This window comes from Amycolatopsis sp. lyj-90, from assembly GCF_046549035.1.
Lineage (GTDB): Bacteria > Actinomycetota > Actinomycetes > Mycobacteriales > Pseudonocardiaceae > Amycolatopsis.
In genome coordinates, this window is the sequence record NZ_JAJPWP010000005.1 from 561766 (window position 1) to 616868 (window position 55103).

Below are 55103 nucleotides of genomic sequence, written 5' to 3' on the forward strand. Positions count from 1 at the left end.
CGCTGGTGAACGTCGACCCGTGCACCCTGCTCAAGCCCGAGCAGGTGGCCCCGCTCAACCTCTTGCCCGCGCGGCCGATGAACGGCTCGTCGCGGGATCCCAAGAACGGCTGCCAGTGGGACGACACGGACGGAGACAAGGGCAAGAAGGCGCTCGACCTCTGGGTCTACACGGCGACCAGGACCGAGGACGTGCCCGGACTGGAAGGCACCCCCGCCGAGCAGATGGTCAACGGCCGGAAGTGGATCGTCTACTCCGCTCCGGACAGCCCGATCTGCGTCGCGCTCTTCCCGATCACGGAGACCTCGTCGATCAAGCTCGACACCGGAGACCTCAGCGACAACGCCAAGGCCTGCGAGATCCCGCAGACCGTGATGCCGCTCGTGACCGCGAACGCGCCCGCCGCCTAGTCGGACACCTCGTCGGCGATGTGCTTGGCGATCTCCAGCGCGCTGGTCGCCGCCGGTGAGGGCGCGTTGAGGACGTGCACCTGGTCGCGCGCGGTCTCGATCAGGAAGTCGTCGACGAGCGCGCCGTCCGGGCGCAGCGCCTGTGCCCGGACGCCGGAGCCGTGCCGCACGATGTCGTCCTCGGTGACGGCGGGCACGAGCCGCGCGAGGCTTTCGGCGAAGCGGCGGCGGGAGAACGACCGGCGGACCTCGTCGAGCCCGGTCGGGTACGCGTACTTGCGCGCGAGCCGCCAGACGCCGGGGAAGCGGGCGACTTCGGCGAGGTCCTTCGCGGAGACGTCGCGCCAGGTGTAGCCCTCGCGGCGCAGCGCGAGCACGGCGTTGGGGCCGGCGTGCACGCTGCCGTCGAGCATGCGGGTCAGGTGCACGCCGAGGAACGGCAGCGACGCGTCCGGGACCGGGTAGATCAGGCCGCGCACCAGATGACGGCGTTCGGGCTTCAGTTCGTAGTACTCGCCGCGGAACGGCACGATCCGCGCGCTCGGGGTGAGCCCGGCGAGCCGCGCGACGCGGTCCGCGTGCAGGCCCGCGCAGTTGACGAGCGCGTCCGCGTGGATCACGTCGTCGCCGGTCGCCACCTCGACGCCGCCGGTGCGGCCCGCGCGGATCCCCAGCGCGGGCGTGCCGAGGCGGAGGTCGGCGTCGGATTCGTCGAGCAGCCGCACGAGCGCGGTGCAGACGGCCGGGAAATCGATGATGCCGGTGGACTCCACGCGCAGCGCGGCGACGCACGAGACCTCGGGTTCGTACTCGCGGGCCTCGCTCGGGGTGATCAGCTTGGCCGGGACGCCGTTGGCTTCGGCCCGTTCGGCGAGCACCTTCAGCGCCGGAAGCTCCGCTTCGGAGGTGGCGACGACGAGTTTGCCGCAGACCTCCACCGGCACCCCGTACTGCCGGGCGAAGTCCACAATGGACCGATTGCCCGCGGTGGACATCCTGGCCTTGAAGGAACCCGGCTTGTAGTAGAGCCCCGCGTGCACGACGTTCGAGTTGTGCCCGGTCTGGTGGGCCGCCCAGCGGTCCTCCTTCTCGAGCACCGTGACGTCCAGGCCACGTTTGGTCAGCTCCCAGGCGGTGGCGAGCCCGACGATTCCGCCCCCGATGACTACGACTGTGCGCACGATCGACCAGGTTACCCGGAACGCTACCTGACAGCTGTCAGGTTGAGTGGTAGCGTACCTGACCGATGTCAGGTAAGCGGTTGAGCAGGGAAGAACGCCGGGAGCGGATCCTGGCCGCGGCGGCGCGGGTGTTCGCCGCGTCCGGCTACGACGCGGCGGGGATGCGCGAGGTCGCGACGGCGGCCGGGATCAGCACGCCCGTGCTCTACGACCATTTCCCGTCCAAGGCCCGGCTGTACGCCGGGCTGCTGGAGTCCGAAGTGGACAGTCTGCTGGCGGGCTGGGGCGGGCTGCCGCCGTCGGGCACCGCGGAGGAGCTGCTGCGTACCAGGGTGGCGGCGATCTTCGCGTGGATGGAGACGAACGAACGCGGTTGGCGGATGATCTTCGCCGAAACGCCGTCCGACGAGGGGGTCGCCGAGGCGCACCGGCGCGGGCAGGCCAGGGCCACCGGACAGCTGACCGAGGTGTTCGCCCAGGTCCCCGGCCTGGCGCTGACCGCGGACCTGCCGCGCGACCGCGCGAACGAAGCGCTCGCCGAAGCGGCGAAGAGCGCGCTAAACGCCATCGCCACCTGGTGGTGGAGCAACCGCGACATCCCGCGGGAGCAAGTCGTCGCGCTCACGACGGATCTGTTGTGGCGCGGTCTGGGAGCCCTGATCCAGGAGGAAACATGAGCATCGACACCACCGAGCGGTACCGCCGGGCCCTCGAGACCCAGGACGTGGAACTCGCGCTGAGCGCCTTCGCGCCGGACGCGGTCGTGCACTCGCCGCTGACCAGCCGGGTGCGGTTCACCGGGCACGAGGAACTCCGGCCGCTGCTGGAAGTCGCCTACTCGCATCTGCGCGACGTCAGCTTCCACACCGACACGGGCGACGCCTCGACGCGGGTCGTCGTCTACACCGCACGCATCGGCGCGGAGGAGATCGAAGAAGCTGCGGTGCTGAAGCTCCGCGAGGACGGGCTCATCACCGAAGTGACGCTGTTCGTGCGTCCCCTGCCCGGGCTCGTCGCGCTGATGGACGCCTTCGGCCCGGACATCGCGCGCCGCAACGGCCGCACCTTCGCGGCGCGGGTGCTGGGCGTGGCCGCGAAACCGTTGCTGGCCATGGTGCGGTCGGGCGACAAACACGCCGTGCCGCTCGCCGGACCGAGGAGCTGAAGGACGCTTTCCCCGCATCTGATGCGGGGAAAGCGCCCTTGGCCACGTCTTACGCGGGGAAGGGCCCCTTCAGCCCGTCGCGACCGGGACCGGCGCCGGCTCGTCCTCCGGGTCCTCGAGGACCTTCGGCACCCCGCGCAGCGTGAACAACGCGCTGACCGCCAGCAGCGCCATCAGCCCCGCCGAGCACAGCATCGTCACCTGCAACCCGTCGACGAACGCGAGTTTCGCGTTGCCGAGGATCAACGCCCCCTGCTCAGGCGGCAACTGCGCCGCGTACTGGACGGCGCCGCCGAGGGTGTCCGAGATCGCCTCGGGCGGCACACCCGCCGGGATGACGAGTTCGCTCCGGTACAGCGCGCCGAGCGCACTGCCGAGGACAGCGATCCCCAGCGCCCCGCCGAGTTCGGTCGCCGTCTCGGAGATCGCCGACGCCGCGCCCGCCCTCGCCTTCGGCACGACGCCGAGCACCGTGTCCGTCGCGACGGCGAGGATCAGCGCCAGCCCGACACCGAAGATGATCATCGCGGCGAGCAGGTCGGTGTAGACGATCGTCACGCCGATACCCGAGTACAGCGCGAAGCCGACCGCCGACAGAGCACAGCCCAGCGCGATCGTGACCGCCCGGCCGAAGGCCTTGATCGCCAGTGGTGCGAAAACGCCGCCGACGATCGCGCCGCCCATCCCCGGCAGCCCGGCGAGCCCGGATTTCAGCGGCGACCAGCCCACCACCAGCTGCAGGTACTGCGCGAACATCAGCGAGACCGCGAGCTGCGCGAACATCGCCAGGATGGTGGTGCCGACGGTCGCCGAGAACGCCCGCTGCGCGAACAGTTCCAGGTCCATCAGCGGTTCGGCCAGCCTCGGCTGCCGCAGGACGAACGCGAGCACACAGCCCAGGCCGAGCACCGTCGCGACCGCGACGTCCCAGTGCCCCCAGCCCTGGTACGCGACTTCCTTGATCGTGTAGACGATCCCGACCATGCCCACGACGGACAGCAGCACGCTGGGCACGTCGATCCGGCCCGGCGCCGGGTTCTTCGACTCGGGCAGGATCAGCGCGCCCGCGATCACCATGACGATCACCACCGGCACGTTGACCAGGAACACCGAACCCCACCAGAAGTGCTCCAGCAGGACACCGCCGACGAGCGGGCCCATGCCGAAACCGAGGATCGTCAGCCCGCTCGAAACGCCGATCGCGGCCGCGCGTTCCTTGCCGGTGAACACGTTCCGGATGATCGACAACGTCGACGGCATCAGCGTCGCGGCGGCGATCCCGAGCAGCGCGCGGGCGGCGATCAGGAGCTCCGCCGTCGGCGCGTACGCCGTGATCACCGAAGCGACGCCGAACAGCGACGCCCCGATCAGCAGCAGTTTCTTCCGGCCGACCCGGTCGCCGATGTTCCCCATCGTGATCAGCAGCCCGGCGAGCGCGAAACCGTACGCGTCGGCGATCCACAGCATTTCCGTCGTCGACGGGTGCATCTGCTCCGAAAGCGACGGCAGCACCAGGTGCAGCACGGTCAGGTCGATCGCGATCAGCAGTTGTGCCAGTACGCAGACCGCGATGGTGCCGATCTTGCGGCCCTTGCCGATGCTCACCGCGACACCCCGAAGGTGAATTCCGGCGAGTGACGCGCGGTGCCGTGCTCTCCGTCGCCGAGGTAGAACCGGGTGCTCATGGTGCGGGACGCCGGGTCGAGGACGCTGCGCCACAACGTCCGCCACGGCGCGCCCGGCTCGATCGCGACGGACACCGCGTCGAGCGCGTCACGCGGCCCGGCCCCCGCCTCCTTGGTGAGGGTGCGGAGCCGCTGGTAGGTGAGCATGGTCTCCGGGGTGTCCTCCGGCAGCGCGTCGATGTCCGGGTAGCGGTGCAGCGGATGGTTCGTGACGCACAGCGGCCCGTCCGCGACCTCGACGAAGTACTCGATGTCGTGCGCGCCGCGTTCGTAGACGAAGCCGCGGCCGGAGGCGTCGGCGACGATGTAGTGACAGGGCGCGCCGTGCGAGTACTGCTTGGCGAGCATCAGCGCTTCCTTGGCCTCGTCGACGTTCTCGCACGTGTCCAGCAGGTACCGGCAGACCTGGGGCACCGAGAGGCCGGCCTGCGGGCCAGGGTCGTGCTCCAGCGGCGTGGCCTCCTCGAGGTCGGCCATCAGCAAGGAGACGACGAGCCCGGCCTCGTTGACGCCTTCCATCGCACCGTCCACTGTGGACATGGAGAGCGAGGTCGAGGCGATGCCGTCGTCGGGGATCGTGGTCAGGACGTAAGGGCGTGATGCCATCGGCACCGTCCCGTCGTCGACGGGCTCCGCACCCGCCATCACCGCGCCCAGCTGGCTCCAGCTCAAGGTGAAGAAGTCGTAGTTCCGGCCGAGCACACTCCCCGTCCACAACGCCGAACAGCCCGACCCGGCGGGCAGGGCACTGGCGTTGTCGAAGGACATCGCCGCGTCGGCCGGAAGCCCGTAGGCCTCGGCGAACCCGGCCGTCCGCGCCGCGTACTGCGGCCAGTTCCGCTCGAACCAGACACGCCGCGCCTTGGCGACGATCGGATCGACCGGTGGCGGCGTCCAGTCGGTCCGCGCCTTCATCTCGGCCGCGAGCGCGTGGCCGATCTCGGCCTGGGTACCGCGCAACGTCAGCTGCCGCACGGCGAGGAAGTCTTCGGGAGATCCCGCGAGATAAGTCATGGCCGGGAGCGTGTCCGCCGCCGCTGACCGTCCGCGCACCACGCGCTGACCGCCTGTCTGTGCTTGTCAGCGCTGGCAGCGTCTGTCATCGGAATGTCATGTGCCCCGCGCCAAAGTTGCCTCACCGACAACGGAAACGAGGGAACCGATGCTCAGCAACAAGGTGTACGTCATCGCCGGAGGCGTGATCACCGTCCTCTTCGTCGTGCTCGCGATGGCCGAGTTCTCCACCGGCTACCCGGAGGACGGCCTGCAAGACCTGTTCTACGCCGCGTTGAGCGCCGGCGCCGGTGTCCTCCTGTACGTCCTCGACCGCCGTCAGCGCGAGCGCCGCGCCGCCGCGACGCAGCGTGATGCCCGATGAGGAACATCGACGGCGGCTTCCTCGCCGCCCCGGACCAGGCCTCGCTCGACCGCCGCGAGCGAGACGTCCGCAAGGGCAAGCTCGCCCTGATGCTGACCGTCGCGGGAGGGTTCGTCGCCCTGATCGCCGGTTACAACGTCCTCATGGAGTTCTCGCCGGTCTCGCTGGCGGTGACGTTGATCGCGCTGGCCGCCGCCGTCGGTGGCGGCGTGCTCACCAAACACCTGATGCGGAACGTGCGGTTCCGGGTGCACAAGCCGAACGCGGGCCTGATCGGCGCCGCGAAACTCACCGGGCTCCTGGTGGCCTTCTTCGCGATCGCCGCCCTGCTCGGCTCGATCGAGGCGCCCGGCGCGCTGCGCGTCGTCCTGATCGCCGTCGGCTGCGGCACCATCGCCTACGTGCGGTCGCTGCACGACCAGCAGTGGGTGCTCTTCGAACTGGACGCGGTCGGTGTCCGGATCGAGCGGACCGTCGTCCCGTGGCGTGACGTCACCCGCCTGACCACCGACCCGGTCGGCCCCGGGATGACCCGGCTCGGCGCGATTCCGGTCAACGCGGCACCGCTGTACGTCGCGGTCCAGGACAGCGAACTCGACCCGCGCCTGCTCGCCGAGGCCGTCGGCCGCTTCGCGCCGCAGGGGATCTTCTTGACGGGCGCTCAGAACCCCGTCAATTGAGCGGCGCCGCGCATGCCGAGCCCTTGGCGGTACGACCGGTCGAAGCCGGCACCGAGCCGCTCCCGCACGGTCGTCCGGAGCAGGGCGGCGTCCAGATCGACGGCGTACGCGGTGCCCCGCACGGTCACCGCGGCGCCGATCAGGACCGCCGCCCGCTCGGGGTCGCCCCGGAGCAGCGCGACCCCGGCGAGGCCTTCGACGGCGCAGGCCATGGTGGTGCTGTCATGCCAGCTGTCCGCCGAGACGAGCGCCAGCCGGTGGAGTTCCTCGGCCTGGTCGGCGTCACCTTCGGCGGCCGCGACCCAGCCCAGCGAGATCATCGCCCCGGCGCGGACCCCCTCGGCCGCGAACGAACCGCCGGGGCATTCCGAAAGCGCGAGTTCGCTCAGTGCGCGAGCCGCGGGCAGATCGCCTTCGTGCCGGGCGAGGAACGCGAGCCCGATGTACCCGGTGGCCCGGCTTTCCGGCATCCCCGAGCGGCGCGCGATCGCGATGGCGAGGTCGAAATCCGCCCGCGCCCCCGCCGCGTCGCCGTGGAGCAGTTTGCTGGCGCCGCGACGGCACAGCAGATCCGCGTCGTCGTCGGACGCGCCGAGTTCCCGCATCAACCGGAGCGCTTCGTTCATCGTTTCGAGGGCCTCGGCCTGACGGTCCGTCCAGACCAAGATCTGTGACAGGTGATCGAGGACCATCGAAAGGCCCCAACGCTCCCCGAGCTCCCGGAACGCCTTCTCCCCGGCGCGCAGGAACCCTTCCGCCGTCTCGAGTTCGCCTCGCATCAGCGCACGGAGCCCGTAGCCGGTCGGCGCGAGCGCCAGGCTCCAAGCGTCGCTGTGCGCCAGGAGGGCCTGACTGCGTTTGATCAGCGCGTCGTCGTCACCGGGCGGACCGGTCACCACTCCCATCAGCAGGAGCAGCGCCGGATTCCGGGGCGCTTTGGCCAGGTTCCGCACGAGGTCGTCCACCGCCGGGACGTGCCGTTCCAGGGCCTCGTGACCGCGAAGTCCGGCGGTGGCGTTGAGCACGGAGAGCTGGTACTCCTCTTCGAGGCCGTCCGGTGGTCGCGGGCCGAGCCGCTTGACCACCTCCATGCTCAGCGTCGAGCCCTCGAACCGGCGTCCGCGCATCCACCAGTACGTCACCAGTGAGGCCGAAAGCCGCAGAGCGATCCGGATGTCGGCTTCGGCCGCCCAGCGCAGCGCGGCCAGGAGATCGTCGTAGGCGTCGTCGAGCCGGTCGAGCCAGACGAGCTGGTCACCGGTGCGCAGGAGCGGGTCCGCCTCTTCGACGAGGGCGAGGAAGTGTTCGGCGTGCGCGCGCCGCAGCTGCTCGGCCTCGTCCGCTTCGGTGAGCTTCTCGGCGAAGAACGCCCGGATGGTTTCGAGCATCCGATACCGGTTCCCGCCGCGTTCGACCAGCGATCTGTCCACAAGGGACGGAAGCAGGTCCTCGAGGTCCGGCACGGCGCAGACCGCTTCGGCGTCGGCGAGGGTCGTGCCACCCGCGAAGACGGTCAGGCGCCTGCCGAGCAGGCGTTCGTCCTCGTCGAGCAGATCCCAGCTCCATTCGACGACGCCGCGCAGGGTGCGATGCCGGTCCTCGGCGACCCGGCTGCCCCGCGAGAGCAGCTTGAAGCGGTCGTCCAGCCTCGCGGCGATCTCGCCGGCGGACAGCGTCCGCACGCGCGCCGCGGCGAGTTCGATGGCCAGCGGCAGCCCGTCGAGCGCGGCGCAGATGCGCTGGACGTCGCCCGCGGTGGTGTCGTCGACGGCGAAGCCCGGGTCGTTGGCCCGCGCGCGATCGGCGAACAGCCGGATGGCGGCGAACTCCAGCGACCGGCCGGGCGGCGTGCCCGGCGGCGGCACGGCGAGCCGAGGCACGGGCGTGACGACCTCGCCGGTGATGCCCAGCGGTTCCCGGCTGGTGGCGAGCACGCGCAGCGCCGGGGCCGCGCCGAGCAGCCGGGCGGTCAGTTTCGCGGCGGCGCCGACCAGGTGCTCGCAGTTGTCGAGCACCAGCAGGAGCGCCCTGTCCGCGAGGGCGTCGATCAGCCGCTCCAGCGGCGCGTGCTCCACGGGGGCGGTGGCCGCCCCGATCGGGACCGTCCGCAGGCCGAGCGCGGCCAGCACGGCATGGGCGACGTCGGCGTCCTCGGTATAGGGCGCGAGTTCGACGAAGACCACCGGGAGGTCCGTCGCGGCGGCGGTCTCGATGGCCAGCCGCGTCTTGCCGCTCCCGCCGGGTCCGGTCAGCGTCACCAGCCGCGAGAGGTCCAGCTGACCGAGCACGTGCCGGAGGTCGCCCTCGCGGCCGATGAAGGTGGTGAGCTGCGCGGGGAGCGGCGCGGTCGTGGCCCTGGCTTTCGGTGTCTCGCCGCGCAGGACGGCCAGATGAGCGGCGGCGAGGTCCGGTCCGGGGTCGGCGCCGAGTTCGTCGGCGAGGACGCGGCGGGCGTCCTCGAACGCGGTGAGCGCGTCGGCCTGGCGTCCCGCGCCGTGCAGCGCGCGGATCAGCAGTGCCCGTGGCCGTTCCCGCAGCGGTTGGGCGGCGATGACCTCGCGAAGCTCGGCGAGGACGTCTTCGTGCCTCCCCAGCTTGAGCTCGGCCTCGACGCGGTCCTCGACCGCGGACGTCCTCAGCTCGTTCAGCCTGGTGACCTGCGGATCGCGGAACGGCGCGTCGGTGATGTCCGCGAACGCCGGCCCCCGCCAGAGCGCGAGAGCGTCGCGAAGCAGCTCACCCGCCTTCGCGGCGTCTCCCGCCGCGAGAGTGCGTCGGCCTTCAGCGGCGAGCCGCTCGAACCGGAGCGCGTCGACGTCGTCGGGGTCCACGGCCAGCCGGTAACCCGCCGGGCTGAACTCGACGGGCGCGAGGTCCTTCAGCGCCCCGCGCAGCCGCGAGACCTGCGATTGCAGCGCGTTCGCCGCGCCGTCCGGCGGCTGCTCGCCGTACAAGCCGTCGATGAGCCGCTCGGCCGGGACGACCCGGCCCGCCTCCAGGGCGAGCAACGCGAGCAGCGTCCGGACCCTCGGCCCGCCGACCGGGACGGCGGTGCCGTCCTCGCGGCGCACCTCCGTCGCCCCCAGAACGCCGAATCGCATGAGGGCAACCATATCGGTGTCCGCGTGTTGACCTGGGCGGATCCAGCCCGCCCGAGATCGGCCGAATGGCGTCTATACACTTCGCCGGGTCCCCACGCAATGGGAGAGGGCTACGGGAGAGGGTAAAGAGGAATGTCCGAGCACGAACCCGTGGTCCTCGGTCAGCCGACCGTCGGCGAAGAAGAACTCGCCGCCGTGGCGGAGGTGTTCCGGTCCGGCTGGCTGGCCGGTGCCGGCCCCGCGTGCCGCCGCTTCGAGGAACGCTTCGCGAAGACCGTCGGCACCGCGCACGCGCTGACCACCAGCAACTGTGGCTCCGCACTCTTCCTCGGGCTGCGTGTACTCGGCGTGAAGCCGGGCGACGAGGTCATCGTCGGCGACTACACGTTCCCCGCCACCGGCCACGCCGTGCTGCAGGCGGGCGCGACGCCGGTGTTCGCGGACATTCGCCCGGACGTGTGGAGCGCCGACCCGGCGTCGATCGAAGCCCTGATCACCCCGCGCACCGTCGGCATCCTCGCCGTCGACGTCGCCGGGCAGCCCGGTGACTTCGACGAGTACCGCGCGATCGCCGACAAGCACGGCCTGTGGCTGTTCGAGGACGCCGCCTGCGCCGCGGGCGCGATATACAAGACCCGCCCGGCAGGCAGCCTCGCCGACCTGGCCGCGTTCTCCTTCCACGGCCGCAAGGGCATCACCGCGGGCGAAGGCGGCGCGCTGGTCTCGGACCGCGAAGACCTCATCGCGCACGCGCGCAAGCTGCACACCTACGGCATCGAGCCCGCCATCACCCGCGAGGGTTCCGGCGCCTTGCCGATCCCGGAGTTCCACGAGCTCGGCTACAACTTCCGGCTCTCGGACGTGCAGGCCGCGATCATGAACGTCCAGCTGGACCGCCTCCCGGACCTGCTCTCGGCCCGCCGTTCGGTGGCCAAGCGCTACCACGAGGCGTTCGAGAACCTGCCCGGTCTCGACGTCCCCGTGGAACTGCCCGACCGCGAGCACCCGTGGCAGGCCTACATCCTCACCGTCGCCCCGGAGATCGACCGCGACGCGCTCGCGCTGCGGATCCGTGAGCAGGGCGTGCAGTGCAACTTCGGCACCTACGCCTCGCACCTCCAGCCCATCTACGGCAAGAACCAGACCTTGCCGGTTTCGGCGGACCTCTTCGCCCGTCATCTCGCCATCCCGATGCACGCCAACCTCACCGATGACCAGGTCGACCGGGTCATCGGGACCGTCAGCGCCGCACTGCCGAGCTAGGAGAGAAATGCCCGACAAGAAGGTCCTCTTCACCGGGGGCGGCGGTTTCATCGCCGCGCACGTCATCCCGATGCTGATCGACGGCGGCTACACCGTCCGCGTCTTCGACAACATGACGCGTGGCGACCGCGCCAGGATCAACGAGTTCGTCGCCACCGGCAAGGTCGAACTGGTCGAGAAGGACGTGCGCTACGGCGGCGCCGTGCGTGAGGCCATGCGCGGCTGCACGCACGTGATCCACTTCGCCACCGTGTCGATCAACAAGTCGGTCGCCGACCCGCACGAGTCCATCGACATCAACATGGTCGGCAACCACAACGTCTTCGCCGCCGCGGCGGACGAAGGTGTCGAGCGGGTCGTGTTCGCGTCGACCGCGTCCGTCTACGGCGACCCGAAGCGGCTGCCGATGCACGAGGACGACGAGCTCAAGCCGCTCACGCCGTACTGCATCTCGAAGCGCGCGGGCGAGGACATGCTCGGCTTCTACGAGCGCACCAAGGGCCTGTCCTGGAACGCGCTGCGGTTCTTCAACGTGTACGGCCCCGGCCAGAAGATCGAGGCCTACTACACGTCGGTGATCAACCACTTCATCCAGCGCCTGCGCGCCGGCCAGCCGCCGATCATCGACGGCCGCGGCGACCAGTCGATGGACTTCGTGCACGTCACGGACCTGGCCCGCGCCGTCGTCGCGGCGCTGGAGTCGGACCAGGCGAACGTGCCGATCAACATCGGCACCGGGATCGACACCTCGATCGCGACGCTCGCGAAGATCCTCATCGACGCCGTCGGCGTCAACGTCGAGCCGCTGTTCAACGAGCGCGACGTGCTGGTTTCGCGGCGTGCCGCAGACATCTCCCGTGCCCGCGAGGTCCTCGGCTGGGAGCCGAAGATCTCCGTGGAAGAGGGCATGTACGAGCTGGTCAAGGCTTCGGAGTGAGCGCCGGGCCAGGGGAGAGCCGCCCTATGCGCATCGCCGTCGTCAACAACTTCTTCCCGCCCAGGGTGGGCGGAAGCGCGCACATGGCGGCCTCCCTGGCCGAGCAGTACGCGGCACGCGGGCACGAGGTGCTCGCGATCACCGCGGCCTACGCCGACGCCCCGGCCGACGAGACGAAGGACGGCTACCGCGTCGTCCGCCTGCCCGCGGTGAAGATGCCGCAGCTGGGCCTGTCGATCGACTTCGACATGAGCTTCGCCTCGCTGCGGCCGGGGAACTGGCGGCGGCTGCGGAAGCTGCTGGACGAGTTCAAACCGGACGCGATCCACCTGCACGGGCAGTTCTTCGACCTGTCGTGGCTGGCCGGACGGTACGCGCGGCGGCACAAGCTGCCGATGCTGCTGACCATCCACACCCTGCTGATCAGCGACAACAAGCTGTACGGCGGCGTTTTCCGGTTCCTGGACACCGTGCTGGTGAACCCGATCCTGCGCTACCTCAAGCCGCGGTACGTCATCCTCGACAAACTCGGCGTGGACTACTGCGTCGAGCGCTACGGCACGAGCGACGAGAACTCGGACTACTTCCCGATCGCCGTCGACACCGGGAACTTCGAGAAGCCGCTCACGAAGGACGTCCGCGCGGAGCACGATCTCGGCGACGGTCCGGTGATCGTCTCGCTCGGGCACGTGATCCCGCTGCGCAACCGGCTCCCGCTGGTCGAGGCGCTGCCGTCCATTTTGGACAAGCACCCCGGCGTGAAGGTGGTCGTCGTCGGCCGCGTGTACCACGACGTCTTCCTGAAGCGGGCGGAAGAACTCGGCGTCGCGGACGCCATCATCGTCACCGGCGCCGTGCCGAAGGCCGACGTGCCTTCGTACTTCGCCGCCGCCGACATCGTCACGCACGACCTCAACGGCGGCTGTGGCACCGCGTCGCTGGAGGCGATGCTCTCGGGCACCGCGACCATCGCGTCGGTCACCGAGGACAACTACCCCGGCATCGAACTGCGCAACGGCGAGAACATCCTGCTGGTGCGGCCGGACGACAGCGAGGCGGTGGCGAACACCGTCATCGAACTGCTCGACGACCCGGAGAAGCGGGCTTCGGTGGCACAGCGGGAAAGCTCGATGGTGCGGGCCAACTTCGGCCTCGACGTCGTCGCCGAGGAACACCTGCGCACCTTCGAGAAACTGGTGACCGAGGCCGATGTTCTTCGATGACGAGCGCAGCAACCGGCTGCGCCCGCAGATCCTGACCGAACTCGTTTCGCAGTACATGAACGACGCCGAGCGCGCTCGGTTCTACGGACTGCCCGAGTCGACGCGGGTGCGCGAGCGCGTCAAGATCATCAGCCCCGAGAACCTGAAGATCGGCGAACACTGCTGGATCGGTGAGGGCGCCGCGCTCGACGCGAGCGGCGGGCTGGAGATCGGCGAGCACACCAGCATCGGCCTGAACACGCTGATCTTCACGCATTCCAGCTGGCTCGCGAACATGACGTTGCAGAACCACTCCGGCAGCGACCTCATCGAACGCAAACCGGTGAAGATCGGCAAGGGCTGCTTCATCGGCGGCCTCGTGGTGATCATGGCGGGCGTGACGATCGGCGATTTCGCCACCGTGCAGCCGAATTCCGTGGTCGCCAAGGACGTCCCGCCGCGCACCCTGGTCGCGGGCAACCCGGCGCGCGTGTTCCAGCGCTACGACGACGAGTACATCCAGTCCGAAGTGGAGCGTGTGCGCGGCGAGAACGCGCGGCGGCGCGCGCTGGCGGAGGAGCGCGGGGACACGTCGTCGTCCTGGGGTGCCCCGGCGGGCGACTTCACGGAGTAGTCAGAGGCGTTCTGCCAGCCTCTTGGCGATCGTCTCGTAGACGTCGGACCGGGTCGGGCCGGAAAGGTCGACCAGCGCGACCCGGATCTGGCCGTGGGCGCGTTTGTAGACCACGGTCGTCACCCGCTGGTCCTTGCCGTCGCAGAACCACGCCGTTTCGCCGATATCCGGCAACGGCGTCGGCGGTTTCGTGCACTCCTTCTTGGTCTCCGCCGCCATCGACGGCACCGACCAGCCCTGCTCCGCGACGACGCTCAGGTAGAAGCCGTCCGAGCGGTTGTAGTGGCACGCGTAGTCGGTGATGCCGTCCTTTTCCTTCACCGCGGCCTCCTGCTGTCCCTCTTTCCAGCCGTAGATCGCGTCGCCCATGATCTGCTGCACCTCGGTGAGCGGCAGGAACGGACAAGCCGCGGTGATCTTGGGAGGTGAGGCGGGCGGTGGAGGTGTCGTCGGCGTGGTGCTCGTGGCTTTGCTCGCTGACGTCGATGGCGGGGCCGGTGTCGGTGCCGGGGCGGGCTCACCGCTACAGGCGGTGAGGAAAAGGAGCGTGCCGACGGACAAGAGCCCCCAGGTTCTTCTCATCGGTGAAATGTAGCGGACCTGCGGAAACAATGGGGATTTCCGGAGTGATTCTTGCGTACGGGCAACTCTTAGAGTGTTCGTTCGCTACCGTGTGTGATGGTACGGTTCTGGTGAAACCGTGGGAAGATGGTCTGGCGATCACGGGCGAAGGAGGAGTTCGATGAGTGTCGTGCACTGGCATCACCGTCTCTTGACGCTCGATGACTGGGCCGCGTTGCCGGAAGATCCGGAACACCGCGCCGAAGTCATCGAAGGAGTGCTGGTCGTGGCCCCCTGCCCATGTCGTTTCACCAGCTTGCGGTCACCCGCCTGGGCTATCTGCTCAACGAACAGCTGCCCGAATCGCTCATGGCTCTTTCGGAAGCCGAGTTCGTCGTCACGGAACTTCCGTTGACGGTTCGGGTGCCGGATGTCCTCATCTCGGCGACCGAACTCGTGAAAACGAACCCAGCACGCTATGCGGCGCAGGACGTGCGCCTCGTCATCGAGGTCTTGTCCGAGGGCACCGTCCGCACCGACCGGGTCACCAAGTTCTCCGAGTATGCCGAGGTCGGCATCGAGCACTACTGGATCGTCGACCTCGACGACCCGGCGAGCATGGTCACCTACCGTCTGGTCGACGGTGAGTACGAGAACTTCGGTGAGCACACCGGCAAGGTCAATCTCGACTTCGACGGCACCCCGCTCACCCTCGACCTCGACGCGCTGACCACCCGCCACGCGCAGCGCCCCTGATCACAGCCGATCGGCCAGCATTTTCGCCAGCGTCGCGTAGACGTCGCTCCTGGTGCTGTACAGGTACAGCGTCGCGACCCTCGTTTCGCCATGGCTGCGTTTCCCTGCGGTCACCAGGATGTTGAGATCCGGCCCGTCGGTGGGGATCGAACACCACAAGGCCTGCTCGCCGATACCGGGAAGCTGCGTGATCGGCTGCTTGCATTCCTTCGCGAGCTTGTCGATCGTCGCGCGGGGCGGCTGGTTACCGGGGATGGCCGCGACGAAGAGTTCCGCCGATTTCCCGCGTTTCCCTTTGGCGTCCTCGAAAGCGCACCGGTAGGCCTTGCCGGTGCCGACCCGTTCGGCTTCGCCTTCGTTGGCGACCAGATCGTCTGACGTCCCGATCACCTGAAGGAACTCTGTCGGGCTCAGGACGGGGCAAGCCGCGGTGATCTTGGCGAGTGGTGCCGGTGGAGTGGTACTGGGGCTGGGTGGCGTGCTGCTGGACGGCCGCGCCGAGGACGTCGGCGCGGCCGACGACGCGGGCGCGGCCGGCGTGGGCTCGGTCGCGGCGCCGCTCGAGCAAGCCGTGACGGCGAACAGCAGGAATGCGGTGGTGAGGGTCCCCCTCGATCTGTGCACGGCGTGAACCTAGCTGTTCATGATCCCGGGCGACCAGCCAATTCTTCGTGACCGGTCAGAGCCGCTCGGCCAGTCGTTCGGCCATCGTCTTGTAGACGTCGGACCGGGTTTCGCCGATGAGGTAGACCCACGCGAACCTGATCTGGCCGTGTCCGCGTTTGTAGACCATCGTCGACATGAAGTCGCCCTCCACTTCGCAGTACCAGGCCGCATCGCCGATGCCCGGCAACATCGTCGGCGGCTTCACGCACAGCTTCTTGGTCTGCGTCACCATCGACGGCACCGACCGTTCCTTCTCCGGAAAGACGTGCAGGTACAGGCCGTTCACGCCGTTGTACAGGCACGCGTACTTGATGATGCCGTCCTCTTCCTCTACCTCTGCCTCCTGCTGGCTCTTGCCCTGGCCCAACTGTGCGGTGCCCATGATCTGGTGGACCTCGGTGAGCGGGAGGAACGGACAGGCCTCCCTGATCATGGCGGGCGAGGCGGGTGGTGGCGGTGCCGTGGGAGTGGTGCTCGCGGGTTTGCTCACCGAGGTGGGCCGCGGGGCCGACGGGGATGGCGGCGGCGCTGGCTCACCGCTACAGGAGGTGACGAAAAAGAGCATGCCGACGAACAAGAGCCCCCAGGTCCTTTTCATCCTCGAAATGTAGCTGACCTGCGGAAACATCGGGGATTTCCGTGATGGTTCTTGCGTGGGGGCAACTTCGAAGAGTGCTCGTGCGTACTGTGGAAATGGCTTACGAGAGCTTCGGTGAGGACACCGGCGAGGTCATCTCGACTTCGACGGCACCCAGCTCGCTTTGGATCTCGACGCCCTCACGGCGCGGCACTCGCAGCGCCGCGGGACTGTGTGGAAATAGGGACACTCAACGTCCCTATTTCCACACACCCCCTCACCCGGAGCGCCACCCCATCGCCCGCCTTGCCGCTCACGAGCAGGCCCACCGGGAACCATCGCCCTCCCGAGCCCGACTACTAGGCTCGACGGGGAGTTCCCCGGCGAGGAGGGTGTCAGATGAGGTTCAACCGGTTCGGCGCGTCGCTACTGGTCGCGGGCATCGCCCTGCTGGGCGTCGCGACCCCGGCGCTGGCCCACTCGGAGCTGAAGAGCAGCGACCCGGCCCGGGGCGCTTCGCTGGCGACGCCGCCGACGCAGATCAAACTGACCTTCTCCGGCCCGGTCACCCTCGCCGACGACCCGATCCAGATCACCGGGCCCGAGAACGCGTCGTGGACGGTCGGCCGGGCTGAGGTCGCCGGGATGGTCGTCACCGCGCCGGTGCAGGCGGTCGGGCCCGCCGGTGAGTACACCCTCCGCTACAAGGTGACCTTCGAGGACACGCACGCCGCGAGCGGCTCGGTGAAGTTCAACCTCAGCGCCCCGGTCGCGCCGCCGTCGTCCAGCAGCGCGCCGACGAGCAGCCAGGCCCCGGCCAGCAGTGCGGCGCCCGCGGCGAGCGCCGCCCCCGCGCCGGCCGCGGAGGAGACCACTCCCGACAACCTGCTGCCGACCTGGGTGTGGATCGTCCTCGCGGTCGCCGTGGTCGTCGCCGGACTGGTCGTCGCGCTCCGCTTCGTCCGGCGCAAGAACGACTGAGACATCCACTTCCCGGGTGATCTTCTTTGCCCTGCCTCCCCGTGGTCGAAGATCATTCATAGACCTCTACGGGAGAGCGCCCGAAAAGGTTGAGGCAACCTTTCAGGTGGTCAACCGTCGAACTGAGATGAGGACCAGGGTGGCTCGCGGCGATGACGAGTTCGTCGAGTTCGTTCGGAACTCGTCGAACCGTCTGCAGCACGCGGCCTACCTGCTGACCAGCGACCGCCATCAGGCCGAGGACGCCGCCCAGACGGCGCTCGCCAAGACGTACGCGGCCTGGTCGCGGGTACGCCGCAAAGACGCCTACGCCTACGCGCGGCAGGTCCTCGTCAACCACATCATCGACGGCTGGCGGCGGCCCATTCGCGAGAACGCGACCGAGGAAGTTCCCGAGCGGCCGAGCGGCGCGGACGTCGCCGGTGCCGTTGTCCAGCGGAAATGGCTGCTTGACGCGTTGCGTACGCTCACAGACCGGGAGAGAGCCGTCGTAGTGCTCCGGCACTTCTTCGATCTGAAGGAGTCCGATGTGGCCGGCGAGCTGGGTGTCTCGGTGGGCACCGTGAAGAGCACGAACTCCCGTGCTCTCACCAAGCTGCGGATCACCGCGGAGGACGGAACGGAACTGATCGGCGGGCTGGGACGATGACCGACCTCGAGTCGCTGCGCTCGGCACTGCGGGAACCGCCTGCCGAGGAGTTCGCCGAGCCCGACCTCGGCGCGATCATGACCAAGGGCAGGCGGATCCGCCGCCGTCGCCGTCTCGCGACCGGCGCGGGTGGCGTGGCCGCCGCGGTGGTGACGGTGCTGGTCATCGTCGGTGCGGTCGCGCTGAAGGAACCCTCGCAGCGCCCGCTCCCGCCCGCCGCGAGCACCCCGTCGGCACAGCCGCCGGTGACGTCGGAGCCGACGGTGATCGAAGCTCCGACGAAGACGAGCCCGGTACCGCTGGGCGAGACCACCTCGCTCGGGACGAAGGGCGAGGATGGCCGTGAGCTGGTGATCTACGCCTTCGCGATCGACGAGCCCGCTCTGCCGGGCGTCGAGTTCGGCTTGCAGGTCGCCTACCGGAACGTCGACGGCAGCTACGAAGCGCTCTTGGGCAGCAACGAGTTCAAGGGGTCCGACCGGTCGTTCGGCTTCCACGCGGTGGACGGCGGCGACATCCTCCAGAACACCTTCGTGCCCGTGTTCGGCTACTTCGCCGGTCCGGCGACGCGGATCACCAGCACGGTCCGGGGAAAGCCGGTCGAGGCGAACGTGGTGCCCTGGAGCGGGGACCCGTCGGTCATGATCTTCTGGTTCTCCCCGTCGGACGTGGAGTCGACGGGCGTGCTGACCCCGCTCGTCGCCTACGACGCGAGGGGCCAGCGCCTCGTCAAGTGAGCGTCCGATCTTCACCCGAGCCGAGGTGTGGTCGCCGGATTTCGGCGAAATAGGCGTTGACCGAGGACCGGTACAACCCGGCGATGCCGAGCACGGTCCCCGCGAGGACGACCACGTCGATCACGACGAGGACGATCCCCAGGCCTGACACCTGCACTTCACCGCCCACCACGGTGGCGTGCTCTGTCGCGTCCAGATAGCCGACCACCGCGGCGATCACGGTGATCAGCACGATGAGGCTCACGAAGCCCGCCGAAACGGTGACGGCCACCCGTGCCCAGTTCCGGCCCGCCCTGGTCACCACGCACAGTGCCATCTGGACGACGCCGAGCACGAGGAACCAGACGATGACCGGCGAATCCGAATCCTCCGGACGGAAGCGGGACCCGTCCACGGCTTGTGCGGCGGCGAGGATCGAGAGCAGCCCCGAGGTGATCATCCACGTCAAGGCCGCCAAGGCCAGAACGGTCGTCGCACGCTTCAGCGTCTTGGGCACTCGCGGACGGTAGCCGTGCCCAGCCGGGACGGGTCCCCGCGGAGGTCAGGCAGCGGCCTGGGTCAGCACCTGGTCGACGACGGCGTGCGAAGGCAGGATCAGGTCCCGCTCGGTGTCGGCGTCGATCTTGCCTTCGAGCAGTTCGAGGAACCGGTCCAGCTGGGTCGCCAGCGGCTCGCGCGCGGTGACCAGTTCCGGGATCTCGATGACCGTCTGCTGCCGGTAACCGAGGCCGTCCTCGGTGACCGAGTCGTGCGAGACGTGCCGGTAGATGGTGACGTCGCGGCGGAGCAGGTCGATCTCGATCATGCGGTCCAGTTCGGACACCCACAGCGAGCGGACCTTGCGCTGGCCGAGGCGGGAAGCGGAAACCGTGGCGAGGCCGGACTCGAACGACAGCACCGTCTCGATGGTGTCTTCGGCGCCCTCGACCGAGTTCGGGTGGAAGTAGCCCGCTCCGGAGGCGACCCGCTGCGGGGTCGCGCCGCCGAAGAACTGGATCGCCAGGTCGACGTCGTGCACCAGCAGGTCCCACGCGACACCGGTCTTGATACGCGGCGCGTACGGACCGTGGCGGCGGGCCATCAGGTGGATCGGCTCGTTGACCAGTGCCCGCGCGGTCATCACGGCCGGGTTGTAGCGCTCCAGGAGCCCGCACATCAGCGGGACGTCCTTCTTCGCCGAAAGGCCGACGATCTCCTTGGAGAATTCCAGGCTGTTGCAGACCGGCTTCTCGACCAGCAACGGCTTGCCCTGGCCCAGGATCTCCTGCGCCAGCTCGTAATGCGCCTCGGTGGCCGAAGCGAGCACGACGGCGTCCACATCGGACAGCGAGCCGATTTCGGGCGTCCACTGGGTTTCGTAGCGCTCGGCGACCTTGCGGCCCGCCTCTTCGCGCGGGTCGATCACGCGGACGAGGTCCACGCGCTCGTTCGCGGCGAGGACACGGGCGTGCAGCGAGCCCATGTTGCCGGTGCCGATGAGGGCGATCTTGTGGGTGGTCATGCGCCGAGCACCTCGCGAACCGTTTCGATGATGGTGTCCAGGTCGGACTCGGAGAGGTGCGGGTGCACGGGCAGCGAAAGCGCCTGCGCGGCAACGGAAGCGGCCACCGGGAAGTCCTCGACCTTCGCGTCGGGGATCAGCGGGTTGTTCCGGTAGCAGTCGTAGTCGAAGACGATCTTCGGGTAGTAGATCCCGTTGCCGATGCCCTTTTCGGTGAGGGCGGCGGCGAGTTCGTCGCGCGAGAGGAAGGCGTGCGGGCCGACCAGCACGGTGTACTGGTGCCACACGTGTTCGCGGCCCGGAAGGACCTGCGGGATGTCCAGACCCGGCGTGCCGGCGAGGCCTTCGGAGAGGCGCTTCGCATTGGCCTGGCGGGCGGCGGTGAGCTGGTCCAGCTTCTCCAGCTGCGGGATGCCGACGGCGGCGTGCAGGTCGGTCATCCGGTAGTTGTGCCCGGCGACCTCGTACTGGTAGCGGGCGCGCATGCCCTGGTTGCGCAGCACGCGCAGCGCGTCGGCCAGCTTGTCGTCATCCGTGGTGATGACGCCGCCCTCGGCGGTGGTGATGTTCTTGGTGGCGTACAAGGAGAAACAGCCGATTCCGAAGGATCCGGCCTGCTTGCCCTCGAACGAGGCCCCGACGGCCTGCGCGGAGTCCTCGATCACCTTGAGGCCGTGCTCGGCGGCCAGCGGCGCGAGCTTGCCCATGTCCGCGGTCTGCCCGTAGAGGTGCACGGGCATCAGGACCTTGGTGCGGTCGGTGATCGCGGCGGCGACGGCGTCCGGGTCGATCGCGAAGTCGTCGCGGCGGATGTCGGCGAAGCGGACGGTCGCGCCCGCCTCCAGGATCGCGTTCAGCGTCGCCACGAAGGTGAACGGCGAGGTGACGACCTCGTCACCCGGCTTGAGGTCGAGCGCCTGGATGGCGGCGACCAGCGCGGTGGTGCCGTTGTTGACGGCGATCGCGTGCTTCGTGCCGGAAACGCTCGCGAACGCATCCTCGAAGCGCTTGACCATCGGTCCCTGTGCGATGGCGCCGGATCGCAGCACCTCGACGACGAGGTCCTCCGCGTCACGGACGTCGACCACGGTAATGGGGATCATCTGCAAGTCTCTCTCGACTGGGCGTTCTGGTGCGTCCGGTACAGTGAGCCGCCGGTTCTGCGCCCGGCCGCCCTCTCTGGCGCGGGCCACACGTTACCGGGACCGCCGAAGCGCCCATTACCCCAGGCTGCCTCCCAGCCACAACGAACGGATCTCACGTGGTGAACCGCATCCACCCGACCGCGATCATCGGCGAGGGTGTCGAGCTCGGTGACGACAACGTCATCGGACCGTTCACGGTCATCGTGGGCCCGGCGCGGATCGGCGACGGCAACTGGATCGGTCCGCACGTGACCATCGGGACCCCCGGCGAGGACCGCGGCCGTGAGCACCCCGCCGCCTGGGACTCCGCGCCGAACGGTGATCCCGATCACGACGGGCACGGCGTCGTCATCGGGAGCCGCAACCGGATCCGCGAGTACGTCAGCGTCCACCAGGGCACCTGGCGCACGACCACCATCGGCGACGGCGGCTACTTCCTCCGCGGCTCCCACATCGCCCACGACTGCCTGGTCGAGGACGCCGTCACGGTCGCGTCGAACGTGATCACCGGTGGCCACTGCCACATCTGGTCCGGGGCGAACCTCGGCATGGGCGCGATCCTGCACCAGCGGGTCGTGATCGGCCCCGGCGCGATGGTCGGGATGAGCTCCGCCGTCCGCAAGGAGGTGGGCGCGTTCACCATCGCCGTCGGCAACCCCGCACGGGTGACGGGCGTCAATACCGTCGGGCTGTCCCGCCGCGGGCTGGACGAGGCCACCATCGAGGCACTGGGACCGTGGCTGAAGGGTAAGGGGGGTCTCCCTGAGGACGGGCTGGCCGACCGGCTGCCCGGTGACCTCTCTACCTTGGTGAAGGCGTGGGACGCCCGTCCGCGCGAGTGAGTAGGAGTCACAAGATGGCGGAAGTCGCCGGCAAGCTGCGTGAGGTCTTCGTCGAGGCGCTGGACCTCGATGGCGAGGTCGACGTCGAAAACCTGAAGTACCGCGACATCGAAGCGTGGGACTCGGTCGGTCACATGGCGCTGGTCGCGGCCATCGAGGACGAGTTCGAGGTGGAATTCGACACCGACCAGGTGATCGACATGTCCAGCTTCAAGGTCGCCGTCGACATGGTGACCGACCTCCAGAACAAGTGATGCTGGACGGCAAGGTCGCCCTGGTCACCGGCGGTACGCGGGGGATCGGGCTGGCCACCGCGCGGGCGCTCGCGGAAGCGGGTGCCACCGTCGTGCTGACCGGTCGTGACGAGGCCAAGGCCAAGGAAGCGGCCGCCGCGGCGGGGGCCGCGAGCGGCCTCGCGCTGGACGTCACCGACGCCAAAGCCGTCTCGACGGTGGTCCGCGGCGTGGCCAAGGAGCACGGCAAGCTCGACATCGTGGTCGCCAACGCCGGGATCATGGAGGACGCGCTCCTCGGCATGATCCGCGACGAACTGATCGACACCACGCTGAGCACGAACGTCGCCGGAACGCTGCACACCGTCCAGGCCGCGGCCAGGGCGATGATGCGCAAGAAGAGCGGCGCCATCGTGGTGCTGGCCTCGATCGTCGGCGAGCACGGAAGCGCCGGTCAGACCGTGTACGCGGCCTCGAAGGCGGCGGTGGCGAACATCGCGCGTTCGGCCGCGAAGGAACTCGGCCGGTCCGGGATCCGGGTCAACGCGGTGGCGCCCGGCGTCATCGACACCGACCTGACCTCGGGGCTGACCGAGGACGCCAAGGCCGAGAACATCGGCAAGACCCCCCTCGGACGGCTCGGGACGCCCGAGGACGTGGCGAACGCGATCCGGTTCCTGGTCAGTGATGACGCTTCGTTCATCACCGGGCAGGTGCTGGGCATCGACGGAGGCTTGGTTCTCTGATGACCCTTTTGGGTGTGGGTGCACGGCTCATCGACGTCACGAGCGGCAAGACGCTCGCGGGCGAGGAACTCGACACCGAGGTCACCCGCGTGGGGACCGCGTTGTCACTGCTGCCGCCCGGCGCGCTGTTCGCGCGGACGTCGGTGGACCTGCCCAGCGTGCTGAACTACCTCGGCGCGTTCGAGGCGGGCCGCGCGATCGCGCTGATCGACCCGGCGCTCGACGCCGACGTCCTGGCGGGGCTCATCGAGCGCTTCCGCCCGGCCGCCGTGCTGTCCGCGCCGGACGCACCCGCACCCGAGGGTTACGGCGTCTCCGACGGGCACTGGGTCCGGGAGTCCGCCGAAGGGGTCGAGCCGCATCCCCACCTGGCCGTCCTCCTGCCGACCAGCGGTTCCACCGGCAACCCGAAGCTGGTCCGGCTCTCCCGTGGCGCGGTGTTCGCCAACGCCGACGCGATCGCGCAGGTGCTCGGCATCGACCGCGACGAGGTCGCGCCGACCAGCCTCCCGCTGCACTACAGCTACGGCCTGTCCGTGCTGAACTCCCACCTCGTCCGCGGCGCGACCGTGGTCATCGAGCCCTCCGGCGTGCTCGGGCGTGGCTTCTGGGACGCGGTCAACGAGTACAAGGTGACGTCGCTCGCCGGGGTCCCGTACCACTACGAGATGCTGCGGCGCCTCAAGTTCGACCCGGCGAAATACCCGACGCTGCGCACGCTGACCCAGGCGGGCGGCAAGCTCCGCGACGACCTCGTCACCCAGTTCAACGACAAGATCCGCGCGGTCGGCGGGCGGATGTTCGTCATGTACGGCCAGACCGAGGCCGCGCCGCGGATGACCACCGTCCCGGCGGAGCGGCTCGCGGAAAAGCTCGGTTCCGCCGGGCCCGCGTTGCCCGGCGGCTCGTTCGCAGTCCGGCGTGAGGACGGCTCCGAGACCAAACACCCGAAGATCGTCGGCGAGGTCGTGTACCGCGGCCCCAACGTGATGATGGGCTACGCCGACGACGAGGCCGGGCTGGCCGCGGGCGACGAATGGGGCGGCGTGCTGCCCACCGGCGACCTCGGCTACCTCGACGAGGACGGGTTCCTCTACATCACCGGACGGCTCAAGCGGATCGGCAAGGTCTTCGGCAACCGGGTCAGCCTGGATGATCTCGAGCAGGCCGTGCGTTCTGCTTCGGTGGGGATCGACGTCGTGGCCGCCGTCCCGGCCGGGGACAAGGTCGTCCTGTTCGCGGAGGGGGCCGACAAAGATATGTGCAAGGACGCCGCGAAGGCGCTGTCCGAGCGGCTCCACCTGCACACCAGCGGGTTCGACGTCCGCGCATGCGACACCGTGCCGCTGCTGGCCAGCGGCAAGATCGACTACCGGTCGCTGGAGGCCCAGGTATGAGTAGCCGCGGCACACGAGCCGACCACAGAGCGCGCGCTGGCCGTCAGGCCCCGCTATCGGGGCGGCAGGGCGCTTTTCCCGGGCAGGTGACGTGTGAGGCCATGTCTCGCCCTGTCGACACGATCGCGGTCGCGCGCAAACTCGCGGAGGAAACAGCATGAGTGTGTTCACGTTGTCCCAAGCTGAGCGCGAGAAGCACCTGCTTCCGCAGCTCGCCGAACTCACCGCGCACCACCGCGAGAACTCCGAAGGGTACGACCGGATTCTCTCGTCGCTGGGCATCGCGCGGGACGCTTCGTTCGCGTCCATCGCGGACCTGCCGTGGCTGCCGGTGCGGATGTTCAAGACGCACGACCTCCGGTCCATTCCGGAGTCCGAGATCTTCAAGACGCTGACGTCCTCGGGGACCACCGGCAGGGGCGCGTCGCGGATCTACCTGGACAAGGCCGCCGCCGGCGCGCAGACCAAACAGCTCGGCGCGACGCTGCAGGAGGTCCTCGGCGGTGAGCGGCTGCCGATGCTGATGGTCGACACGATCGGCATCATCAAGAACCGCCGCTCGTTCTCCGCGCGCGGCGCCGGGGTGCTGGGCATGGCCAACTTCGGCCGCAAGCACACCTACGTGCTCGACGAGAACGACGAGCCGGACGTCGAGGCGGTCAAGACCTTCCTCGCGACCTACGGCGACAAGCCGTTCCTGATCTTCGGCTTCACCTTCATGGTGTGGCAGTACCTCTACGAGGTCGCGCGCGAGCACAAGCTCGACCTGTCGAACGGGATCCTGATCCACTCGGGCGGCTGGAAGAAGCTGATCGACCGCGCGGTCGACAACACCGAGTTCCGCCGTCGCTTCAAAGAGGACACCGGGCTCACCCGGATCCACAACTACTACGGGATGATCGAGCAGATCGGCACCGTGTTCCTCGAAGGACCTTCCGGGAACTCGTTGTACTGCCCCGACTTCGCGGACGTCGTGATCCGGAACCCGGAAACCTGGGAAGAGCAGCCGGTCGGCGAGCCCGGCGTGATCGAGGTCGTCAGCACGCTGCCGCACTCGTATCCTGGGCACGTCCTGCTCACCGAGGACCTCGGTGTCTACAACGGAATCGACGACGGCGACTGGCCGGGCAAGCACTTCTCGGTCATGGGCAGGCTGCCCAAGGCCGAGGCCCGCGGTTGCTCGGACACCTTCCAGGGAGCGGCGGCATGACTCTCAACCAGCGTTTCCCGCTTTCGGACGCCATCGAGGTCGACAAGCTCGTCGAAGAGCTGCGTGCCGAGCCCGTCGGCGGACGGCTGCGCGTCGGAGACCCGCGCGTCGTCGAGTTCCTGACGAAGTTCGCGCGCAAGCTGCTCGCGCCCGCGACGGCCCGCCGTTTCCCCGAGCTGGCCTCGCTCGGTTTCTTCCTGCGCAAGGGAGAGATCGCCAAGGCACTGTCCACTTTGGAGACTTCCGGCGACGCGCTGCGCTTCCCGCGCGGCCTCGTCTTCCACGTGCCGCCCGCCAACGTCGACACGATCTTCGTGTACTCGTGGGCGCTTTCGGCGCTCGCGGGCAACCACAACGTCGTCCGCGTGTCGTCGCGTTCGGCCGGTGCCGCCGAAACGGTGCTGGAAGCACTGAACGCCGCACTGTCCGAAGTGGACGCCGGCACCGCCGCCGCGATCACCGCGACGCAGCGCATGGTCACCTACGACCGCAGCGACGCGATCAGCGGTGCGCTTTCGGTCGCCGCGGACCTGCGGGTCATCTGGGGCGGCGACGCCTCGGTCGCGGCGCTGCGCAAGTACCCGCTGGCGCCGCACGCGCGCGACCTGACCTTCCCGGACCGGTCTTCGTTCGCCGTCGCTTCGGTGCGCGGCTGGCACGAGGCCTCCGAGACCGAGCGCCGCGGTGCCGCCGAAGGCTTCTACAACGACTCGTACTGGTTCGACCAGGCCGCCTGCTCGTCACCGCGCGCGGTGTTCTGGGTCGGCGACGAAGCAGGTGCTCGCGAAGCAGGGCAGGAGTTCCGGAAGCTGCTCGCCGAGGTCCTGGCGAAGAAACAGCACGTCACCGAGCCCGCGATGGCCGTCCAGAAGCGGGTTTCGGCGTACGGCGCGGCCGTCGACGGGCTCGTCAACGGCATCGAGTTCCAGGGCAACGGCATCGCGACGCTCGAACTGGCCGACCCCGCGATCCTCCCGCGCGAATGGCTCGGCGCGGGCACTTTCGCCAACGCGCGGGTCGACACGCTTTCCGACCTCGTCCCGATCGTGCTCCGCAAAGATCAAACCGTCGGTCAATTCGGCTTCAGCAAAGAAGAATTGACGCAATTCGTGACGGAATTGGCGGGCCGCGGCGTCGACCGTGTCGTTCCCTTCGGATCGGCCCTGACGTTCTCCGCGATTTGGGACGGCTACGATCTGCTGACCGAGTTCAGCCGCTTGGTGACCGTACAGGCCTGACCAGCGGCGAAAGAGGCCAAGCGAGGAGGTTCAGTGACGACAGTCGAAACGCCGGAGGGGGAATCCCCGGTTGCGGTAAAGCAACCGAAATCCACCAAGGCGAAGATCCTCGACGTCGTCCGCTGGGTCGCCATCCTCCTGGTCGTCGCTTTCGCGGCGAAGACACTTGTCGCCAATTGGGGTGAATTCTGGCGGACGTTGTCCGACGTCGCCTGGGAATCCTCCACGCTGAGCCTGCTCGCGCTGATCGCCGCCATCATGGTGTCGACCTACGGCTGGCAGGTCATGGTCGACGACCTCGGCAAGCCGATCGGCTACGCCCGCGGCGCGCAGATCTGCCTCGTCGGCTCGCTCGGCAAGTACGTGCCGGGTTCGGTGTGGGCGTACCTGCTGCAGATGGAACTGGGCCGCAAGGCCGGGCTCGCCAGGGCCCGGATCTTCACCGGTTCGCTGATCCAGCTCGGCGTCGGCGTGGTGTCCGCGCTGGTCGTCTCGCTGCTCGCGGCCCCCGCGGTGTTCAGCAACAGCCCGCGCGCGATGTGGCTGTTCGTGCTCATCCCGGTCGGTCTCGCGATGCTGCACCCGAAGGTGCTCACCTGGGGCACGTCGCTCGTGCTGCGCATCCTGCGCCGCCCGCCGCTCGACCACCGGCTGAGCTGGTCGGTCGTCGGGAAGGTCTTCGGCTCGTCGACGGCGGCGTGGGCGCTGCAGGGCGTGCACCTGTGGCTGCTGGCGAACTCCGTCGGCACCCCGGGCTTCAGCGGCTTCGTGCTGTGCGTCGGCGCGATGGCCGTCGCGATGACCGTCGGGACGTTCGCGTTCATCCTGCCCAGCGGGGTCGGTGTCCGCGAGGTCGCGCAGGTCGCCGTGCTGACCGCTTCGGGTCTCACCGTCGGCCAGGCGACCGCCTTCGCCATCGCTTCGCGGGTCATGTTCACGGTCGCCGACCTGATCACCGCCGGCGCCGCCGCCCTTTCCGCGCGCCTCGCCACTCCCCGCTGACACCCGCAAGGACCGCAACCAGAGGACTAAACGCGGTCAGGGGTTCAACCGGTAGATCACCGCGTCCGGGTTCCGGTAGACCTCGGTCACGAAGCTCAGGCCGTCCAGATCGCGCAGCCCGGCCTGGCGCAGTGCGCCCGGCGGGTAGCCGTACTGCCCGAGGATCACCCAGCGCACGTTCAGCCGCCGCACGGCCGCCCGCACCTCGGCGTTCGACGGGTACTCGCGGAAGTGCCACTCCAGCAGCCGCGCGTCCGACGGTGACAGCGTCTCGTCGAAATGTCCCGAGGTCGTCCGGACGCCGGAGAGCGCGTAGGTCCACACCGTCCCGTCCAGACGGTCGTTCACTGCACGCTCACCGGGCTTCGCGAACTCGGCGAGCTTCTCCATCGCGGCGGCTTCGTCCGGGCTCACCGGCAGTTTGTGCGTGTTGATGCCGGGTGTGTTCGCGTAGCCGGACGCGATCTTCTCCGCGTTGGACCGCGCGTAGAAACCGTTGCTCAAGAAAGCGAACCCGCCGAACACCGCCACCGCGACGACGAACGCGGGCACCTTGCGGTGCACCACGGTGTCCCGCAGCCACGCCTGCGTCTCGGCGAGCCCGTGCGCCGCGATGATCGACAGGGGGATCGCGGCCATCGACATGAACCGGTACGGGTCGTTCCACCACGGCCGGGACAGCGCCAGCACGATCGGCTGCTCCGACGACGTCACCGCGATGTAGGCGAGCCCGGTGATCAGCGCCGTCACACCGATCCAGCGCAGCGCGCCCGCCCGCGCGAAGAAGATGAACCCGGCCAGCAGCGCGGCCGAAAGCCACACCTGCGGATAGGGCTCGTAGTGCTGGAAGCCCAGCAGCGCGCCGAGCGCCGTCGTCGCCCGCCATTCCACCGGCCAGCTGCGGTAGGGCACCTCGCCGTTCGCGAGGCCGATCGCGCCGAACAGCTGCAGCCCCGCCACGACGACCGCGATCGCGCCGACGATCGCCAGCGCGCGCAGGTCCCGCACGATCCGCGGCCACCGTTCACCGGGCGCGGCCCAGCGCTGCAACAGCAGCGGACCGGCGAACAGCATCGCGCCGAACAACGCAGACGAGTGCACGCACAGCAGGCCGACGGCGCTGATCACCAGGACGAAGCCGGTGTCGGGCGCCGGACGGTCGAGGTACCGCTTCAGCGCGACGGCGGCCAGCGGGGTCAGCGCCAGGCCGAGCAGGAACGGCAGCAAAGGTCCCCTGCTCATCGATTCGTACAGGCCCATCACCGGCGCGATCGAGACGAGCGCGACCGCGCCCGCGAGCACCGCCCGGCCCCGGAACACGCGCACCATCGTGATCAGCGACAACGCGAGCAGCGCGGGCAGCAGGGCGGTGTTCACGTCCAGGGTCAGCGGGATGGTCGCCGGGCTGAGCAGGTACACCACGGACGCGAGCAGGTGATACGCGTTGGGGTAGAAGACCGGCGCCGCGTCGCCGTACCAGTTGACCTCGCCGGTGCCGAACAGGCTGCCGTCCCCGGTTTCGGCGATCTGCCGCACGCCGTTCGCGTGATAGACGGCGTCGAAGCCCTGCGGGATGGCGTCCAGCCTGCCCATCCCGCGCACCACGGCGTACATCCCGACGGCGGCCGCGAGCAGCAGACAGGCCCCGACGGCGAGGTGCCCTGCCCGTCCCCACAGCGGTTCCTCCGGCTCAGGCGGCCACCGGCGCAGGGTGAGCCGTCGCAGACCGTAGGCGATTCCGGCGAACAAGGCCGTCGCCACCGCATACGTCACCGGTCCGAACGGGAGCCCGAGGGCGGCCGTCCACGGCCCGGCGAGTCCACCGATGGCGTAACTGAGCAACGGCGTCATGCCCGCGAGCACCCAGCCGCGCAGACCGGCGGCGAGACCTGTGAGCAGGCCGGGAAGGGCGATGACGAGCAGTGCGACGCACACCGTGACGACGTCGGCCGACAGGGAGGTCTGGGTGGGCACAGGTTTCCTCGGGGTGGGGAATCCGCACGGAACCCCCGAGGTGCGGAACGGAATGGGAAGCCAGATTAACCGCCGGGGGCCGTTACCCGAAGGAGTCACATCCCGTCGGGGAAAACGGCGGAACGACGCCTACTCCGCGCAAACTCAACTCACCCATTCGTGTCAACTAACTGCGCCGAAAGAAACACCTTGGCGCGGTGATCGATACTTGACCGTAGTCTTTTGTCAGGGGAGTGGCTCGGCCCGGAAGGGTGGGGATCAGGTGGTGGTCGCGCTCGTCGGCGCCTGGTTCGTGGTCGCCGCTTTCGTCCTCGTGGCCTGGCCCAAGATCAGTGCCGACAAGAACTGGCGTGCCGCCGCGCTGACGCTGACCCTTGGTTTCTCACTGGTGCACCAGCTGGTGTTTTCGACCATCGCGGAAGACGCGTACATCACTTTCCGCTACGCCCAGAACATCGCCGACGGCAATGGCCCGGTGTTCAACACCGGCGAGCGGATCGAGGGGTACGCGAATTTCCTCTGGATGATCGCGATCGCGTTGCCGAAGGCCGCTTTCGGGGCCGATATCGAGACCTCCGCGATCGTGCTCGGGATCCTCGCCACCCTCGGCGCCGTGCTGCTCGCGCACGTGACGGTGAACCGGGTGGTCGCGCGGGCCGCAGGGGAGTCTCGCCCGGCCTACGGAGTGGCCGCCGCGGTGCTCGTCGCGGGTGCCGGAGGGCTCGCCGCGTACGGCGGATCCGGCACCGAGACGCCGTTGTTCGTGCTGCTCCTGTTCGGCGTGTTCGCCTCGCTGGCGGCCCGGCGCCCGGTCGTCGCGGGTGTACTCGTCGCCTTCGCGATGATGACGCGACCGTCGGGGACGTTGCTTGCGGTGCTGGTCGGCTGCTGGCTGGTCATCGCCGCGCTGCGCGGCCGGTACACCTGGTGGTCGCCGGCGGGCTGGCTGCTCGGCGGGCTCGTGTTCGCCGCGCCGTGGACGGCATGGCGGGTGACCTACTACGACCATGTCCTCCCGTCGTCGGTCGTCATCCCCTTCGACATCGATGTCTCGGCGCGCGTCGACCGCGGCTGGCAGTATCTCTCCGGATTTTCGGTGGTCCACCAGGGCTTCCTGCTGCTCGGCCTGGTCGCGGCGGGGGCGTTGCTCCTGCGCCGCACCGGCCGGGAACCGCAGGTGGCCGAGGCCAGGTCGCTGACCTGGCTGATGCTCGTCACCGCCGCCGCCATCACCGGGTTCGTGGTCTTCTTCGGCGGCGACCCCGGGCCCGCCTGGCGTCTGCTGGCGCCGATCCCGCCGCTGCTGTCGGTGGCGGCGGTATCGGTCTACGGCGTGCTCACCGCGGTCACGAAACCGAGCCCCCGGCCGCGTCCGCCGGTCCAGCGGCTGATGCCCGCCGCCGCGGTGGCGTTGTCCGGGCTCGCCGTGCTGGTGTCGGTGTTCAGCCCGGACATGCTGGCTCGCGTGCGCGCCTGGCACGACCACGGCGCCCAGATGGAGGAGATCGGCCGCTGGCTCGACGCCTACCTGCCGCCCGGTTCGGTCGTGAGCACGTCCGCACCCGGCGTGCTGTCGTACCACGCCGGGACGCAGTTGCAGATCGTCGGCGTCCGCGGTCAGACCGAAGAAGCGGGCGAGGCCGTCGTCTCCCGGCGGCGCCCGACGATCGCCGTCATCACCGACAACGGCTACGCGGCGAAGCAGTCCTGCGTGATCGATCCGGCGTACTCGGAGAGGTACCGCGTCGCGACCTTCGCGCGTGAAGGAACGTCGTCCTGGCTCACCGTGTTCCTGCGGGCCGACGTCGAGCGGTCCGTCACGACGGCCCTCGACTTCTCACCCGATTTCCGCCACGTACCGTGCCCTTCGTGAGTGTCGACGAACGCGTCCTTCCGAGCCGACCAGCAGCGCTTGAAGCACCTTCGCGCCTGTTCGGCTTCGGCGTGTTCGCCGTCGCGCTCACCGTGCTGCTCGTCCGCTTCCTCGTGCCGCGGCCGGTCGCGATGTCCGACAACGGTGACGGCTTCCGCGTGCTGTGCGGCGCGGGCATCCCGTGGAAGGGCAAGCCCGAGCAGTTCGTGCACCTCGCCTACACCGTTCCGGCAGGCGAATGCGACGCCACGTATCTCCTGACCCAGAGCTGGTTCGCCCGGATCGCGCGGTCGATCGGCGGCCTGCTCGGCCTCGAATCGACGCTCAGCCTGGTCGTCCTCGGCGTGCTGACCAGCGTCCTCGCCGCCGCGGCGGTCGCGCTGATCGTCGTCGGACTGCCGTACTCACGTCGTGTCCGCGGCTTCGCGACCGCGGGGCTGTTGCTGGTCGTCGCGGATTCCGCGTTCTTCGGCTACTTCGCTTCCGTGCTCGGTGAAGGTGCCGCGTTCCTCGGTCTCCTGCTCGCCGTCGGCGGCTTGCTGGTGGCCGCTAGGCCTGGTTGGTGGCGCTACGCGGGCCTGGCGGTGCTGCTCTTCGGCGGCGTCATCGCGGTCAACGCCAAGGTCCAGACGTTGATGATCCTGCCGGTGCTCGCGCTCGCCGCGCTGCTCGTCCGCCCGGACGGCGTCCGCGGCCTCAAGCGCTGGCTCCCCGTGGTGTTCGTCATCGGCGCGCTCGCCGGAGGTACGGCCTACGCGCAGCAGACCGTCGAGCCCGCGAAGCTGCCCGATGGCTCTCTCGCCGCGCGTCCGGGCGACGATTCGCGCGAGATCAACATGTTCAACACGATCTTCTTGACCATTGTGGACGGTCGGCACGACACCGGGGCCGATCTCGCCGCGCTCGGCCTGCCCGCCTCGTTCGGCCAGTACGCGGGCAACGGCTGGTGGCACGCCCGGCCCGCCACGATGGATCCCGAGTACCCGAAGTACCGCGAACAGATCAGCAGGCGCAACGTCGTCGAGTACTTCGCGACGCATCCCTGGCGCACCATCGGAATCCTGGACCGCGCGGCGGGCGATCTGCTCACCGCGCGGCCGCCCTACCTCGGCAGCTTCGACCAGTCGGCCGGTTTCGCGCCGGAGGCGCAGGAATACCGCGTCCCGGTGGCGTCGACCATCACGAAACTCTTGGCGCCACTGGGTTTCTTCGCGTTACTGCCGATCTGGTCCCTGCTCGCGTGGCGTGGCTGGAAGACCCGGCGCGACGCGGTGGGCGTCGCGCTGGGCTTCCTGCTGGCCGTCGCCGCCGGACAGTTCGCGCTGGCCGCGCTCGGCGACGGCCTGGAGAACGTCAAGCACCAGGTGATCGCGTTGTACTGCACGCTGCTCGGTGTCGTCCTGGCGCTGGTGACGTTCGCGCGTCAGGAGGACTTGACGTCCCCCACTTCCAGGGTCCCTTGATGCGGCTGGAAGCCGTTGAAGATCTTGGCTCGCGGCCAGTTCGGTGTCTTCGGGAACGACACCAAGGCGGCGAAGATCAGTAGGGCGACGGCGTCGACCCAGAACACCGCCGCGCCGCCGACGAACCGCAGGTTCACCGCGACATACAGGAAGAACAGCGCGCCGACCCAGAGCCGCCGTCCTTCACCGCGCTGCTGGTCGAGCACGACCGCGGAGAGCGCGAGGATCAGCGGCGCCATCATCACGAACACCCGTGCGGTGTCCGTCGCGACCAGCCGTCCGGCCAGGCAGCAGGCGAACAGCCAGATGCCGGCGATCAGCAGTTCCGCGCGCAGCCCGTGGCGGCGGTACTGCTGGTAAAGGCCGTAGCCGAAGATCAGCCAGAAGAAGTGGAACGTGCTGAACAACTCGACCTGGCCGGTGCCCTTGCTCGCGTTGAGCGCGAAGCGGATGTTGTCGAGCAGGCCGCTGTTGGACTGTCCCGCGCCGAAGCCGTAGTCGCCGCCGATGAGGTTCTGCGCCCAGAGCCGGTAGCCGATGTAGATGCCGACGGAGACCACGAACACGCCGATGCCCCCCAGGACATCGCGGTCGCGGAAGGAACGGCCTCGCGTCCACGCGATCAGCGGGTACAGCGGAGCGAGGAGGAGGGTCGTCTCCTTGTTGATCGCGCCCAGCACGATGACGATCGCGAACGGGATCAGCTTGCGCTTGAGGATGAACCAGATCGCGAGCAGGTAGAGGAGGTTGTTGAGCGGGTCGACCAGCCAAGGGTTGCTGAAGGCGTACGGCGCGTACCAGAACGTGCAGGCCAGCGCGACGGCGGCGAGTACCGAGGTGAACAGCTGGAGCTTCAGGTACGAGCGCAGGAATTCGAAGAAGACGAGGATCGTGGCCAGCGTGACCACGAAGGTGAAGGCGACCCAGAGGACGTCGAGGGAGAGCCCGGTCAGCAGATTGCCGCGGTGGACGATCCAGGGGCTCAGCATGCGCAGCGCGAACGGGTTTTCGACGGCCGCGCCGGTCTGCTCTGACATCCGGTAGTAGTTCACCGCGTCGCCCCAGGCCAGCTCGTGCGGCTTGGGGAACTTCGGCATGAACGAGATCAGATTGATCAGGGAAACCGTGCTCAGCGCGAGGTAGGCCCAGAGACGCTGAGCGCCGGGTCTGCCTCGCGGCATGAGCGTGATTTCGGTGGTTTCGTGCGTCACGAGCGCATTTTAGGGCAGTGACCTGGGGTGATGGCGCGGAAGCCCGCCTGTGACCTACGCGACCGTAGGTTGGTTACCCTACGGTAGCGTAACCTGGGCGAATGGCCGATCTCGTTTACCCGCCCGTCATCATGGCGGCGAAGCTGATGTTCCGGGTGCTGGACAACCGCATCCGGGTGGAGGGGACCGAGCACATCCCGGCCACCGGCGGTGCCGTCATCGCCTGCAACCACGTGAGCTACCTCGACTTCATCTTCTGCGGGCTCGGCGCGCAGCCGGCGAAACGCCTGGTCAGGTTCATGGCGAAGAAGGAGATCTTCAGCAACCGGATCGCCGGACCGCTGATGCGCGGCATGCACCACATCTCCGTCGACCGCGGCGCGGGTCTCGCGTCGTACCGCGAAGCCGTCGAGCGCCTGAAGGCCGGAGAGGTCGTCGGGGTGTTCCCCGAAGCCACGATCAGCCGGTCGTTCACCGTGAAGGACATCAAGTCGGGCGCCGTCCGGATGGCCGCCGAAGCCGGTGTCCCGGTCGTGCCGATGGCGCTGTGGGGCACGCAGCGGCTGTGGACCAAGGGCCACCCGAAGGACCTCACCAAACGCCACGTCCCGATCTCGATCCTCGTCGGCGAGCCGATGCACCCGAAGGCCGAAGAAGACGCCGAAGTCCTCTCGAAGGACCTTCGCGTGCGGATGTCGGCGCTCGTGGACCGCGTCCAGGCGGGCTACCCGGAGAAGCCGGGTGCCGACGACGAGCGCTGGTGGCTTCCCGCGCACCTCGGCGGCACCGCGCCGACCCCGGAAGAGGCCGCGAAGCTCGACCGCGAAGGCCGCTAGAACCAGCGCTCGAGCACCTGGGCGACGCCGTCCTCGGAGTTCGGGGCGGTCACCTCGTCGGCGACGTCCAGGACGAGGCGGTGTCCGTTGGCCATCGCCACCCCGTGCCCGGCCCAGCCGAGCATCTCGACGTCGTTGGGCATGTCCCCGAACGCGATCACCCGCTCGGCCGGGACGCCCAGCCGCTCGGAGACCTCGGCCAGCCCGGTCGCCTTCGTGATGCCGCGCGCGGAGACCTCGATCAGGCCGGAGTTCGTCGAGTAGGTGATGTCGACAGCGCCGTCGAGCACTTCGCGGGCAGCCAGCGCCATCTCCTCGGAGGTCATCCCGCGCTTGCTGATCATCAGCTTGATCGCCGGATGCCCGAGCACCTCGGCCCTCGGCGCCTGCGTGCCCTCGTTGTCGCCCCACGGGTTGTGGTAGTCCGGTTCGATCACGAAATTGCGCATTTCCGGGTCGAGCGCGGACTCGCCGATCCGCTCCGCGGCGTACCGGCAGCCGGGAAGAGCGTGATCAAGAGCACTCACCGCGTCGTGCAGCAGCGTGGGTTCGAGCATGCCGTGGACGGCCACGATCCGGTCCGTCCCGACCTCGTACAGCACCGCGCCGTTCGCGCAGACCGCGTAGCCGGTCAGGTTCAGCGGGTTCGCGATCGGGGCGATCCAGCGCGGCGGGCGCCCGCTGACCAGCACGAAGGGGACTCCGGCCTCGGTGACGCGCCGGACGGTGTCGATCGTGCGTTCGGTCAGGGCCTCCATCGGGCCGAGCAGGGTGCCGTCGACATCGGACGCGATCAGAAGGGGTTTCTCCACCGTCGCATTGTCCCCGAACATCCGCCCATCGGGCGAAGGGCCGACGGGCACCGCTAGGTTCGGCGACTGTGCGCGTAGGCATCGTGATCCTTCCGGAAGATCGTTGGTGGGCGGCCGAGCCGAAATGGCGGGCCGCCGAGGAATACGGCTTCGACCACGCTTGGACGTACGACCACCTCGGCTGGCGGACTCTCGTCGACGGCCCGTGGTTCAGTGCGATGCCAACGTTGACGGCGGCCGCGACGGTGACGTCGAAGATCAGACTGGGCACCTTCGTGGCGTCGCCGGTCGCGCGGCACCCCGTGCCGTTCACCCGCGAGCTGACCACCCTCGACGACATCTCCGACGGCCGTTTCATCCTCGGTGTGGGCGCCGGTGTCCCGCACACCAACTACGACGCCGCCGTCCTCGACGGCCCGGAACTGTCGGTCAAGGAACGCACGGACCGCTTCACCGAGTTCGTCGAAGCGCTCGACGGCCTGCTGATGACCGACGGCTTCGACTTCGAGGGCGAGTACTACCGGGCCAAGGGCGCGCGGAACCTGCCCGGGTGCGTGCAGCGGCCGCGGCTGCCGTTCCTGGTGGCCGCGAACGGCCCCCGCACGATGACGCTCGCCGCGCGGTTCGGCGCGGGCTGGGCCACCACCGGCGTCAAGTCGGAGACCCAGGACGAATGGTGGAAGGGCGTCGCGGGACTCGTGAAGACCTTCGACGAGCGCCTCGAGGCCGTCGGCCGGGACAAGGCGAGCGTGCAGCGGTTCCTGAGCCTCGACTCGGCGCCGGTCTTCTCCCTCTCCAGCGTCGGCGCGTTCACCGACGCGGCCGGGCGGGCCAGGGAACTCGGCTTCACCGACATCGTCACGCACTGGCCGCGGTCCAGCGACTACTACGTCGGCCGCGAGTCGACGCTCGAGGAGGTCGTCAGCGACGTACTCCCGGTACTCCAAGGCCGGAGCGCTTAGGCCGATCGGGTGACGTTGGCGGACCGGGTAAACCGGTTCCGCTCAACGGCCGTCTGAGGGATGAGTACAGCGAGTGGGTGTGGCCGCCGGGCGGCTACCCCTCATGGGTCACCCCGGGGGTGAATGGGGGACTAAGGCTCGCGTGGTCGCGGCGGGGGCAGTCCGCGACCACGCGAGCTGTTTTTGTTTGTCGCGCGCTGACGGAAAAATTTCGCGGGGCGCAGATCGTGGCGGGGCTCGCGTTTTCGGGGTAGGCGCCCCGCAAAATGTTTCCGTGGCCTTCGGCCGAAAGAGGGCGCGCGACGGTGAAGTCTCCGTCGGGCGCGGGGCGCCCTTGGGGAGACCGTTGGGTCCCGGCTCCTCCGGTCCTGTCTCGCGTTGACCCTCCCGAACGCTATGAAAGGCCCGTTCCTTGCAAATTTTGCAAGGAACGGGCCTTTCATTGCATGTGTGGAGCGTCGGGCGCGTGAGCCTGGGTGGCGTCAGCGCGGAGGGCGGGGAGCGGAGCGCGGAAGGCAGGGAGCGGAGCGCGGGAAGCGGAGGGCAGGGAGCGGAGCGCGGGAAGCGGAGCGCGTCAGCGGGTCAGGGTGTAGATCGACGCGCCGGCGTTGCCGAAGTCCTTGCGCAGGAAGTTCAGCCCGTCCAGATCCCGCAGCCCGGGCGCCGGCGGCTCACCGATCTTGATCGGCGTGCTCCCGATCAGCACGTGCTTGATGTTCAGCCGCTTCACCGCCGCCTGCACCTCGGGGTCGGTGTCGTAGTCCCGGAAGTGCAGCGCCAGGTACTTCGCGTCCGGCGGCGGCACACCCGGGTCGTAGTGCCCGGCGACCGGGTGGATGCCGGTGATCGCGTACAGCCAGGCCGTCCCGTCGAAGCGCTCGTTGAGCACCTTCTCGTCCGGCCCGACGTTCATCTTGGTGAGCGCGTCCATCGCGGCCAGTTCGTCGGCGCTGACCGGCGGCGTGACCTCGCCCTCGGGCCCGTTGTAGTACAGGAACGACACCGCGTGCGCGTTCGACTCGGTGTAGAAGCCCTTGGTCAGCACGGCCGAAGCGGCCACGATGAACACCGCGGTCGCCAGTCCGAGCCGGGCGGGCAGCGCGGGGCGGCTCTTCACCCAGGACCGGCCGCTCGCCCACTTCGCGAACCAGCGTTGCAGCTCCGCCATCCCGTGCCCGGCCAGCAGGCAGAGCGGGATCGCGGCGAGCGCCATCAGCCGGTAGCGGTCGTTCCACCACGGCCGCGACAGCGAGATCACCCACGGTTCGGCGCCGAACGAGGCGACCAGGACGAACAGCGCGGAGAAGCCCAGCGCGGCGAGCCCGATCCAGCGCATCCGGCCGAGCCGGAACAGGCTCAGGACACCGATGACCAGCAGCACCGTCAGCCACACCTGTGGCGCGCTCAGCACCTGCCGGAAGGTCACCAGCAGCCCCAGCGACTTCACCACCGGCAGTTCCGAGCCCCAGGCGTAGTACGGATATGAACCCGAAGTGAATTTCAGGGCGCCGAGGATGTGCGGCGCCGCGAGCAGCGCGCTCCCCACCATCACCGGCACCATCTTGACGACGTCGCCGCCGATGATCCGCCAGCCCGCGCGGCCCTCGGGCACCCCGTCGAGCGGTTTGTGCCGCAGCGCGCGATACCAGCGCTGCATCACCAGCGGGAAGGCGAACAGCAGTGCGCCGAACAGTGCCGACGAGTGCGCCGCGAGCAGGCCGACAGCGGTCAGCGCGAGCACGAATCCGGTGTCGAGGCCTGGCCGCGCGAGGAACCGGGCCAGCGCGACGACGGCCAGCGGCGTCAGGACGATCCCCAGCGCGAACGGCAGCAGCCCGCTGGACACCGACTCGTACGCGCCGGTGGTGGCCGCGGCGGCCACCAGGGCCGTGCAGCCCGCGAACACCGCCCGCCCGCCGAGCTGGCGGATCAGGGCGACCATCGACAGCGCGAAGATCCCGGCGACCGGCATGGTGATGGCGTTCAGCGTGACCGGGATGGTCGTGCCCGAGATCGAGTACACGAGCGAGCCGACCAGGTGATACGCGTTCGGGTAGAACGAGCCGTCCGGGTACCAGTTGATGGTGCCCATGCCGGTCAGCGAGCCGTCGCCGGTCTCGGCGATGTAGCGGATGCCGTTCGCGTGGAACACGGTGTCCCAGCGCTGGAACACCGCCGTCGTCCCGCCGCGGGCGGAGAGCACGACGAGGATCGAGATCCCCACGGCCAGCGCCACGCAGGCGGCGACGGCGTAGTGCGCCCGCGGGTGCCACTTCGTCGGCGGTTCCTCGGCGCCCGGGGTGATCCAGCCGCGGCTCTGACCCAGCTTTCTGAGACCGAAGCCGATCCCGGCGAGCACGGCAGTGACGCCTGCCACGGTCAGGGGGTTGTACGACACGCCCGCGAGTGCCAGCCACGGACCGGCCAGGCCGGTTACCGTGTAGGACAACAGCGGGGCCAGCCCCGCCAGGGCCCAGCCGCGCAGACCGGCGGCCCGGCCGACGAGACCGCCGGGGATCGCCAGTACGGCCAGGTAAGTGAGGGTCGCACCGAAGTAGGACCAGAAGGTGTCCGGAGTAGGCACTGCTTCCTAAAATGTGTCTGTCGAAGGTGGAAACCGGTGCTCGGATGCAGAGCACCGAGGCGACCTGCGTACCCTCGACGCCCGTGAGCGCGCACACGAACCCCGACAAGATTACTGAAGCCGATTTCGCCGGCTACGACCTCATCGTGGTCGGGTCCGGTTTCTTCGGGCTGACCGTGGCCGAACGGGCCGCGGCCGAGCTCGGCAAGAAGGTCCTCGTGCTGGAGCGGCGCCACCACCTCGGTGGTAACGCCTACTCCGAGGCCGAGCCCGAGACCGGGATCGAGGTGCACCGCTACGGTGCGCACCTGTTCCACACCTCGAACAAGCGCGTGTGGGAGTACGTCAACCGTTTCACCGAGTTCACCGGCTACCAGCACCGGGTCTTCGCCAAGGTCAAGGACCAGGTCTACTCCTTCCCGATGAACCTCGGCCTGATCAACGAGTTCTTCGGCAAGTCGCACACGCCGGACGAGGCCCGTGAGCTGATCGCCAAGCAGTCGTCGGAGTTCGAGACCGCGAACGCGCAGAACCTCGAAGAGAAGGCGATCTCGCTGGTCGGCCGCCCGCTGTACGAGGCGTTCATCCGCGGCTACACGGCCAAGCAGTGGGAGAACGACCCGAAGAACCTCGGCGCCGACATCATCACCCGGCTCCCGGTCCGCTACACCTTCGACAACCGGTACTTCAACGACACCTACGAGGGCCTGCCGGTCGACGGCTACACCGCGTGGCTCGAGAAGATGGCCGAGCACGAGAACATCGAGGTGCGGCTGAACGTCGACTACTTCGACGTCCGCGAGCACATCCCCGCCGGCACCCCGACCGTCTACACGGGCCCGCTGGACCGCTACTTCGAGTACTCCGCCGGCCGGTTCACCTGGCGCACGGTGGACTTCGAGTCCGAGGTCGTCGAGACCGGTGACTTCCAGGGCACCTCGGTGGTCAACTACAACGACGAAGAAGTGCCCTACACCCGGATCATCGAGTTCCGGCACTTCCACCCGGAGCGCAAGCACTACCCGAACGACAAGACGGTCGTGTTCCGTGAGTACTCCCGGTTCGCCGGTGAGGCCGACGAGCCGTACTACCCGATCAACACCCCGGAGAACCGCGAGAAGCTCGAGGCCTACCGCGAGCTGGCGAAGACCGAGGCCCGGGAGAAGAACGTGCTGTTCGGTGGCCGTCTCGGTACCTACAAGTACCTCGACATGCACATGGCCATCGGCTCGGCGCTGACCGCGTTCGAGAACAAGATCGCGCCGCACCTGACCGATGGCGCGCCTCTCGACGGGTCCCTCGATGCTTGAGAAGGGCGCACCCACGGGTGAGGTCGCAGTCCTGGCCAAGGCTCAGGGCGTCCTGAAGAGCGATGTCACGGTGAAGGCGGCACGAGGTCTTTCGCACTTCGGCGAGCACAGCGCGGGATGGTTCGCGCTGGGCCTCGTCGGGGCCGCGGTGGACAAGAAGCGCCGCAAGGACTGGCTGGTCGCCGCGGTCGGCGTCGTCGGCGCGCACGCCGCGTCCATCGCGGTGAAACGCGTGGTCAGGCGGCCGCGACCGGACCACCCGAGCGTCGAGGTCCTGGTCTCCACGCCGAGCAAGCTGAGCTTCCCGTCCTCGCACGCGACCTCGACTACGGCGGCGGCGGTGCTCTACTCCGGATTGACCGGGCGTAACCTGGTCCCGGCCCTGGTACCGCCGATGCTGGCCTCCCGGCTCGTGCTCGGCGTCCACTACCCGACCGACGTTCTGGCCGGAGCGGCCCTTGGGGGCGTAGTCGGCGGCTTGATACGTAGGAAGCTGAAGCGACGATGAGTGAAACGACCGAGAAGGCCGATTCCAAGCCTGACGACGTAGATCCCGTGGCCGAGGCCGCCGCACCGAAGAAGGTCGCCGGCGGTCTCGTCGGCGGCATCATCAAGACGGCACGCCCGCGCCAGTGGGTGAAGAACGTGCTGGTGTTCGCCGCACCGTTCTTCGCCTTTTCGAAGTCGACGGACCGGACCGGCCTGCTGATCGCCGCGCTGATCGCCTTCGCGGCGTTCTCGCTGGTGGCCTCCTCGGTCTATCTCATCAACGACGCGATCGACGTCGAAGCGGACAAGGCCCACCCGACCAAGCGGAACCGGCCGATCGCGGCCGGGATCGTGCCGGTGCCGGTGGCCTTCGTCGCGGCGGGCTTCTTCTTCGCCGCCGGCCTCGGCATCTCGTTCTTCGCCAGCTGGCAGCTCGCGGTCGTGCTGGCGGTCTACGAAGCCGTCCAGCTCGGCTACTGCTTCGGGCTCAAGCACCAGCCGGTGGTCGACCTGGCCATCGTCGGCTCGGGCTTCCTGATGCGGTCGATCGCCGGTGGTGTGGCCGCGGGTATCGCGCTTTCGCAGTGGTTCCTGCTGGTCACCGCGTTCGGCTCGCTGTTCATGGTGGCGGGCAAGCGCTACGCCGAGATCATGCTCTTCGAGCGCACCGGGGCGAAGATCCGCTCTTCGCTCAAGAAGTACTCGGCGAGTTACCTGCGGTTCGTCTGGGCGACGTCCGCGGCGATCCTGATCATGTCCTACTGCCTGTGGGCGTTCGAGATCCGCCAGGTCGAGCACGACTCGGTCTGGGCGGTCGTCTCGATGGTCCCGTTCGTGGTCGCCGTCCTGCGCTACGCCGTCGACGTCGACGGCGGCAACGCGGGCGAGCCGGAGGAGATCGCGCTCAAGGACCGCGTGCTCCAGGTGCTCGGCGCGAGCTGGGTGGTCACGCTGTTCCTGTCGTTCTATCTCTGATTCGACAGCTGGGGCACAGCGCATCCACAGGTTGCGCACGCATCCTCGGTGATGGGAGCGGGTACGAAGCCCGCTCCCATCGACTGAGGAGCGAAAGATGAGCGACCCGCAGCGGCCGTCCGGTGACGAGGACAAAACGGTCGAGCAGCCCGCGGTCGGTGACGAGACCGCGAAGAAACCCGTCGAACCCTCTGCCGAAACGGCGGCCGAGACCCCTGCCGCCGCCCCCGCCGGGCCTCCGCCCGGTTGGGTGCCACCGCAGCAGGCTCCGCCCGCGAAGGGCGGTTTCCGCCGTTTCGTGGGACATCGCGCGACGCAGCTGGTCGCGGTCGGCCTGATCGGCTTCCTGCTCGGTGGTGGGGTCATCGGCACCGCCGTCGGCCTCGCCGTCAGCAGGCATGACGACCGGCCGGGGATCTCCCGCGAACACCGTGGTCCGGGCGGTCCCGGGGCGCACCGGGACTTCCGTGACGGCCCCGGCGACCGCGGGTGGCGTGACGGGCCCCACGGCGGGTAGATAACGGAATCATCACGACACCGTGTACGGTGTTCGTGATGCGAAGCGCCTCCGCTGAACTTCCCCAGACTTCCGGTGCGCTGCCGGGAGCCGCCGTCCTTACCCGCCCCTGGGTGCTGCCCGCCGGGGCGGCGGTGGCTTCGGCCCTGGTGTTCGTGCTGGTGAGCGGGCATTTGATCGACGACACGTACATCACGCTTTCGTATGCGAAGAACCTCGCCTTCCACGGCCATTGGGGCCTGATCGAAGACGGCACCGCCAACACCGCGACGTCGCCGCTGAACGTCCTCGTGCTGGCGTTCGTCACCTTCATCGTCCGCGATGCCGTCTTCGCCGCCGGGATCGTCTTCGTCGCGAGTCAGGTGGCGCTCGTCCTCGGCCTGCGCCGCATCGGCACCGCGACCGGCCTTCCCGGCGGTTTCGCCCCGCTGGCGCTGGGCCTCCTGCTGGTGAACCCGCTGCTGCTGTCGTCGGTCGGCCTCGAAGTCGCCCTCGGGTCGACGGCCGTCGTCTGGCTGATGGTGTTCCTGCACGAACGCCGTCCCGCCGCCGCGGGCGCGGTGATCGGCCTGATCGCGCTGATCCGGATCGACCTGCTGCTGATCGCGTTCGTCCTGTTCCTCGCCCGCCGCGAATTCTGGACGGGCATCTGGCGCATGACGTTCGCCGCGCTCGCGGTGATGCTGCCGTGGTTCCTGTTCAGCTGGCTGGTGCTGGGCTCGGCGGTGCCGGACACCCTGGTCATCAAGATCATGCAACGCTCGTGGGGACCGTTCAGCTTCACCAACGGCCCGCTGCTGTACTGGCGCAACTTCCCGCTGGCGGCGACACTTTCCTTTCTGCCGCTCGTGATCGGCGGACTCGCCGGTCTACTGTGGACATTCCACTACCGGCGCGGCTCGGAACGGGCGAAGCGCTTGGCGCCGTTCGCGACGCTCGCGATCGCCGGTGCGGCCCACTATCTGGCCTACTGCTGGCTGAACGTCCCGCCGTACCACTGGTATTACGCGCCGAGCATCATCGGCGCGACGGTCTTCCTCGCCGCCGGTGCCTGCGCGATACCCGGCCGGGCCCGCCTCGGCACCGGGATCCTCGCCGGCGCGTTCCTCCTCGTGAGCGCTGTCGCCTACGCGACTCCCGAACTGCCGCGCCGGTTCGCGCCCATCACCAGCAACCACGCCGCGTCCGACGAGTACCGCGAGATCGGCTCGCAGCTGGGCGAACTGACCAAGGGGCGCAAGGTGGAAAGCGCCGGCGAGGTCGGCGCGCTCGCCTATGCCTGCGGCTGCGACATCGTCGACCAGTTCTCCGACCGCGGCTCGGTCGATCCGGCGATCATCGAGACGAAGAACCGCAGCGGCGAGCTCGGCAAGGCCCTGCTGGCGGCGAACTTCCGGTTCTTCGACCACAGCGTCCCGCCCGCGACCCCGGATCTGGTGCTGGCCACCACCAGCAAGACACCGCCGTCGGACGCGCTGGCGACCTGGACCATCCACTCGCCGTGGATGGGCACCCAGAAGCTCTACCTGTTGCCCGCGCGGTAGAACCCCGTCACGAACGGGCGGACGACCTCACCGTCGAACCGTTCGAGGACCAGGTTCTCGATGGCGTCGAGCAGGCGCACGCGCTCTTCCGGCGGATGACTGAGCACGAGCGCCATCGAGGCGTACAACGTGCGCAGCCGGGCGGCGTCCATCCGCGTCTCGGAGCGGATCACTTCGCTTTCGAAGCCGGTGAATCCCGCCGCCGTCAGGTACTCGCGGTGCGCGTCGACATCCAGCTGGAATGGTGGCCCGCCCGGATCCATCACGGTCCCCGGTGACATCCCGAGGATCTCCTCGGCGGCCGTGTCGAACTCGTGCGGCCGGGCCGGATCCTCGAACATCATCCACCAGAGCGCGATGTGCCCGCCCGGTTTGACGATCCGGCGCAGCTTCGCGGCGCCGACGTCGGGCTCGACCCAGTGGAAGGACGTGGCCGCCACCGCGAGGTCGTAGGCGTCGTCGGGGAGTTCGGCGTCCTCGAAGGGGGCGGTGACGACTTCGAGGGCTTCGGTCGGGTGCGAAGCACGAAGGAAGTCGGCGAGGGGAGCACTGGGTTCGACGGCGGTGACCGTGGCCTGGTGCGCGAGCAGCCGGGCCGTGACCAGTCCGGTCGCCGGTCCGATCTCGACGACCCGCGCGCCGGGGCCGAGGCCGCAGTCTCCGGTCAGGATTTCGTAGACACGGTCCGGGTAGCCGGGGCGTCCGGCGTCGTAGGACTCGGGATCCTGGCCGAAGAGGTGCCTGCCCTGATGCGTGTCGAGCCGCTTTCTCCCCATGGCCTCCAGTGTCCCGCAACTAGAGGTTTAACGCGGGGGGTCAGCGGCGCGAGTCGGCCCGGGTCGCCTTCGTGACGGCGAGCAGGTCCCGCTGGTGGACCGCGGACCCGTCGGCGAAGACGAACCGCAGCACCGGCCGCGCCGGGAAACTCCGCCCCACGTACTGCGCGGACACCGAACGCACCACGCCCGACGGCATCTCCTCGAAGGTCCGGAACGGCTGGGCGGCGGGATCCTCGCCCTCCAGCATCTTCGCCGGGTACACGACGGCCAGCCGCCGGTCCGACAGCGTCAACCGCGCCTCGCCGTGGCCGCCGGCGAGATGGTCCGCGATCCGGACGGCGGTCTGGTCCGCGCTCCGCGCGACGGCCCAGTAGGCGATCGTCGGGTCGTCGGTCCAGTCGGCTTCGAGGACGTCCGGCGCGGGCAGCGGCCAGCGCGGTTTCCCCGTCACCGCGGGGGTTTCGCGTGCGGGTGCGTAAGGCAGCGCGAGCTCGCCGTCCAGCAGCAGACCCACGTATCCGTGCGCGGGAGGGCAGCCGATGATCAGGCGTTCGCCGGGCGCGAGCCAGTACTGGTGCAATTCCCGTTCGACGACCTCGTCGACGGATTCCGCCATCGGAAGCGTGTGTTCCATCAGCTCACCGTCCTCGAGTGGAGCCAGGCGAACTGCCGGGGATCCTCGCAGTCGAACAGGAAATCCATCCCCGACCCGTCCACAAAGGACGCACGGAGACAGGGGCGCCGCTTCTTGCCGTGCTCGGCCACGGCGAATCCGGCGATCCGGTCGCGCGGGATTTCGGCGCGCGGCACCATTTCGTGCCTCGCGATCGGGACGCCCTCGGCGTTCTCGCCGTAGGTCTTCGTGGTCATGATCGCGGCGATCTCCTTGCCGGTCTTGACCACGCCCTTGCCGACCCCGATCGCCTTCGACATGAACGACTTCTCGGCGGGCTCGGGCGGCTCCGGCGGGACGAACTTCTCCAGCACCAGCAGCCGCGCGCTGGTCAGCGCCCACAGCCGCGAAAGCGAGCCGCTGGTGGACAGCTCCCGCACCGCCGCGTGCGCCAGCGCGCCCTGCTCGCCGAGCACGATGACCTGGGGTGACGGCGGATTCGACTTGCCGCCGTCGTCGCCCCCGCCCAGCGCCGCACCGACCATGTCGCCCGCGAAGTTCGCCGCGCCCGAGCCGAGTTTGCCCAGCACGCTCTTCTTCGGCACACCCCACGGGTCGAGGCCGCGTACGTCGTAGTTCAGCGTCCGGCCGTACGCGGCCCACAGCAACCGTTCGCCCGGGTGCAGCGAGGGAAGGGCCTGCGACGCGGCCCCGAGCGGGTAGCCGAGATTCATTCTTCGATCGTGAACCCTCTGTCGGTCGCCGCGCGGCGCTCTTCTTCGGACGACGAATCCTGCGACTCGTGGTAGCCCGCCTTGACGCCCTGCTCGACGCCCAGTTCGGTCAGGTTACCCGCGCTGCCGCGGAAGGCGGCCTTGCCGACGCTGGTCGTCCCGCTCATGCCCATCGCCCGCAGCCCGGCCTCGGTGAGGTTCGTGGTGAGTGCGTCCGAACCCTCGCCGCCGACGCCGAACCGGTCCGCGAACTTGTTCGCGGTCTTGGAGGCCCCGGTCGCCGGGTTGGCCTTGGTGACGATCTTGGCCAGCGGGTTCTTGTCGATCTGGTCGGCGAGCCGCTTCTGCAGCCAGTTGCCGTCACGCAGGCCTTCGGCACGCTCGACGACCTTCTTCAGCGGCCCGTTGCGGAGCATCTTCAGGATGTCTTCGAGCTTCTCGATCAGCGGCTTGAGCTTGCCGAGCAGCTGCTTGACCTTCATCCCGAGCCGTCCGCCGGTCACCGCGACCTGACCGGCCGTGGCCGCGCCCGCCGCGCCGACCGAGGCACCCGCCGTGATCCACGAGGCGGCCAGCGCGGCCAGCCACTCGATGATCAGGCCCATCACCAATTCCTGGATGATGTCGATGACGATCTCGACGAACGCGTCGAACAGGTCGGCGGCGATCTCCAGGATCTGCTGCAGCCCGCGGACGTCGTTCGCGAACGCCTTGGCGCCGCCCGAGAACTCGGTCATCTGGCCGCGGAACGCGTCACCCGCCTGGCCTTTCCACGCCTCCTGGGTGCCTTCGGCGCGCTTCTGCTCGTGCTCGGCGACACCGTCGAGCCACTTCGCCGTCTGTTCCCAGCCCTTGGCGGTGCTGCGCATCTGCTCGGGGTCGCCGATCGCGGGCTCCAGCACCAGTTCGACCAGCGGGCTGATCACGATCCCGATCAGGAAGCCGAGTCCGTTGTCCAAAAAGGACTGACCGGGGCTCATCACGAGCTGGAGCTGTTCCATCCGCGCGTGCACGGCCGCGATCGCGACGTCCGGCGGACTGCTCGCCCTGGCGACGTCCGAGGACGTGCTGATCCACGAGCTGCCGTAGCCGCCGTTCTGCTCCCAGTAGCCCTTGCGGCCCGAGTCGCCGGCGCTGTTGAGATCGCTCAGGCTGCCGGGCCCGCTGCCGCCGTCGTCCAGCCCGGCACCGAGTCCGGTGATGACCTCGGCGGTGCCCTGGTTGTGGTCGATGTAGGTCTTCGCCGCAGTGGTGGTCTTGTCGGCGATCTGGTCCATGAAGGACTTCGCCTGCTCGGCGAGGTCCTGGCACTCCTGCAGACCCTCGAAGTACTTGAACGCCATCAGCTCGCCGAGCGGGCCGAAGCAGTCGTCGGAGACCCTGGCCTGCTCCAGCAGGCTCGCGAGGCTGCCGAAGTTCCCCGAAGCCTCTTTGGACCCCGTCGCGTGCGCGGTGAGGGCTTCCGTCTGGACGCCGAAGCCGGTCATGAGTCCCTCCGCAGGATCGGGCCGCCGAAGTCCTCGTCGTCACTGGGCGCCGGTCGTGACGGGCGCTGGGTGCGGACGGGCTGCTGCTGGACGGGAGACGCCGGTCCGGCGAGGGATTCCGCGGGCGGGGGAGCACTCGGCCCGAGCGGTTCGACGTGGGCGTTGAACGCCTCTTTGAACTGTTCCGCGCGGTCGCCGAGGATCGGCTGGACGGTCTGCTGCATCGCGGCCGCGGCCTGCTGCGTCGCTTCCCTGATCGCGGTCAGGATGTCCTGCTGCAACGCGGTGTGCGTGCGGTTCATCGCCTTGGGGGACAGCTGGAGCCCCAGCAGCGCGCCCGACGGGGCGACGGTGACCGTCACCGAGCCGTCGGCGTTGCGCGCGGATCCGCGCAGCCCGGCGATCTTGTCCTTCAGCTCCGCGGCTTTGGCGGCCTGCTCCTGAAACGACCGGATGGCCGCGTCGAGCTTGGCTTCCTGGTCAGCCATCGATTCCTCTCAACCCGGGGACGGATCTTCTCCGTGCCCGGGTGAGACGAATGGACCAGCGGGCTCGTTCCCTAGATCGGCAGTTTCCGGAAGATCGGCCGGGGGATGTGCCGCAGGGCGGACATGACCAGGCGGAACGGCGCGGGCGACCACACCAGTTCCTTGCCCGCGCGCGCGGCGTTGACCGCGGTCTCGGCGACCTGTGCGGCGTCCACCGTCAGCGGGGCGTCCTTGAGACCTTCGGTCATCTTGGTCCGGACCTGGCCGGAGCGGACGACGGTGATCTGCACGCCGAACTCGGACAGGGCCTCGCCGAGGCCGAGGTAGAAGCCGTCGAAACCGGCCTTGGAGGAGCCGTAGACGAAGTTCGAGCGACGGACGCGTTCACCGGCGACCGACGACAGCGCGATGACCTTGCCGTGGCCCTGCTTCTTGAGCTTGTTCGACAGCGCGACACCCACCGACACCGCGGCCGAGTAGTTCACGGTCGCCGCCTCGACGGCCTTCGCGTGGTCCTGCCACAGCTCTTCCTGGTCGCCGAGCAGGCCGAACGCGACGACAGTGACGTCGATGTCGCCGCCCTCGAAGGCCTTGTCCAGCACGGCCGGGTGCGAGGCCATGTCCTTGGCGTCGAAATCCACAGTGGATACTTCGGCGCCCTTGTCCTTGAGGCGCTGGGCCGCAGCGTCGAGCCGCGACGACTGACGTCCGGCCAGCACGACCCGGAGGGGGCGCTCGGCCAGGTACTTCTCCGCGATCGCGAGTGCGATGTCGGAGGTACCGCCGAGCAGGAGCAGGGACTGGGGGTTGCCCACAGCGTCGATCACAGTTCCAACCTTCGGGACATGTCAGAGGCGAAAACGCCTTCGGGGTCAACGGAAGCGCGGACCTTGCGCCATTCCTCGAGCCGCGGGTACATCTTCGCGAAGTTCTCCGCGGAGGTCCGCGAGTCCTTCGCCGTGTACAGGCGCCCGCCGATGGCGAGCACGTCTTCGTCGAGTTCCTGGCAGAACCGGCTCAGCCCGGCCTTGATCGGGAAGTCGAGGCAGACCATCCAGCCGGGGTGCGGGAACGACAGCGGCGCCGCGTTGCCCTCGCCCATCTGCTTGAACACGTTGAGGAACGACACGTGGCCGGAGTCCGCGACCTTCTGGATGATGCGGCGCAGCGGCTCGTGCGCGTTCAGCGGCGTGCTGAACTGGTACTGCAGGAAGCCGTTGGTGCCGTACGCGCGGTTCCACTCGCCGAAGAGATCCAACGGGTGATAGAACGCCGTCAGGCTCTGGATCTGGTCGCGCGCGTTCTTCGCGGTCTTGCGGTAGTACAGCTCGCCGACCATGGAGAACGACAGCTTGTTCGCCAGCCCGTTCGGGAACACGTCCGGCAGGGTCGCGAGGGTGCCCGGGTTGAACCTGAGCGGGTCGGCCCGCAGCTTGGGCGGCAGTTCGTCGAGCTTGGCGAGCGAACCGCGTTGGAAGGCGGCGCGGCCGAGCTTCGCACCTCGCGAGATCGAGTCGAACCAGCCGGACGAGTACGTGTAGTTGTCCTCGGAGCCGTCGGTGACCAGCGCGAGGGTCTCGTCGAGGTTCGCCGTGCGCTGGATGTCGGCCTTGAAGTAGGCCGTCTCCGTCTTCGTCATCTGGATCTTGGCCCGGACGATGATCCCGGTCAGGCCGATGCCGGCGACGGTCGCCCAGAAGAGCTCCGAGTCCGGGCCCTCCGGGGTGAGCGTGCGCACCTGGCCGTCCGCGGTGACGAGGTCCAGCGAAACGACGTGGTTGCCGAAGCTGCCCGCCGAGTGGTGGTTCTTGCCGTGGATGTCGTTCGCGATCGCGCCGCCGATGGTCACCTGGCGCGTGCCCGGCAGCACCGGGACCCACAGGCCGTACGGGAGGCCCTCGCGCATCAGCTTGTCGAGGCTGACGCCCGCGTCGAGGTCCACGATCCCGGAGTCCGGGTCGATCGAGTGGATGCGGTCCAGCGCGGTCATGTCGATGACCAGGCCGCCCGCGTTCTGCGCGGGGTCGCCGTACGACCGGCCGAGACCGCGCGCGATGACCCCGCGTTCCCCGGCCTGCGTCACCGCGCGGGCGATGGTCTCCACGTCGGGGGTGCTCAGGACGTCCGCGATGCTCGGCGACGTCCTTGCCCAGCCCATGAGCGACTGCCGCTGTGTCTTGGGTGCTTGGGTCACGCCGACCAGGGTAACCACGCCGAACACTGCCCGGAACGTGACCCTGAAGTGCTCGCTTCTACACTTTGGGCACCAGCCCCAGCAGTTTATGAGGTAGAGCAGTGGTGGCGACCGACCCGCAAGCCGGTTCGACGGCGGCAGCGCCGTCCTCCCCTGGGCTGCTCGGGCAGCTCATCCGCTTCGCGCTCGTCGGCGGCTTCTGCGCCTTGGTCGATTTCGGCGTCTACCAGGGGCTCCGTGCCCTGGGAATGGACGCGACGCCGTGGGTGGACGTCGCCCGCGCGTTCAGTTTCATCGTGGGCACCACGACAGCCTTCTTCCTGAACCGCAAGTTCACCTTCGCCGGTGGACGCCAGGAAGGCGCACGTCAGATCGGTAGCTTCGTACTCCTGTACGCCGTGACATTCCTCGTCGCCGTCGGCGTCAACCGCACGATGCTGCACGTCCTGCCGGAGTCGGCCTGGAAGGCCACTTTCGGTTGGGTCGTTTCGCAGGCAACCGCGACCGTGATCAATTTCGTCATGCTCAAGTGGGTCGTTTTCCGTGAGCCCCGCAGCACCGCCACCAGCCCGGTCTTGACAAGCACAGAGGAGAACTGAGGATTCATGCCCGGTAAAGCCGCCGTCACCGGAGAGGCCCCGAGCGCCATGGTGAGCACTATCGACGACACCCGCTTCGCGGAACGCACCCCGCAGGGCCGTCTCACCGCGCAGCGCGGGCTCTACGCCGGCCCGGCCCCCATCGTCAGCAAGGACCTCTACGCCGAGCTCGAATGGGGCAGTGCCGTACGCGAACGCGCGGGCATCGCCATCGAGCCGGCGTCGAAGGTGTCCGGCAACACCTATTTCGGGCGCTTCCCCGCGAGCTACTGGCAGCGCTGGACCGACGTGACCGAGGTCGCGGTCGAGGCCGTCGTCACCGGTGACGGGCAGCTGTCCGTCGGTGCTTCCGACATCGAGGGCGACTCTCGCGTTGTCGCCGCCGAGATCGTCGCGGGCGCGAAGCAGAAGAAGGTGACGCTCACCGCGAAGCTCGACAAGTTCTACGACGGTGGCGCGCTCTGGCTCGACCTCGAGACCGAGGGTGGCCAGTCGCTGCGTGTCGAGAACGTCCGCTGGACGGTCGAAGCACCGGAGAAGATCCGCCCGACCGCCGTGACGATCTGCACGATGAACCGTGCCGACGACTGCCTGTCGAACCTGCAGGCGCTCGCCGCCGACGTCTCCTCGCTGGAGACGCTCGACGCGATCTACGTCGCCGACCAGGGCACCGACCTCGTCGAGTCGCGTGACGGCTTCGAGCAGGTCGCGAAGGACCTCGGCGACAAGCTGCACTACATCAAGCAGCCGAACCTCGGTGGCGCCGGCGGGTTCACCCGCGGCCTCTACGAGGTCGCCGGGCACACCGAGACCGAGCACGCGAACGTCCTGTTCATGGACGACGACGTGCTGCTCGAGCCGGACCTGGTGATCCGGATGACCGCGTTCTCCAACCGCACGGTCAACCCGGTCATCGTCGGCGGGCAGATGCTGAACCTGCTGCACCCGAACCAGCTGCACGTCGGCGCCGAATACGCCCGGCTGAACACGCTGGAGCCCGGCCAGCCGGTCACGCACTCGCTCTCGACCGCCGACCTGCTCGGCGTCGACGAGGAGACCCTCAAGCCGAACCGCCAGGAACGCCGCCTCGACGCCGGGTACAACGGCTGGTGGTCGTGCCTGATCCCGTACGAGGTCGTCAAGGCCACGGGCTACCCGCTGCCGTTCTTCTTCCAGTGGGACGACGCGGAGTACAGCTACCGCGCCCGCGCGCACGGCTTCCCCACGGTCACCCTTCCGGGCGCCGGCGTCTGGCACGCCGACTTCCACTGGAAGGACTGGGACGAGTGGCACCGCTACTTCAACCTGCGGAACTCGATCATCACCGCCGCGCTGCACTCGCCGTTCAACCTGAACCTGCTCTCGCGCGTGCTCATCGCGCAGCTGGTCCGGTACCTGCTCGGCATGCAGTACGGCCTGTCCGCCACGCTGATCAAGGCCGTCGAGGACTTCCTCGAGGGGCCGGAGGTCCTGCGTGACGGCGGCGTCGCCGCGATGAAGGAGATCCGCCGGATCCGCGACGAGTACCCCGAGACCAAGCGGCACAAGGCCACCGACGTCCCGGGCATCGCGTCGAACGACATCGGCATCATCAACAGCGCGCCGCGGCCCAGCATGCAGCGCCTGGTGCTGATCAAGCGCGTCCTCGACCGGGTGCTCGGCCGCAGCCGCCACTCGCTCGGCGCGATCCCGATCGACGAGGCCCACTGGTGGCACGTCGCGACCTTCGACACGGCCGTCGTCACCGACGCTTCGCAGGAAGGCGTGCGGGTCCGCTCGTACGACCGCGCGAAGATGTTCGACCTGGCCCGTAAGGGCGCGAAGGTCATCCAGCGGCTTCGCAAGGAAGGCGGGGCGGTGCAGGAGCAGTACAAGCGCTCCATGCCCGAGCTGACCTCGCGGGACAACTGGAAGCGCCTGTACGAGCTGTAAGAAGTGCTATGAAAGGCCCGTTACTTGCAAATTTTGCAAGTAACGGGCCTTTCATTGCGTCCGGGACTCTCGAAGCGCGAGTTAGGGTAGCCTTACTTCATGACGGATCTGGCCGCTAGAGCCCGCACCCTCGCCGACGAACTCCTCTTCCCCGCAGCCGCCGAAGTCGACCTCAAGGGCGAAGTCCCCATGAGTCACTTCGACGCTCTCGCGGCCGAAGGCTTCTACGGCCTCGCCGCGCCCAAGGAGACCGGCGGCCCGGGCCTCGACCTCCCGGTGATGATCCAGATCCTCGAAGCCATGGCGGGCGGCTGCCTCAGCACGATGTTCACCTGGGTCCAGCATCACGGCCTGGTCGCCGGGCTGTCCCTCACCGACCGCGCGGACCTGCGCGAGCGCTACCTCCCGGCGCTGATCAGCGGCGAGCTCAAGGCGGGCGCCTCGTTCGCCGCGGTGATCCCGACCCCGCCGAGGCTGCGCGCGGAACGTGTCGAGGGCGGGTACCTCCTCGACGGCGAGGCCCCGTTCATCAGCGGTTGGGGCATCATCGACCTGCTCCAGCTCTGCGCCCGGGACGGCGACACCATCGTCAGCGCGATCATCGACCCGGTGGCGGGGGAGCAGCTGGCGGTCCAGCCGCTCGACCTCGTCGCGGCGCAGGGCACGTCCACCGTGCATCTCGGCTTCACCCGCTACTTCCTCGCCGACGACCGGGTCTACGGCAAGGTCCCGTACGCCGACTTCATCGCGGGCAACACCTTCGTCTCGCGCCTCAACGGCTGCGCGCCGCTGGGACTGGCCGCCCGGGCCGCGCGGCTGCTCGAAGACCTCGGGAAGGCCGCCGTCGCCGCCGGGATCAGGACCGAGATCGACACCGTCCGCGAACGGCTCGACGCGAGCCTCGCCGATCCGCCGTCACTGCCCGCGGCCCGGGCGGCGGGCGCGGAGCTCGCGTTCCGGGCCGCGGGCGCGCTCGTCGCGGCCAACGGCAGCACGTCGGTACTCGCCGGACGACACCCCCAGCGGCTCGTCCGGGAAGCCACCTTCCTGCTGGTCGCCGCCAGCCGTCCGGAGATCAAGGCGGGACTGCTGGAGCTCTTCTCCCGTTAGTGCAGGCCGAACACCCGGGTCTTGCGGTTCAGGTCGTCGATGTAGGCGGCGGCGACGTGGGTGAAGTTGATCGCCACCTCGGAGTCGTCCCTGGTCTGGATCGTCTGGACCGAACCGGTGCGGACGAAATGCGAAAGGTCCTTGGTCAGCCGTTCGGTTTCTTCCGTCGTGAGCGCGAAGAGGAGCGGCTCCCCGCCGGCGACGAGGTGGAGGACGAGCGCGGGTTTCTGGTCTGCCATGAACCCATGGCACCAGCCTTGATCACGGCCGGGCAAGCGGGTTCGCTGCGGGCGTACCGGGTGCGTGGACTACGTTCAACCCGACGAACAAGACACCCGCGGGGGGAAATGGCGATGCCGCATTCGTTTTCGTTGTCGCTGGCGGCGGTGGACATCCTGCTCGAACACGGGCGGTTCGGCCCGGCGCCGGTCCCGTTCGACGTCCCGCACATCGGCACCACGACCGACCAGCGCGCGATGGTGCGCGAGGCCGTCTTCCGCGATCTCGAAGGCCGAGGCCTGATGCGCGGCGGAAGGCTCGACGCCGACGTCGAACTCACGCTCGCCACGTTCGTCAACCCGCAGCTCGCCGTCTGGGCGGTCGCTCAGATGGACAAGGACAAGCAGCTGTTCGCGCGGGCCGCGACGAACGGCCAGTTCGCGGTCGTCGCGCGCCAGGAAGAGAACCTGCTCGTCTTCGAGGAGACCAGGCCGACCGCGATCGTCGCGTCGATCGTCGAC

At 68.9% G+C, this 55103-nt stretch carries 57 protein-coding genes (2 of these 57 only partly in view); 34 read left to right on the plus strand and 23 right to left on the minus strand.

Going from position 1 to position 55103, the window contains the following annotated elements; all coding sequences use genetic code 11:
- On the plus strand, positions 1–410 hold the final stretch of the coding sequence (locus tag ACLJPX_RS21990; protein ID WP_410601719.1) for a DUF3558 family protein. It extends 583 nt beyond the left edge of the window; 410 of the gene's 993 nt are visible here — the last part of the coding sequence; its start codon lies beyond the left edge, outside the window; the stop codon is at positions 408–410.
- Here the strand turns inward: ACLJPX_RS21990 and lhgO are convergent.
- Positions 407–1663, minus strand: coding sequence for an L-2-hydroxyglutarate oxidase (gene lhgO, locus ACLJPX_RS21995; RefSeq protein ID WP_410601923.1), 1257 nt, complete (start codon positions 1661–1663; stop codon positions 407–409). The two genes, ACLJPX_RS21990 and lhgO, sit on opposite strands and share 4 nt — an antisense overlap.
- Before the next feature lie 8 nt (positions 1664–1671).
- Here lhgO and ACLJPX_RS22000 point away from each other — a divergent pair, with 8 nt between their 5' ends.
- Positions 1672–2268, plus strand: coding sequence for a TetR/AcrR family transcriptional regulator (locus tag ACLJPX_RS22000; protein WP_410601720.1), 597 nt, complete (start codon positions 1672–1674; stop codon positions 2266–2268).
- Positions 2265–2756 (plus strand): nuclear transport factor 2 family protein, encoded by a 492-nt coding sequence (locus tag ACLJPX_RS22005; protein ID WP_101611754.1) that lies wholly within the window; start codon positions 2265–2267, stop codon positions 2754–2756. Before ACLJPX_RS22000 ends, ACLJPX_RS22005 begins: the two co-directional genes overlap by 4 nt.
- 69 nt (positions 2757–2825) lie before the next feature.
- On the opposite strand, the gene ACLJPX_RS22010 is transcribed toward ACLJPX_RS22005, so the two are convergent.
- Complete coding sequence (locus tag ACLJPX_RS22010) at positions 2826–4361, minus strand: MFS transporter (protein ID WP_410601721.1); 1536 nt, start codon at positions 4359–4361, stop codon at positions 2826–2828.
- On the minus strand, positions 4358–5455 hold the full coding sequence (locus ACLJPX_RS22015; RefSeq protein ID WP_410601722.1) for a C45 family autoproteolytic acyltransferase/hydolase: 1098 nt from the start codon (positions 5453–5455) through the stop codon (positions 4358–4360). Before ACLJPX_RS22015 ends, ACLJPX_RS22010 begins: the two co-directional genes overlap by 4 nt.
- 148 nt (positions 5456–5603) lie before the next feature.
- Between ACLJPX_RS22015 and ACLJPX_RS22020 the strand changes: the two genes are divergently transcribed.
- Positions 5604–5819, plus strand: coding sequence for a hypothetical protein (locus ACLJPX_RS22020; protein WP_410601723.1), 216 nt, complete (start codon positions 5604–5606; stop codon positions 5817–5819).
- A complete protein-coding gene (locus ACLJPX_RS22025; RefSeq protein WP_410601725.1) occupies positions 5816–6499 on the plus strand; it encodes a hypothetical protein in 684 nt (227 codons plus the stop codon). The genes ACLJPX_RS22020 and ACLJPX_RS22025 overlap by 4 nt, the downstream gene beginning before the upstream one ends.
- Here the strand turns inward: ACLJPX_RS22025 and ACLJPX_RS22030 are convergent.
- A complete protein-coding gene (locus tag ACLJPX_RS22030) occupies positions 6481–9600 on the minus strand; it encodes a BTAD domain-containing putative transcriptional regulator (RefSeq protein WP_410601726.1) in 3120 nt (1039 codons plus the stop codon). The genes ACLJPX_RS22025 and ACLJPX_RS22030 overlap by 19 nt on opposite strands.
- A gap of 132 nt (positions 9601–9732) precedes the next feature.
- Here ACLJPX_RS22030 and ACLJPX_RS22035 point away from each other — a divergent pair, with 132 nt between their 5' ends.
- Genes ACLJPX_RS22035 through ACLJPX_RS22050 form a run of 4 tightly spaced genes read left to right on the plus strand, consistent with a single transcriptional unit; the run spans position 9733 to position 13636 of the window.
- On the plus strand, positions 9733–10863 hold the full coding sequence (locus tag ACLJPX_RS22035) for a DegT/DnrJ/EryC1/StrS family aminotransferase (RefSeq protein ID WP_410601727.1): 1131 nt from the start codon (positions 9733–9735) through the stop codon (positions 10861–10863).
- Between the two features lie 7 nt (positions 10864–10870).
- The gene (locus ACLJPX_RS22040; RefSeq protein WP_410601728.1) at positions 10871–11800 is read left to right on the plus strand and encodes an NAD-dependent epimerase/dehydratase family protein; all 930 of its coding nucleotides are present in this window, start codon (positions 10871–10873) and stop codon (positions 11798–11800) included.
- A 26-nt stretch (positions 11801–11826) separates the two neighbouring features.
- Positions 11827–13023 carry a glycosyltransferase family 4 protein gene (locus ACLJPX_RS22045; RefSeq protein WP_101611762.1) on the plus strand — a complete coding sequence of 399 codons (1197 nt, stop codon included), beginning with the start codon at positions 11827–11829 and terminating at the stop codon, positions 13021–13023.
- Positions 13010–13636: an acyltransferase gene (locus ACLJPX_RS22050; protein ID WP_101611763.1), complete on the plus strand. Its 627-nt coding sequence runs from the start codon at positions 13010–13012 to the stop codon at positions 13634–13636. Before ACLJPX_RS22045 ends, ACLJPX_RS22050 begins: the two co-directional genes overlap by 14 nt.
- Here the strand turns inward: ACLJPX_RS22050 and ACLJPX_RS22055 are convergent, their stop codons facing one another.
- Positions 13637–14218: a hypothetical protein gene (locus ACLJPX_RS22055; RefSeq protein ID WP_410601729.1), complete on the minus strand. Its 582-nt coding sequence runs from the start codon at positions 14216–14218 to the stop codon at positions 13637–13639. It lies immediately after the preceding gene.
- Positions 14219–14497: 279 nt separating this feature from the next.
- Here ACLJPX_RS22055 and ACLJPX_RS22060 point away from each other — a divergent pair, with 279 nt between their 5' ends.
- Positions 14498–14953 carry a Uma2 family endonuclease gene (locus ACLJPX_RS22060; RefSeq protein WP_410601730.1) on the plus strand — a complete coding sequence of 152 codons (456 nt, stop codon included), beginning with the start codon at positions 14498–14500 and terminating at the stop codon, positions 14951–14953.
- Here ACLJPX_RS22060 and ACLJPX_RS22065 read toward each other — a convergent pair whose 3' ends face one another.
- Positions 14954–15343 (minus strand): hypothetical protein, encoded by a 390-nt coding sequence (locus ACLJPX_RS22065; protein WP_410601731.1) that lies wholly within the window; start codon positions 15341–15343, stop codon positions 14954–14956.
- Between the two features lie 40 nt (positions 15344–15383).
- Between ACLJPX_RS22065 and ACLJPX_RS22070 the strand changes: the two genes are divergently transcribed.
- Positions 15384–15584: a hypothetical protein gene (locus ACLJPX_RS22070; RefSeq protein ID WP_410601732.1), complete on the plus strand. Its 201-nt coding sequence runs from the start codon at positions 15384–15386 to the stop codon at positions 15582–15584.
- A 48-nt stretch (positions 15585–15632) separates the two neighbouring features.
- Here the strand turns inward: ACLJPX_RS22070 and ACLJPX_RS22075 are convergent, their stop codons facing one another.
- Complete coding sequence (locus ACLJPX_RS22075; protein WP_410601733.1) at positions 15633–16217, minus strand: hypothetical protein; 585 nt, start codon at positions 16215–16217, stop codon at positions 15633–15635.
- A gap of 100 nt (positions 16218–16317) precedes the next feature.
- On the minus strand, positions 16318–16446 hold the full coding sequence (locus ACLJPX_RS22080) for a hypothetical protein (protein WP_410601735.1): 129 nt from the start codon (positions 16444–16446) through the stop codon (positions 16318–16320).
- A 149-nt stretch (positions 16447–16595) separates the two neighbouring features.
- On the opposite strand from ACLJPX_RS22080, the gene ACLJPX_RS22085 reads away from it, so the two are divergent.
- The 3 genes from ACLJPX_RS22085 (at position 16596) to ACLJPX_RS22095 (ending at position 18563) form a co-directional block, all read left to right on the plus strand.
- Positions 16596–17177 carry a copper resistance protein CopC gene (locus ACLJPX_RS22085; protein WP_410601736.1) on the plus strand — a complete coding sequence of 194 codons (582 nt, stop codon included), beginning with the start codon at positions 16596–16598 and terminating at the stop codon, positions 17175–17177.
- A gap of 139 nt (positions 17178–17316) precedes the next feature.
- Positions 17317–17826, plus strand: coding sequence for a SigE family RNA polymerase sigma factor (locus ACLJPX_RS22090; protein ID WP_101611772.1), 510 nt, complete (start codon positions 17317–17319; stop codon positions 17824–17826).
- Positions 17823–18563: a hypothetical protein gene (locus ACLJPX_RS22095; RefSeq protein ID WP_410601737.1), complete on the plus strand. Its 741-nt coding sequence runs from the start codon at positions 17823–17825 to the stop codon at positions 18561–18563. Before ACLJPX_RS22090 ends, ACLJPX_RS22095 begins: the two co-directional genes overlap by 4 nt.
- On the opposite strand, the gene ACLJPX_RS22100 is transcribed toward ACLJPX_RS22095, so the two are convergent.
- From ACLJPX_RS22100 to ACLJPX_RS22110, 3 genes are read right to left on the minus strand one after another with little or no spacing between them, the layout of a single operon-like run.
- Positions 18556–19059 (minus strand): hypothetical protein, encoded by a 504-nt coding sequence (locus tag ACLJPX_RS22100; RefSeq protein ID WP_410601738.1) that lies wholly within the window; start codon positions 19057–19059, stop codon positions 18556–18558. The genes ACLJPX_RS22095 and ACLJPX_RS22100 overlap by 8 nt on opposite strands.
- A 45-nt stretch (positions 19060–19104) precedes the next feature.
- On the minus strand, positions 19105–20064 hold the full coding sequence (locus ACLJPX_RS22105; protein ID WP_101611775.1) for a Gfo/Idh/MocA family protein: 960 nt from the start codon (positions 20062–20064) through the stop codon (positions 19105–19107).
- Positions 20061–21167, minus strand: coding sequence for a DegT/DnrJ/EryC1/StrS family aminotransferase (locus tag ACLJPX_RS22110; protein WP_410601739.1), 1107 nt, complete (start codon positions 21165–21167; stop codon positions 20061–20063). Before ACLJPX_RS22110 ends, ACLJPX_RS22105 begins: the two co-directional genes overlap by 4 nt.
- Positions 21168–21325: 158 nt before the next feature.
- Between ACLJPX_RS22110 and ACLJPX_RS22115 the strand changes: the two genes are divergently transcribed.
- From ACLJPX_RS22115 to ACLJPX_RS22145, 7 genes are all read left to right on the plus strand, one after another.
- On the plus strand, positions 21326–22051 hold the full coding sequence (locus ACLJPX_RS22115) for a UDP-N-acetylglucosamine acyltransferase (RefSeq protein ID WP_410601740.1): 726 nt from the start codon (positions 21326–21328) through the stop codon (positions 22049–22051).
- A 14-nt stretch (positions 22052–22065) separates the two neighbouring features.
- On the plus strand, positions 22066–22305 hold the full coding sequence (locus ACLJPX_RS22120; RefSeq protein WP_410601741.1) for an acyl carrier protein: 240 nt from the start codon (positions 22066–22068) through the stop codon (positions 22303–22305).
- Positions 22305–23030 (plus strand): SDR family NAD(P)-dependent oxidoreductase, encoded by a 726-nt coding sequence (locus ACLJPX_RS22125; RefSeq protein ID WP_410601742.1) that lies wholly within the window; start codon positions 22305–22307, stop codon positions 23028–23030. The genes ACLJPX_RS22120 and ACLJPX_RS22125 overlap by 1 nt, the downstream gene beginning before the upstream one ends.
- Positions 23030–24427, plus strand: coding sequence for an AMP-binding protein (locus ACLJPX_RS22130; protein WP_410601743.1), 1398 nt, complete (start codon positions 23030–23032; stop codon positions 24425–24427). The genes ACLJPX_RS22125 and ACLJPX_RS22130 overlap by 1 nt, the downstream gene beginning before the upstream one ends.
- A gap of 157 nt (positions 24428–24584) precedes the next feature.
- Positions 24585–25637 carry an acyl-protein synthetase gene (locus ACLJPX_RS22135; RefSeq protein ID WP_410601744.1) on the plus strand — a complete coding sequence of 351 codons (1053 nt, stop codon included), beginning with the start codon at positions 24585–24587 and terminating at the stop codon, positions 25635–25637.
- Positions 25634–26875 carry an acyl-CoA reductase gene (locus tag ACLJPX_RS22140; protein ID WP_410601745.1) on the plus strand — a complete coding sequence of 414 codons (1242 nt, stop codon included), beginning with the start codon at positions 25634–25636 and terminating at the stop codon, positions 26873–26875. Before ACLJPX_RS22135 ends, ACLJPX_RS22140 begins: the two co-directional genes overlap by 4 nt.
- A gap of 33 nt (positions 26876–26908) precedes the next feature.
- A complete protein-coding gene (locus tag ACLJPX_RS22145; RefSeq protein ID WP_410601746.1) occupies positions 26909–27877 on the plus strand; it encodes a lysylphosphatidylglycerol synthase transmembrane domain-containing protein in 969 nt (322 codons plus the stop codon).
- Between the two features lie 36 nt (positions 27878–27913).
- Here ACLJPX_RS22145 and ACLJPX_RS22150 read toward each other — a convergent pair whose 3' ends face one another.
- Positions 27914–29851: a DUF6541 family protein gene (locus tag ACLJPX_RS22150; RefSeq protein WP_410601747.1), complete on the minus strand. Its 1938-nt coding sequence runs from the start codon at positions 29849–29851 to the stop codon at positions 27914–27916.
- 262 nt (positions 29852–30113) lie between these two features.
- Here ACLJPX_RS22150 and ACLJPX_RS22155 point away from each other — a divergent pair, with 262 nt between their 5' ends.
- Both ACLJPX_RS22155 and ACLJPX_RS22160 read left to right on the plus strand, forming a co-directional pair.
- Complete coding sequence (locus tag ACLJPX_RS22155; protein ID WP_410601748.1) at positions 30114–31724, plus strand: hypothetical protein; 1611 nt, start codon at positions 30114–30116, stop codon at positions 31722–31724.
- Positions 31721–33187: a hypothetical protein gene (locus tag ACLJPX_RS22160; RefSeq protein WP_410601749.1), complete on the plus strand. Its 1467-nt coding sequence runs from the start codon at positions 31721–31723 to the stop codon at positions 33185–33187. Before ACLJPX_RS22155 ends, ACLJPX_RS22160 begins: the two co-directional genes overlap by 4 nt.
- Here the strand turns inward: ACLJPX_RS22160 and ACLJPX_RS22165 are convergent.
- Complete coding sequence (locus ACLJPX_RS22165; protein WP_410601750.1) at positions 33148–34398, minus strand: hypothetical protein; 1251 nt, start codon at positions 34396–34398, stop codon at positions 33148–33150. The genes ACLJPX_RS22160 and ACLJPX_RS22165 overlap by 40 nt on opposite strands.
- Before the next feature lie 101 nt (positions 34399–34499).
- On the opposite strand from ACLJPX_RS22165, the gene ACLJPX_RS22170 reads away from it, so the two are divergent.
- Entirely contained in the window at positions 34500–35234 is a 735-nt protein-coding gene (locus tag ACLJPX_RS22170) for a lysophospholipid acyltransferase family protein (protein ID WP_101611787.1), read from the plus strand.
- Here the strand turns inward: ACLJPX_RS22170 and ACLJPX_RS22175 are convergent.
- Complete coding sequence (locus ACLJPX_RS22175; protein WP_410601924.1) at positions 35231–36031, minus strand: HAD family hydrolase; 801 nt, start codon at positions 36029–36031, stop codon at positions 35231–35233. The two genes, ACLJPX_RS22170 and ACLJPX_RS22175, sit on opposite strands and share 4 nt — an antisense overlap.
- A gap of 83 nt (positions 36032–36114) precedes the next feature.
- Between ACLJPX_RS22175 and ACLJPX_RS22180 the strand changes: the two genes are divergently transcribed.
- Positions 36115–37008: an LLM class flavin-dependent oxidoreductase gene (locus ACLJPX_RS22180; RefSeq protein WP_410601751.1), complete on the plus strand. Its 894-nt coding sequence runs from the start codon at positions 36115–36117 to the stop codon at positions 37006–37008.
- Between the two features lie 574 nt (positions 37009–37582).
- Here the strand turns inward: ACLJPX_RS22180 and ACLJPX_RS22185 are convergent.
- The gene (locus ACLJPX_RS22185) at positions 37583–39592 is read right to left on the minus strand and encodes a DUF6541 family protein (RefSeq protein WP_410601752.1); all 2010 of its coding nucleotides are present in this window, start codon (positions 39590–39592) and stop codon (positions 37583–37585) included.
- Between the two features lie 83 nt (positions 39593–39675).
- Here ACLJPX_RS22185 and glf point away from each other — a divergent pair, with 83 nt between their 5' ends.
- The 5 genes from glf to ACLJPX_RS22210 all read left to right on the plus strand — a co-directional run bounded on the left by glf (position 39676) and on the right by ACLJPX_RS22210 (position 44427).
- Positions 39676–40902 carry a UDP-galactopyranose mutase gene (glf, locus tag ACLJPX_RS22190; protein ID WP_410601754.1) on the plus strand — a complete coding sequence of 409 codons (1227 nt, stop codon included), beginning with the start codon at positions 39676–39678 and terminating at the stop codon, positions 40900–40902.
- On the plus strand, positions 40895–41410 hold the full coding sequence (locus ACLJPX_RS22195; RefSeq protein ID WP_026467226.1) for a phosphatase PAP2 family protein: 516 nt from the start codon (positions 40895–40897) through the stop codon (positions 41408–41410). The genes glf and ACLJPX_RS22195 overlap by 8 nt, the downstream gene beginning before the upstream one ends.
- Complete coding sequence (locus ACLJPX_RS22200; protein ID WP_410601755.1) at positions 41407–42366, plus strand: decaprenyl-phosphate phosphoribosyltransferase; 960 nt, start codon at positions 41407–41409, stop codon at positions 42364–42366. The genes ACLJPX_RS22195 and ACLJPX_RS22200 overlap by 4 nt, the downstream gene beginning before the upstream one ends.
- Positions 42367–42463: 97 nt before the next feature.
- Entirely contained in the window at positions 42464–42883 is a 420-nt protein-coding gene (locus ACLJPX_RS22205) for a hypothetical protein (RefSeq protein WP_410601756.1), read from the plus strand.
- 38 nt (positions 42884–42921) lie between these two features.
- The gene (locus ACLJPX_RS22210) at positions 42922–44427 is read left to right on the plus strand and encodes a hypothetical protein (RefSeq protein ID WP_410601757.1); all 1506 of its coding nucleotides are present in this window, start codon (positions 42922–42924) and stop codon (positions 44425–44427) included.
- Here ACLJPX_RS22210 and ACLJPX_RS22215 read toward each other — a convergent pair.
- From ACLJPX_RS22215 to ACLJPX_RS22245, 7 genes are all read right to left on the minus strand, one after another.
- Positions 44406–45203 (minus strand): class I SAM-dependent methyltransferase, encoded by a 798-nt coding sequence (locus ACLJPX_RS22215; protein WP_410601758.1) that lies wholly within the window; start codon positions 45201–45203, stop codon positions 44406–44408. The genes ACLJPX_RS22210 and ACLJPX_RS22215 overlap by 22 nt on opposite strands.
- Before the next feature lie 40 nt (positions 45204–45243).
- The gene (locus ACLJPX_RS22220) at positions 45244–45840 is read right to left on the minus strand and encodes a hypothetical protein (RefSeq protein WP_410601759.1); all 597 of its coding nucleotides are present in this window, start codon (positions 45838–45840) and stop codon (positions 45244–45246) included.
- Positions 45840–46553, minus strand: coding sequence for a hypothetical protein (locus tag ACLJPX_RS22225; RefSeq protein ID WP_410601760.1), 714 nt, complete (start codon positions 46551–46553; stop codon positions 45840–45842). The genes ACLJPX_RS22220 and ACLJPX_RS22225 overlap by 1 nt, the downstream gene beginning before the upstream one ends.
- Complete coding sequence (locus tag ACLJPX_RS22230; protein ID WP_101611796.1) at positions 46550–48040, minus strand: WXG100 family type VII secretion target; 1491 nt, start codon at positions 48038–48040, stop codon at positions 46550–46552. Before ACLJPX_RS22230 ends, ACLJPX_RS22225 begins: the two co-directional genes overlap by 4 nt.
- Positions 48037–48528, minus strand: a complete 492-nt coding sequence (locus ACLJPX_RS22235) for a YbaB/EbfC family nucleoid-associated protein (protein WP_410601761.1) — start codon at positions 48526–48528, stop codon at positions 48037–48039. The genes ACLJPX_RS22230 and ACLJPX_RS22235 overlap by 4 nt, the downstream gene beginning before the upstream one ends.
- A 71-nt stretch (positions 48529–48599) precedes the next feature.
- Complete coding sequence (locus ACLJPX_RS22240) at positions 48600–49355, minus strand: decaprenylphospho-beta-D-erythro-pentofuranosid-2-ulose 2-reductase (RefSeq protein ID WP_410601762.1); 756 nt, start codon at positions 49353–49355, stop codon at positions 48600–48602.
- On the minus strand, positions 49352–50722 hold the full coding sequence (locus ACLJPX_RS22245; RefSeq protein ID WP_101613656.1) for an FAD-binding protein: 1371 nt from the start codon (positions 50720–50722) through the stop codon (positions 49352–49354). The genes ACLJPX_RS22240 and ACLJPX_RS22245 overlap by 4 nt, the downstream gene beginning before the upstream one ends.
- A gap of 101 nt (positions 50723–50823) precedes the next feature.
- Between ACLJPX_RS22245 and ACLJPX_RS22250 the strand changes: the two genes are divergently transcribed.
- The 3 genes from ACLJPX_RS22250 (at position 50824) to ACLJPX_RS22260 (ending at position 54363) form a co-directional block, all read left to right on the plus strand.
- Positions 50824–51321, plus strand: a complete 498-nt coding sequence (locus ACLJPX_RS22250; protein WP_101611799.1) for a GtrA family protein — start codon at positions 50824–50826, stop codon at positions 51319–51321.
- A gap of 6 nt (positions 51322–51327) precedes the next feature.
- Positions 51328–53253, plus strand: a complete 1926-nt coding sequence (locus tag ACLJPX_RS22255) for a glycosyltransferase (RefSeq protein WP_101611800.1) — start codon at positions 51328–51330, stop codon at positions 53251–53253.
- A gap of 99 nt (positions 53254–53352) precedes the next feature.
- Complete coding sequence (locus ACLJPX_RS22260) at positions 53353–54363, plus strand: acyl-CoA dehydrogenase family protein (RefSeq protein ID WP_410601763.1); 1011 nt, start codon at positions 53353–53355, stop codon at positions 54361–54363.
- On the opposite strand, the gene ACLJPX_RS22265 is transcribed toward ACLJPX_RS22260, so the two are convergent.
- Positions 54360–54602, minus strand: a complete 243-nt coding sequence (locus ACLJPX_RS22265) for a hypothetical protein (RefSeq protein ID WP_410601764.1) — start codon at positions 54600–54602, stop codon at positions 54360–54362. The two genes, ACLJPX_RS22260 and ACLJPX_RS22265, sit on opposite strands and share 4 nt — an antisense overlap.
- A gap of 114 nt (positions 54603–54716) precedes the next feature.
- On the opposite strand from ACLJPX_RS22265, the gene ACLJPX_RS22270 reads away from it, so the two are divergent.
- Positions 54717–55103: the 5' portion of an ESX secretion-associated protein EspG gene (locus tag ACLJPX_RS22270; protein WP_410601765.1), read on the plus strand. Its footprint extends 378 nt past the window's final position; the window shows 387 of its 765 coding nt (coding positions 1–387); the start codon lies at positions 54717–54719; the stop codon falls past the right edge of the window.

Excerpts from the sequence above, each read along its gene's own strand:
- ACLJPX_RS22030 (WP_410601726.1), bottom strand. The coding sequence starts at position 9,600 with ATGCGATTCGGCGTTCTGGGGGCGACGGAGGTGCGCCGCGAGGACGGC.
- ACLJPX_RS22260 (WP_410601763.1), top strand. The coding sequence starts at position 53,353 with ATGACGGATCTGGCCGCTAGAGCCCGCACCCTCGCCGACGAACTCCTC.
- ACLJPX_RS22225 (WP_410601760.1), bottom strand. The coding sequence starts at position 46,553 with ATGAATCTCGGCTACCCGCTCGGGGCCGCGTCGCAGGCCCTTCCCTCG.
- ACLJPX_RS22265 (WP_410601764.1), bottom strand. The coding sequence starts at position 54,602 with ATGGCAGACCAGAAACCCGCGCTCGTCCTCCACCTCGTCGCCGGCGGG.
- ACLJPX_RS22215 (WP_410601758.1), bottom strand. The coding sequence starts at position 45,203 with ATGGGGAGAAAGCGGCTCGACACGCATCAGGGCAGGCACCTCTTCGGC.
- ACLJPX_RS22110 (WP_410601739.1), bottom strand. The coding sequence starts at position 21,167 with ATGATCCCCATTACCGTGGTCGACGTCCGTGACGCGGAGGACCTCGTC.
- ACLJPX_RS22230 (WP_101611796.1), bottom strand. The coding sequence starts at position 48,040 with ATGACCGGCTTCGGCGTCCAGACGGAAGCCCTCACCGCGCACGCGACG.
- ACLJPX_RS22170 (WP_101611787.1), top strand. The coding sequence starts at position 34,500 with ATGGCCGATCTCGTTTACCCGCCCGTCATCATGGCGGCGAAGCTGATG.
- ACLJPX_RS22040 (WP_410601728.1), top strand. The coding sequence starts at position 10,871 with ATGCCCGACAAGAAGGTCCTCTTCACCGGGGGCGGCGGTTTCATCGCC.
- ACLJPX_RS22235 (WP_410601761.1), bottom strand. The coding sequence starts at position 48,528 with ATGGCTGACCAGGAAGCCAAGCTCGACGCGGCCATCCGGTCGTTTCAG.
- ACLJPX_RS22140 (WP_410601745.1), top strand. The coding sequence starts at position 25,634 with ATGACTCTCAACCAGCGTTTCCCGCTTTCGGACGCCATCGAGGTCGAC.
- ACLJPX_RS22015 (WP_410601722.1), bottom strand. The coding sequence starts at position 5,455 with ATGACTTATCTCGCGGGATCTCCCGAAGACTTCCTCGCCGTGCGGCAG.
- ACLJPX_RS22075 (WP_410601733.1), bottom strand. The coding sequence starts at position 16,217 with ATGAAAAGGACCTGGGGGCTCTTGTTCGTCGGCATGCTCTTTTTCGTC.
- ACLJPX_RS22050 (WP_101611763.1), top strand. The coding sequence starts at position 13,010 with ATGTTCTTCGATGACGAGCGCAGCAACCGGCTGCGCCCGCAGATCCTG.
- ACLJPX_RS22035 (WP_410601727.1), top strand. The coding sequence starts at position 9,733 with ATGTCCGAGCACGAACCCGTGGTCCTCGGTCAGCCGACCGTCGGCGAA.
- ACLJPX_RS22125 (WP_410601742.1), top strand. The coding sequence starts at position 22,305 with ATGCTGGACGGCAAGGTCGCCCTGGTCACCGGCGGTACGCGGGGGATC.
- ACLJPX_RS22005 (WP_101611754.1), top strand. The coding sequence starts at position 2,265 with ATGAGCATCGACACCACCGAGCGGTACCGCCGGGCCCTCGAGACCCAG.
- ACLJPX_RS22095 (WP_410601737.1), top strand. The coding sequence starts at position 17,823 with ATGACCGACCTCGAGTCGCTGCGCTCGGCACTGCGGGAACCGCCTGCC.
- ACLJPX_RS22195 (WP_026467226.1), top strand. The coding sequence starts at position 40,895 with ATGCTTGAGAAGGGCGCACCCACGGGTGAGGTCGCAGTCCTGGCCAAG.
- ACLJPX_RS22025 (WP_410601725.1), top strand. The coding sequence starts at position 5,816 with ATGAGGAACATCGACGGCGGCTTCCTCGCCGCCCCGGACCAGGCCTCG.
- ACLJPX_RS22205 (WP_410601756.1), top strand. The coding sequence starts at position 42,464 with ATGAGCGACCCGCAGCGGCCGTCCGGTGACGAGGACAAAACGGTCGAG.
- ACLJPX_RS22135 (WP_410601744.1), top strand. The coding sequence starts at position 24,585 with ATGAGTGTGTTCACGTTGTCCCAAGCTGAGCGCGAGAAGCACCTGCTT.
- ACLJPX_RS22200 (WP_410601755.1), top strand. The coding sequence starts at position 41,407 with ATGAGTGAAACGACCGAGAAGGCCGATTCCAAGCCTGACGACGTAGAT.
- ACLJPX_RS22105 (WP_101611775.1), bottom strand. The coding sequence starts at position 20,064 with ATGACCACCCACAAGATCGCCCTCATCGGCACCGGCAACATGGGCTCG.
- ACLJPX_RS22130 (WP_410601743.1), top strand. The coding sequence starts at position 23,030 with ATGACCCTTTTGGGTGTGGGTGCACGGCTCATCGACGTCACGAGCGGC.
- ACLJPX_RS22020 (WP_410601723.1), top strand. The coding sequence starts at position 5,604 with ATGCTCAGCAACAAGGTGTACGTCATCGCCGGAGGCGTGATCACCGTC.
- ACLJPX_RS22255 (WP_101611800.1), top strand. The coding sequence starts at position 51,328 with ATGCCCGGTAAAGCCGCCGTCACCGGAGAGGCCCCGAGCGCCATGGTG.
- ACLJPX_RS22220 (WP_410601759.1), bottom strand. The coding sequence starts at position 45,840 with ATGGAACACACGCTTCCGATGGCGGAATCCGTCGACGAGGTCGTCGAA.
- ACLJPX_RS22060 (WP_410601730.1), top strand. The coding sequence starts at position 14,498 with ATGTCGTTTCACCAGCTTGCGGTCACCCGCCTGGGCTATCTGCTCAAC.
- ACLJPX_RS22120 (WP_410601741.1), top strand. The coding sequence starts at position 22,066 with ATGGCGGAAGTCGCCGGCAAGCTGCGTGAGGTCTTCGTCGAGGCGCTG.
- ACLJPX_RS22045 (WP_101611762.1), top strand. The coding sequence starts at position 11,827 with ATGCGCATCGCCGTCGTCAACAACTTCTTCCCGCCCAGGGTGGGCGGA.
- ACLJPX_RS22210 (WP_410601757.1), top strand. The coding sequence starts at position 42,922 with ATGCGAAGCGCCTCCGCTGAACTTCCCCAGACTTCCGGTGCGCTGCCG.
- ACLJPX_RS22055 (WP_410601729.1), bottom strand. The coding sequence starts at position 14,218 with ATGAGAAGAACCTGGGGGCTCTTGTCCGTCGGCACGCTCCTTTTCCTC.
- ACLJPX_RS22085 (WP_410601736.1), top strand. The coding sequence starts at position 16,596 with ATGAGGTTCAACCGGTTCGGCGCGTCGCTACTGGTCGCGGGCATCGCC.